Origin of the sequence: Chromobacterium alkanivorans (assembly GCF_016937655.1) — a bacterium.
GTDB classification, from domain to species: domain Bacteria; phylum Pseudomonadota; class Gammaproteobacteria; order Burkholderiales; family Chromobacteriaceae; genus Chromobacterium; species Chromobacterium alkanivorans.
Window position 1 is genome coordinate 1 of the sequence record NZ_JAFHKL010000020.1, and the last position, 56,687, is coordinate 56,687.

At 62.9% G+C, this 56,687-nt stretch carries 46 protein-coding genes and 1 riboswitch (1 of these 47 running past the window's edge); of the genes, 26 read left to right on the plus strand and 20 right to left on the minus strand.

Annotated features, from left to right (window positions below; all coding sequences use genetic code 11):
• The first annotated feature begins 363 nt into the window (after positions 1 to 363).
• Genes JW897_RS22920 through JW897_RS22935 form a run of 4 tightly spaced genes read left to right on the plus strand, consistent with a single transcriptional unit; the run spans position 364 to position 3,002 of the window.
• Positions 364 to 723, plus strand: coding sequence for a COG4315 family predicted lipoprotein (locus tag JW897_RS22920; RefSeq protein ID WP_205467776.1), 360 nt, complete (start codon positions 364 to 366; stop codon positions 721 to 723).
• The gene (locus tag JW897_RS22925; protein WP_240352346.1) at positions 710 to 1,696 is read left to right on the plus strand and encodes a YncE family protein; all 987 of its coding nucleotides are present in this window, start codon (positions 710 to 712) and stop codon (positions 1,694 to 1,696) included. The genes JW897_RS22920 and JW897_RS22925 overlap by 14 nt, the downstream gene beginning before the upstream one ends.
• The gene (locus JW897_RS22930) at positions 1,693 to 2,211 is read left to right on the plus strand and encodes an RNA polymerase sigma factor (protein WP_205467777.1); all 519 of its coding nucleotides are present in this window, start codon (positions 1,693 to 1,695) and stop codon (positions 2,209 to 2,211) included. Before JW897_RS22925 ends, JW897_RS22930 begins: the two co-directional genes overlap by 4 nt.
• A complete protein-coding gene (locus JW897_RS22935) occupies positions 2,208 to 3,002 on the plus strand; it encodes an anti-sigma factor family protein (protein WP_205467778.1) in 795 nt (264 codons plus the stop codon). Before JW897_RS22930 ends, JW897_RS22935 begins: the two co-directional genes overlap by 4 nt.
• 7 nt (positions 3,003 to 3,009) lie before the next feature.
• Here JW897_RS22935 and JW897_RS22940 read toward each other — a convergent pair whose 3' ends face one another.
• Positions 3,010 to 3,909 carry a LysR family transcriptional regulator gene (locus JW897_RS22940; protein ID WP_205467779.1) on the minus strand — a complete coding sequence of 300 codons (900 nt, stop codon included), beginning with the start codon at positions 3,907 to 3,909 and terminating at the stop codon, positions 3,010 to 3,012.
• A gap of 103 nt (positions 3,910 to 4,012) precedes the next feature.
• On the opposite strand from JW897_RS22940, the gene JW897_RS22945 reads away from it, so the two are divergent.
• Positions 4,013 to 5,230 (plus strand): isochorismatase family protein, encoded by a 1,218-nt coding sequence (locus tag JW897_RS22945; RefSeq protein ID WP_205467780.1) that lies wholly within the window; start codon positions 4,013 to 4,015, stop codon positions 5,228 to 5,230.
• An 89-nt stretch (positions 5,231 to 5,319) separates the two neighbouring features.
• On the opposite strand, the gene JW897_RS22950 is transcribed toward JW897_RS22945, so the two are convergent.
• Both JW897_RS22950 and JW897_RS22955 read right to left on the minus strand, forming a co-directional pair.
• Positions 5,320 to 6,711 (minus strand): L-serine ammonia-lyase, encoded by a 1,392-nt coding sequence (locus JW897_RS22950; protein ID WP_420837274.1) that lies wholly within the window; start codon positions 6,709 to 6,711, stop codon positions 5,320 to 5,322.
• 80 nt (positions 6,712 to 6,791) lie between these two features.
• Positions 6,792 to 8,078: an HAAAP family serine/threonine permease gene (locus tag JW897_RS22955; RefSeq protein ID WP_048415888.1), complete on the minus strand. Its 1,287-nt coding sequence runs from the start codon at positions 8,076 to 8,078 to the stop codon at positions 6,792 to 6,794.
• 570 nt (positions 8,079 to 8,648) lie between these two features.
• On the opposite strand from JW897_RS22955, the gene JW897_RS22960 reads away from it, so the two are divergent.
• From JW897_RS22960 to pflB, 3 genes are all read left to right on the plus strand, one after another.
• Entirely contained in the window at positions 8,649 to 8,912 is a 264-nt protein-coding gene (locus tag JW897_RS22960; protein WP_205467782.1) for a hypothetical protein, read from the plus strand.
• Between the two features lie 404 nt (positions 8,913 to 9,316).
• Positions 9,317 to 10,144, plus strand: coding sequence for a formate/nitrite transporter family protein (locus JW897_RS22965; RefSeq protein WP_019102857.1), 828 nt, complete (start codon positions 9,317 to 9,319; stop codon positions 10,142 to 10,144).
• Positions 10,145 to 10,371: 227 nt separating this feature from the next.
• On the plus strand, positions 10,372 to 12,630 hold the full coding sequence (pflB, locus tag JW897_RS22970; RefSeq protein WP_205467783.1) for a formate C-acetyltransferase: 2,259 nt from the start codon (positions 10,372 to 10,374) through the stop codon (positions 12,628 to 12,630).
• A gap of 208 nt (positions 12,631 to 12,838) precedes the next feature.
• On the opposite strand, the gene JW897_RS22975 is transcribed toward pflB, so the two are convergent.
• On the minus strand, positions 12,839 to 13,471 hold the full coding sequence (locus tag JW897_RS22975) for a CGNR zinc finger domain-containing protein (RefSeq protein WP_205467784.1): 633 nt from the start codon (positions 13,469 to 13,471) through the stop codon (positions 12,839 to 12,841).
• Positions 13,472 to 13,647: 176 nt separating this feature from the next.
• Here JW897_RS22975 and JW897_RS22980 point away from each other — a divergent pair, with 176 nt between their 5' ends.
• The 3 genes from JW897_RS22980 (at position 13,648) to JW897_RS22990 (ending at position 17,098) form a co-directional block, all read left to right on the plus strand.
• A complete protein-coding gene (locus JW897_RS22980; RefSeq protein ID WP_205467785.1) occupies positions 13,648 to 14,502 on the plus strand; it encodes an alpha/beta fold hydrolase in 855 nt (284 codons plus the stop codon).
• A gap of 400 nt (positions 14,503 to 14,902) precedes the next feature.
• Complete coding sequence (locus JW897_RS22985) at positions 14,903 to 15,382, plus strand: VOC family protein (RefSeq protein ID WP_205467786.1); 480 nt, start codon at positions 14,903 to 14,905, stop codon at positions 15,380 to 15,382.
• Positions 15,383 to 15,586: 204 nt separating this feature from the next.
• Positions 15,587 to 17,098: a P-loop ATPase, Sll1717 family gene (locus tag JW897_RS22990; protein ID WP_205467787.1), complete on the plus strand. Its 1,512-nt coding sequence runs from the start codon at positions 15,587 to 15,589 to the stop codon at positions 17,096 to 17,098.
• Between the two features lie 178 nt (positions 17,099 to 17,276).
• Here the strand turns inward: JW897_RS22990 and JW897_RS22995 are convergent, their stop codons facing one another.
• The gene (locus JW897_RS22995; RefSeq protein WP_205467788.1) at positions 17,277 to 17,717 is read right to left on the minus strand and encodes a hypothetical protein; all 441 of its coding nucleotides are present in this window, start codon (positions 17,715 to 17,717) and stop codon (positions 17,277 to 17,279) included.
• Positions 17,718 to 18,257: 540 nt separating this feature from the next.
• Between JW897_RS22995 and JW897_RS23000 the strand changes: the two genes are divergently transcribed.
• Complete coding sequence (locus JW897_RS23000) at positions 18,258 to 18,932, plus strand: M24 family metallopeptidase (RefSeq protein WP_205467789.1); 675 nt, start codon at positions 18,258 to 18,260, stop codon at positions 18,930 to 18,932.
• 40 nt (positions 18,933 to 18,972) lie between these two features.
• Here JW897_RS23000 and JW897_RS23005 read toward each other — a convergent pair whose 3' ends face one another.
• Positions 18,973 to 19,989, minus strand: coding sequence for a proline racemase family protein (locus JW897_RS23005; protein WP_205467790.1), 1,017 nt, complete (start codon positions 19,987 to 19,989; stop codon positions 18,973 to 18,975).
• 93 nt (positions 19,990 to 20,082) lie between these two features.
• A complete protein-coding gene (gene lhpI / locus JW897_RS23010; protein WP_205467791.1) occupies positions 20,083 to 21,006 on the minus strand; it encodes a bifunctional Delta(1)-pyrroline-2-carboxylate/Delta(1)-piperideine-2-carboxylate reductase in 924 nt (307 codons plus the stop codon).
• 174 nt (positions 21,007 to 21,180) lie between these two features.
• On the opposite strand from lhpI, the gene JW897_RS23015 reads away from it, so the two are divergent.
• Positions 21,181 to 21,963, plus strand: coding sequence for a FadR/GntR family transcriptional regulator (locus JW897_RS23015; protein ID WP_240352347.1), 783 nt, complete (start codon positions 21,181 to 21,183; stop codon positions 21,961 to 21,963).
• A 141-nt stretch (positions 21,964 to 22,104) separates the two neighbouring features.
• Here JW897_RS23015 and JW897_RS23020 read toward each other — a convergent pair whose 3' ends face one another.
• Positions 22,105 to 23,238, minus strand: a complete 1,134-nt coding sequence (locus tag JW897_RS23020) for a Vgb family protein (RefSeq protein WP_205467792.1) — start codon at positions 23,236 to 23,238, stop codon at positions 22,105 to 22,107.
• Between the two features lie 449 nt (positions 23,239 to 23,687).
• On the opposite strand from JW897_RS23020, the gene pflA reads away from it, so the two are divergent.
• From pflA to pta, 3 genes are all read left to right on the plus strand, one after another.
• Complete coding sequence (pflA, locus tag JW897_RS23025; protein WP_082159156.1) at positions 23,688 to 24,479, plus strand: pyruvate formate-lyase-activating protein; 792 nt, start codon at positions 23,688 to 23,690, stop codon at positions 24,477 to 24,479.
• Positions 24,480 to 24,571: 92 nt separating this feature from the next.
• Positions 24,572 to 25,765: an acetate/propionate family kinase gene (locus JW897_RS23030; protein WP_048415868.1), complete on the plus strand. Its 1,194-nt coding sequence runs from the start codon at positions 24,572 to 24,574 to the stop codon at positions 25,763 to 25,765.
• 114 nt (positions 25,766 to 25,879) lie between these two features.
• The gene (gene pta / locus JW897_RS23035; RefSeq protein ID WP_205467793.1) at positions 25,880 to 27,964 is read left to right on the plus strand and encodes a phosphate acetyltransferase; all 2,085 of its coding nucleotides are present in this window, start codon (positions 25,880 to 25,882) and stop codon (positions 27,962 to 27,964) included.
• A gap of 74 nt (positions 27,965 to 28,038) precedes the next feature.
• On the opposite strand, the gene JW897_RS23040 is transcribed toward pta, so the two are convergent.
• Positions 28,039 to 29,157, minus strand: coding sequence for a hypothetical protein (locus tag JW897_RS23040; RefSeq protein ID WP_205467794.1), 1,119 nt, complete (start codon positions 29,155 to 29,157; stop codon positions 28,039 to 28,041).
• A gap of 227 nt (positions 29,158 to 29,384) precedes the next feature.
• Here JW897_RS23040 and JW897_RS23045 point away from each other — a divergent pair, with 227 nt between their 5' ends.
• On the plus strand, positions 29,385 to 29,789 hold the full coding sequence (locus JW897_RS23045) for a DUF3995 domain-containing protein (protein WP_205467795.1): 405 nt from the start codon (positions 29,385 to 29,387) through the stop codon (positions 29,787 to 29,789).
• A 181-nt stretch (positions 29,790 to 29,970) separates the two neighbouring features.
• Here the strand turns inward: JW897_RS23045 and sph are convergent, their stop codons facing one another.
• On the minus strand, positions 29,971 to 31,494 hold the full coding sequence (gene sph / locus JW897_RS23050; protein ID WP_205467796.1) for a sphingomyelin phosphodiesterase: 1,524 nt from the start codon (positions 31,492 to 31,494) through the stop codon (positions 29,971 to 29,973).
• 335 nt (positions 31,495 to 31,829) lie between these two features.
• On the opposite strand from sph, the gene JW897_RS23055 reads away from it, so the two are divergent.
• Complete coding sequence (locus JW897_RS23055; protein WP_205467797.1) at positions 31,830 to 32,630, plus strand: class I SAM-dependent methyltransferase; 801 nt, start codon at positions 31,830 to 31,832, stop codon at positions 32,628 to 32,630.
• Here JW897_RS23055 and JW897_RS23060 read toward each other — a convergent pair.
• The 4 genes from JW897_RS23060 to JW897_RS23075 form a co-directional block, all read right to left on the minus strand.
• Positions 32,627 to 33,373: a class I SAM-dependent methyltransferase gene (locus tag JW897_RS23060; protein WP_205467798.1), complete on the minus strand. Its 747-nt coding sequence runs from the start codon at positions 33,371 to 33,373 to the stop codon at positions 32,627 to 32,629. The genes JW897_RS23055 and JW897_RS23060 overlap by 4 nt on opposite strands.
• Before the next feature lie 245 nt (positions 33,374 to 33,618).
• The gene (locus JW897_RS23065; RefSeq protein ID WP_048415874.1) at positions 33,619 to 33,945 is read right to left on the minus strand and encodes a hypothetical protein; all 327 of its coding nucleotides are present in this window, start codon (positions 33,943 to 33,945) and stop codon (positions 33,619 to 33,621) included.
• 83 nt (positions 33,946 to 34,028) lie between these two features.
• Positions 34,029 to 34,760 (minus strand): transglutaminase-like domain-containing protein, encoded by a 732-nt coding sequence (locus JW897_RS23070; protein WP_205467799.1) that lies wholly within the window; start codon positions 34,758 to 34,760, stop codon positions 34,029 to 34,031.
• A gap of 283 nt (positions 34,761 to 35,043) precedes the next feature.
• Positions 35,044 to 36,384 (minus strand): glutamine synthetase family protein, encoded by a 1,341-nt coding sequence (locus JW897_RS23075; RefSeq protein WP_048415876.1) that lies wholly within the window; start codon positions 36,382 to 36,384, stop codon positions 35,044 to 35,046.
• 404 nt (positions 36,385 to 36,788) lie between these two features.
• Between JW897_RS23075 and JW897_RS23080 the strand changes: the two genes are divergently transcribed.
• Complete coding sequence (locus JW897_RS23080; protein ID WP_476727394.1) at positions 36,789 to 40,109, plus strand: DUF748 domain-containing protein; 3,321 nt, start codon at positions 36,789 to 36,791, stop codon at positions 40,107 to 40,109.
• A gap of 241 nt (positions 40,110 to 40,350) precedes the next feature.
• Positions 40,351 to 43,209, plus strand: coding sequence for an adenosylcobalamin-dependent ribonucleoside-diphosphate reductase (locus tag JW897_RS23085; protein ID WP_205467801.1), 2,859 nt, complete (start codon positions 40,351 to 40,353; stop codon positions 43,207 to 43,209).
• 69 nt (positions 43,210 to 43,278) lie between these two features.
• Here the strand turns inward: JW897_RS23085 and JW897_RS23090 are convergent, their stop codons facing one another.
• The 3 genes from JW897_RS23090 to JW897_RS23100 all read right to left on the minus strand — a co-directional run bounded on the left by JW897_RS23090 (position 43,279) and on the right by JW897_RS23100 (position 47,852).
• Entirely contained in the window at positions 43,279 to 44,139 is an 861-nt protein-coding gene (locus JW897_RS23090) for a hypothetical protein (RefSeq protein WP_205467802.1), read from the minus strand.
• Positions 44,140 to 44,439: 300 nt separating this feature from the next.
• Positions 44,440 to 45,462, minus strand: a complete 1,023-nt coding sequence (locus JW897_RS23095) for a magnesium transporter (RefSeq protein WP_205467803.1) — start codon at positions 45,460 to 45,462, stop codon at positions 44,440 to 44,442.
• An 82-nt stretch (positions 45,463 to 45,544) separates the two neighbouring features.
• A riboswitch (M-box (ykoK) riboswitch) is annotated at positions 45,545 to 45,718 on the minus strand.
• Between the two features lie 547 nt (positions 45,719 to 46,265).
• Complete coding sequence (locus JW897_RS23100; protein WP_048415883.1) at positions 46,266 to 47,852, minus strand: methyl-accepting chemotaxis protein; 1,587 nt, start codon at positions 47,850 to 47,852, stop codon at positions 46,266 to 46,268.
• A gap of 339 nt (positions 47,853 to 48,191) precedes the next feature.
• Between JW897_RS23100 and JW897_RS23105 the strand changes: the two genes are divergently transcribed.
• Entirely contained in the window at positions 48,192 to 49,397 is a 1,206-nt protein-coding gene (locus JW897_RS23105) for an EAL domain-containing response regulator (RefSeq protein ID WP_048415884.1), read from the plus strand.
• A gap of 153 nt (positions 49,398 to 49,550) precedes the next feature.
• On the opposite strand, the gene JW897_RS23110 is transcribed toward JW897_RS23105, so the two are convergent.
• Positions 49,551 to 50,750, minus strand: a complete 1,200-nt coding sequence (locus JW897_RS23110; protein ID WP_205467804.1) for an NnrS family protein — start codon at positions 50,748 to 50,750, stop codon at positions 49,551 to 49,553.
• 94 nt (positions 50,751 to 50,844) lie between these two features.
• Positions 50,845 to 52,173 (minus strand): methyl-accepting chemotaxis protein, encoded by a 1,329-nt coding sequence (locus tag JW897_RS23115; protein ID WP_205467805.1) that lies wholly within the window; start codon positions 52,171 to 52,173, stop codon positions 50,845 to 50,847.
• A 273-nt stretch (positions 52,174 to 52,446) separates the two neighbouring features.
• On the opposite strand from JW897_RS23115, the gene JW897_RS23120 reads away from it, so the two are divergent.
• Entirely contained in the window at positions 52,447 to 53,151 is a 705-nt protein-coding gene (locus JW897_RS23120; RefSeq protein WP_205467806.1) for a glutathione S-transferase N-terminal domain-containing protein, read from the plus strand.
• A gap of 211 nt (positions 53,152 to 53,362) precedes the next feature.
• On the opposite strand, the gene flgA is transcribed toward JW897_RS23120, so the two are convergent.
• Complete coding sequence (gene flgA, locus JW897_RS23125; protein WP_205467807.1) at positions 53,363 to 54,079, minus strand: flagellar basal body P-ring formation chaperone FlgA; 717 nt, start codon at positions 54,077 to 54,079, stop codon at positions 53,363 to 53,365.
• 135 nt (positions 54,080 to 54,214) lie between these two features.
• On the opposite strand from flgA, the gene flgB reads away from it, so the two are divergent.
• The 4 genes in view from flgB to JW897_RS23145 are tightly spaced (at most 38 nt apart) and all read left to right on the plus strand, a layout consistent with a single transcriptional unit that may run on beyond the window.
• A complete protein-coding gene (gene flgB, locus JW897_RS23130) occupies positions 54,215 to 54,574 on the plus strand; it encodes a flagellar basal body rod protein FlgB (protein ID WP_039755772.1) in 360 nt (119 codons plus the stop codon).
• Between the two features lie 3 nt (positions 54,575 to 54,577).
• Positions 54,578 to 55,003, plus strand: coding sequence for a flagellar basal body rod protein FlgC (flgC, locus tag JW897_RS23135; protein WP_019102950.1), 426 nt, complete (start codon positions 54,578 to 54,580; stop codon positions 55,001 to 55,003).
• Positions 55,000 to 55,683, plus strand: a complete 684-nt coding sequence (locus JW897_RS23140; protein ID WP_048415607.1) for a flagellar hook capping FlgD N-terminal domain-containing protein — start codon at positions 55,000 to 55,002, stop codon at positions 55,681 to 55,683. The genes flgC and JW897_RS23140 overlap by 4 nt, the downstream gene beginning before the upstream one ends.
• A 38-nt stretch (positions 55,684 to 55,721) precedes the next feature.
• Positions 55,722 to 56,687 carry the 5' portion of a flagellar hook protein FlgE gene (locus JW897_RS23145; RefSeq protein WP_205467808.1) on the plus strand. 213 nt of this gene lie beyond the right edge of the window, so the window shows 966 of its 1,179 coding nt (coding positions 1-966); the start codon lies at positions 55,722 to 55,724; its stop codon lies off the right edge, out of view.

Consider the following 56,687-nt stretch of genomic DNA (forward strand, 5'->3'; position numbering starts at 1 on the left):
CGACCAGGTGATGGTGATGAACAAGGGCGAGGTGGTGGAGCAGGCGGACGCGGACCAGATCTACCGCGCGCCGCGGGAGAGCTATACCCGCAAGCTGTTGGAGTCCATTCCGCAGGGCTGGGTGGGGATGGCGCCGGCCTAAATCCGCGTTTGTCTCAGCTAAGAACCGCCGGTCTCCCGGCGGTTTTTTTTGCTCCGGCGAAAAAATGCGGCGCGGCGGGAATAAACCGCGCAGCTCATCCGTATACCCCGTACTGGACGCCGAATGGTCGGCGGTTTCGTCAGGATGGAATGCCGCGGCGCGCGGGGCCTTGAGATTGGGGCCGGAAGCCGCCGCGTGTTCTACAACGGGAGGGATTTACGATGAAAACATGGATGGCGGTGGCGCTGATGGCGCTGAGCGCGGGAGCGTTGGCCGGAGAAGCGGCGTCGCTGCGCGACGGCGCGCTGGTGGACGCGCAAGGCATGACGCTGTATGTCTTCGACAAGGACGCGGCCGGCAGCGGCCGCAGCGTGTGCAATCAGGCTTGCGCGGCGTTGTGGCCGCCCTTGCTGGTAGCGGCGGGCGACAGCGCGCCGGCGGGTTTCAGCCAGATCCGCCGCGACGACGGCCAGGCGCAATGGGCGTATCAAGGTAAACCCTTGTACCGCTTCGCCAAGGACGGCAAGCCGGGCGAGCGCGCTGGCGATGGCTTCAAGGAGGTTTGGCATGTGGCGCGTTAACACGCGGGCCGCGCTGCTGCTGGCGGCGCTGTCGATGCCCTTGGCCTGGGCGCAGGACCCGGCGGCTTTCGATCCGCAGATCCGCAACAACACGCTGGCGGTCAACCCGGCGGAAACGCTGGCGCTGGCCGGCAACAGTTCCCGCGGCACGCTGCTGGCTTACGATCTGCGCGCCGGCAAGCTGCTGCGCGAACTGCCGGGCTTCGTCACGCCGCGCAATATCGTGTTTGCTCCGGACGGGGAGCGCTTCTACGTGTCGGACAGCAGCAAGGGCGTGGTGGAGCGCTGGCACGCGGGCAGCTGGACGTGGGAAGCCAGCCTGGCCATCGGGCCGGGGGCTTTCGGCACCGCGCTGAACCGGGACGGCAGCCGGCTCTACGTCAATAATCAGGCCGCCGGCAGCCTGACCGTGGTCAATCTGCCGCAATGGAAGGTGGAAAAAGTGCTGACCGGTTTCGCTCAGCCGCGCCAGGGCATCAAGGTGTCGCCGAACGGCGGCACCGTGTTCGTCACCAACTTCCTGGGCGACAAGATCACCCTGGTGGACGCGGCCAAGCTGGAGGCTCGCGCCGAGGTGGGCGGCTTCGACAAGCTGCGCGCCATCTCCGTCAGCGGCGACGGTAATAGCCTGTTCGCCGCCAATAGCGGCGCGGATACCTTGTCCTGGGTGGATGTGCCCAGCCGCACCGTGATCAAGACGGTGAAAGTGGGGCAGGAGCCTTACGGCGCGGCCTTGCGACCGGACGGGCGTTTCTTGTATTCCGGCAACCTCAAGGGCAACTCGCTGACCGTGGTGGCCTTGCCGGCGTTCAAGGCGGTGGGCGAAATCACCGGCTTCAGCGGGCCGCGCCAGGCCATCAGCTTCAGCCGCGACAGCGCCAAGGCCTGGGTATTGAACGAAGATCTGGGCATTGCGGAGGTGGATTTGGCGCGCAAGGCCATTGTCCGGGTACTGGCCCCGGTCGCTGGATGAGCGAGGCCGCCCAACAGCGCTTCCACCGGCTGCTGGTGGACAGCATTCCGCGCCTGCGGCGTTATGCCCGCGCCCTGGTGTTCGATCAGGGCGCGGCGGACGATCTGGTGCAGGACACGCTGGAGCAAGCCTGGCGCAAGTGGTGGCAATGGCGGGACGACCGCGACTTGCGCCCCTGGCTGTTCGGCATCATGCATCGGCAGCACATCGACGACTTCCGCCGCTACGGCGCCAGGCGGCAGCCGCTGGCGGAGGACATGGACGAACTGACGGTGGACGCGCCGCAGGAGCGCGGCCTGGCGCTGCGCGAACTGGCGGCCAACCTGGCGCGGCTGCCGGATGAGCAACGCGCGGTGCTGTTGCTGCTGGCGCTGGAAGACATGAGTTATCAGCAGATCGCCGCGACGCTGGAGATTCCGCTGGGCACGGTGATGTCGCGGCTAAGCCGCGGCCGCGAACGCTTGCGCGGCTTGATGGAGGCGGGCGCCGCGCCGGTCGCCGGGGGAGGAAGATGATGGAAACGGTCACGGAACAGGAATTGCAGGCTTATCTGGACGACGCCTTGCCGCTGGAGCGGCGCGCGGCGGTGGAAGCCTATTTGGAAACCAATCCGGAGGCGCGGGAACGGCTGCGGACTTACCGTCGCTTGCAGGAAGATATCGGCGCCTTGTTCGAGCCGGCCTTGCTGGAACCCGTCCCGCCGCGCCTGCTGGCCGCCGCGCTGCCGCCGCCGCAGCGAGGGTGGCGGGTGCAATGGTGGCAGGGCGCGGCCGCGTCCTTGTTGATGCTGGTCTTAGGCGGCGGCGGCGGCTGGTTGCTGCGCGACCAGTTGCAAGCGCCGGCTGCGCAGTGGGTCGCGGCGGCGGATAGCCAGGAGCCTTTGCCGCGCTTGGCGGCGATGGCGCATGTGGTGTACAGCCCGGACGTGAAGCGGCCGGTGGAGATCGACGCCGAGCATCAGGACCAGTTGGTGGCCTGGCTGTCCAAGCGCCTGCAAAGCCGGGTCAAGCCGCCGTTGCTGAGCGCGCAGGGCTATGAGCTGATTGGCGGCCGGCTGCTGCCGGGCGAACAAGGGCCGGTGGCACAATTCATGTACCACAACGCCGCCGGCCAGCGCATGACCTTGTACGTGGCCACCACCGCCGCGCCGCGTCGCGACGCCGGCTTCCGCTTCGCCAGCCAGGGGCCGGTGAATGTTTTCTACTGGTGGGATGGCCGCTTCGCCTACGCCTTGTCCGCGGGGCTGGGCCAGGCGGAGCTGGGACGTCTGGCGGAGGCGGCGCAACGCCAGTTGCGGGCTTCCTGAGGGGGCATCAGAGCTGCGTGCCCAGCGCCAATAAAAATCGGGCCGCGCATTGGGTTCGCTCCGATAGTTGCCGGCTTTTTTCATACACCACCGTCAAGGGCGCGCCTTCTGTCTGGTAGTCCTTGAGCACGGGGACGAGCCGGCCTTCTTGCACCGCGTTTGCGAGCACATAGTAGGGCGCCTGGATGATGCCTTGCCCATCTTGCGCCATTGCGAGCAAGACCGCCGCATGGTCCGTAGCCAGCGGGCCTTCGGGACGATGCCGGAATTGTTGCCGGTCGCGGATAAAGGTCCAGTGCCTGAACTGGCCGCTATTGGCCATGATGTAAGGCAGGCAGGCGTGCTTAGCCAATTCCTCTGGATGAGCCGGCTCCCCGCGGCGTTGCAGATAGCTGGGCGCGGCGGCGGTTAAAAAACGATGAGGCGGAAGCGGGCGGGCAAGCAGCCGGGAGTCGGGAACCTCGCCTAGCAGCACCGCCAAGTCAAAGCGCTCCGCGGTCATGTCGACATGGCGATCCGTCAGTATCAGCTCCACCTCCAAGCCCGGGTAGGCCGTCAACCAATCATGCAACGCGGGCGCCACGACATATTGACCAAAGCTTACTGGCACGCTCAGGCGCAGCTTGCCTTGCAGCACAGGGGAGGGGCCGGCGAGGGTACTGCGCGCATCCTCTACCGTGGTCAAACTGTGGCGGCAAGCGTTGAAGAAAACTTCGCCATCACTGGTCAAGGCGATATGGCGGGGGGAGCGATGGAACAGACGGACGCCTAACTCGGCTTCCAGCCGGGCAATGGCCTTGCTGACGGCGGGCTGACTGATTCTCAGCATTCGCGCGGCGCGAGTGAAATTTCCCGCCTCGGCGGTGCGCACAAAGGTGGTGATGTCGCTAAAGGGGTCTGATTTCATGATGAATTTAGATCATGATAACTATGATTTTTTACATCTTATTATAACTTTTCTGCCGGGATATAGTGGCGATCGTTGATGAACATATCGTGGGAGAAACGTGATGCTACAGCCGATCAAACGTGTTTTTTCCGGCCTGGCCCTGCTGTCGTCGATTGTTGCCGGCGGCAGCATGGCGGGCGGAGTGGCGGAGGCTTCCGGGGAACAAATGAAGCGAGAAGGGCTGACGAAGCCGTTGCCGCCAAGCTCGGGGAAAGCCGCCTTATTGATGGTGGAGTTTGTCAACGAATGGCTGGCTCCCGATGGCAAGCTGCGGGGCTTGATGCAGGATCAGGAGCTTTTCAGCCAGTCTCAAATCGCCGCGCAACGGGCGTTGGCGGCAGCCCGGCAGGCGGGCATGCCGGTGATTCACGCAAGCTTGCAGTTATCCTCCGACTATCGCGAATTAGGGCGCGTCGCATTCGGCCTGCGTGGCGCGATTCCCAGGGCGGGAACCTGGCAGCGACAGCACCGGGGCTGGCAGTTCTACCCGCCTTTTGCTCCGCGGCCAAACGAGTTTGTCGTCAGCGGCCGGGCCGGGGCCAGCGCGTTCGCCGCGTCCGACCTGGACAATTATCTGCGAGGACAAGGCATCAGCCGCTTGTATCTGGCGGGGTACGCGACTCAGGTGTGCATTGAGTCAACCCTGCGAGCCGCCCATGACCTGGGCTACGAGCCGGTGGTGCTGGCCGAAGCCACCGCGGCGTTCAACGCCGCTCAGCAGCAGTACTTCCTGAATGACATTGTTCATCATTTTGGCTGGGCCGTATCGACAGAGGACTTCATCGCGAACCATGCCGCCGCGTCTGAGAGCAAATCATCGTTGTTCGCCGTTGTTGATTCAGAGGGGCTGCCGGAGGCGATGCTGCGGTCCGTGCAAGTGCCGGGAGCGAAGATTCCGGGCGTCTCGAGCGCGGTAGGCGTTGAGAGCGGAAGGCTGTTGCTGCTGTCCGGCCAAGTTCCTGTCGCTGGCGACGGGACGATTGCGACAACGTTGAAAGAACAGCTGGAACAGGTGTTTCTCAATATGGACGCCACGTTGAGGCAGGGCGGAAGCGGCTGGAAGGATGTGGCCAGGATGACTATCTATGTCAAAGACTACCGCCCGGAATGGCTGGCGACGATACGTGAAGTGCGGGACCGCTGGTTGCAGAGTCATGAACCGGCCAGCGCCCTGATTGGGGTTCAGGCGCTGTTTCGGCCGGAGGTTCAAGTGGAAATCGACGCCATCGCGGTGCGGGGAGCGCCGCCTCCGCAAGCCGCGTCGCCGGGCAGCGTCTGAGCGGCCGCGCCGCGCTGGCGCCATGAACCGCGTAAAAAAACGCCGACGGTTTGCCCCGGCGGCGTTGTCTTTGGACGGCTGGCCTAAGCTCAGGCCGCGTCGTCCACCCAGCGGATGGCCTGGGTCGGCACCGCCTTGTTTTCCGTCACGATCTGCAGGGCCAGTCCGCCGCAGGAGGTTTCACGGTACTTGGCGTCCATGTCCTTGCCGGTTTCGTACATGGCGGCGATCACCTTGTCCAGCGAGACCTTGGGGCTGCTGACGCGGTGCATGGCCATGCGCGCGGCGTTGATGGCCTTGACCGCGGCGATGGCGTTGCGCTCGATGCAGGGAATTTGCACCTGGCCGCCCACCGGGTCGCAAGTCAGGCCCAGGTTGTGCTCCATGGCGATTTCCGCCGCCATGCACACCTGGGACGGGCTGCCGCCCATCAGCTCGGTCAGGCCGGCCGCGGCCATGGAACAAGCCACGCCCACCTCGCCCTGACAGCCCACTTCCGCGCCGGAGATAGACGCGTTGAGCTTGAACAGGCAGCCGATGGCGCCGGAAGACAGGAAGAAGCGCAGGCAGCTGTCCTCGTCCAGCGGCTGGATGAAGTGGTTGTAGTAGGCCAGCACCGCCGGCACGATGCCGCAGGCGCCGTTGGTGGGCGCGGTGACCACGCGGCCGCCGGCCGCGTTTTCTTCCGACATCGCCATCGCGTACATATTGACCCAGTCCATCACGCTCATCGGGTCTTTGGCCACTTGCAGCGAGCTGGTCAGCATCCGGTGCAGCGCAGGCGCGCGGCGCGGAATCCGCATCGGGCCGGGCAGATTGCCCTCGGTGCGCATGCCGCGGTCTATGCTGGTCTTCATCACATCCCACACCTTGGCGAAGTGGGTCTGGACATCCTTGACCTCATGGAAGGCCTTTTCGTTTTCCATCACCAGCGCGGAGATGGACAGGCCGGTTTCCTCGCACATATCCATCATCTGCTGCGCGCTGAGGAAGTGATAAGGCACCGGGGTGTCGCTGCAGGAGCTCTGATTGAAATGCTCCTCGTCCACGATGAAGCCGCCGCCGATCGAATAGTAAGTCTTGGTCAGCACGCACTCGTCGCCAACAAAGGCGTGGATCTGCATGCCGTTTTCGTGCATAGGCAGATTGGCGGTGTGGAAATCCATGTCGAAGCCCACGCGCTGATGGGTGCGGCCCAGCGTCAGCTGGCGGGTTTTTTCCACATCGGCGATCAGGGCCGGAGTTTGTTCCGGGTCCACGGTGTCAGGCAGATTGCCGGCCAGGCCCAGGATGATGGCGTGGTCGGTGCAATGGCCCTTGCCGGTCAGGGCCAGCGAGCCGTAGCAATCGACGTGAACATGGGTGACTTGGTTGAAGCGGCCGGTTTCCTTGAGCGAGCCCAGGAACTGGTGGCCGGCCTTCATCGGACCGACGGTGTGAGAGCTGGAGGGACCGACGCCGATTTTGTAGATATCAGTCATGCTGAACATGATTGGTTACCTCTTGGTGATGCTGAGGAACCCGGCCGGCCGTGACCGGCCGGGCTGTCAGAGGAGTGCGATCAGGCGAACAGATCGTAGAAGATGGCGGAGATGGCGATCAGGCCGATCAGAACCACAAAGATGTTGCTGGCGGCGCCGGAGTATTTCTTCATGGCCGGCACTTTGGCGATGGCGTACATCGGCATCAGGAACAGCAGCATCGCGATGACCGGGCCGCCCAGGGTTTCGATCATGCCCAGGATGCTGGGGTTGAAAGTGGCCACGGCCCAAGTGGTGATGATCATGAACACGGCGGTGAAGCGGTCCAGCTTGGCGGTCTCGATGGACTTGCCGTTCTGGCGCAGCTGCTTGATCACCAGGCCGTTGAAGCCTTCTTTGGCGCCCAGGTAGTGACCCAGGAAGGACTTGCTGATGGCGACGATGGCGATCAGCGGAGCCACCCATTCAATCACCGGGTTGCGGAAGTGGTTGGCCAGGTAGGACAGGATGGAAATGTTCTGCGCTTTGGCTGCGGCCAGGTCCGCCGGGGACAGGCTGAATACACAGCTGAACACGAAGAACATCACCGACAGCACCATCATGACGTGAGCGCGGATCAGCACGCGGCCGGCGGTCGGCTCGGCGGCGTCGCCATGCAGCTTCTGCTGGTCAACCGAGAAGGACGAGATGATGGGCGAGTGGTTGAAGGAGAACACCATTACCGGGATGGCCAGCCACAGCGTTTTGTAGAACGCGCCGTGGGACAGGGCGTCGCCCAGGCTGCCGGCTTGCTGGATGGCCGCGCCGTTCCATTCCGGAATCAGGTACAGGGCCAGCAGCATCAGGCAGGCGACAAACGGGTACACCAGCACGCTCATGGCCTTGACGATCATCTTCTCGCCCAGGCGCACGATGGCCATCAGACCCAGAATCAGGATCAGCGACAGGATGGCGCGCGGCGGAGCGGACACGCCCAGCTGGTTGACCATGAAGGACTGCACGGTGTTGGTGATGGCCACGCTGTACACCAACAGAATGGGGTAGATGGCGAAGAAGTACAGCAGGGTGATCAGCTTGCCGGCGCCCACGCCGAAGTGCTCTTCCACCACTTCAGTGATGTCCGCGCCCGGCTTGGAGCTGGACAGTACGAAACGGGTCAGGCCGCGGTGAGCGAAGAAGGTCAGCGGCAGGGCCAGCAGCGCCATGACGATCAGCGGCCACAGGCCGCCGATGCCGGCGTTGATGGGCAGGAACAGGGTGCCGGCGCCAATGGCGGTGCCGTACAGGCCCAGCATCCAGACGGTATCTTGCTTGCTCCAAGAGGAAGCGCCTGATTTGGGCAGGGGGGTGGAAACGGCTTGAGACATGATATTGGCCTTCATAAAAGACAAATGGGGTAATCGTTTTGACGCGTCGCTTGGCGGCGCGCCGTTTTCATCTCTTGCTAGACTTTTGGTCAGTAGCTGGAACCGCTGATTAGTGATTGCCGGCTTTCATTGATGTGCATGGTATAGGCAGTTGTACTGCGGTGGTTACACATTTCAGAACATCAGTTGATTCTAATCAACTTTATTTTGAAGCAAAACGAACATCCGAACAAATACTATTTAGAACCCATGACTTACAGATAACATGATGAATTCGTTTTATTGGCATTAAATTGCGCAAAACTGTAGCTGTAGAAAGATTGTTTCAAGAAATATCGCTTCATTTGAAAAGATGCCAATTTTCGTTTTGCTTTGCTTTCGTGTTGCTTTGCTTTTCATGTCTGAATGGATTCGAGCGGCCTGGTGTCGCAAAATCGCCGTCCCCGCACTTTGTTCGAGCTAGTTTCATCATTTTTGAACACTTCGTTGGCATATCCTGTGCCGAGGGCAGGCCATGGCCCCTTGGCGTACATGGTCTTGGCTTGTAGTCGTGTTGTGATTTGTAACTTCATGAATAACAAGGAGTATATTGGTTTTTTGGCGGGGTTGGCTGGCTTGGGGAGGGGAACGCGCAAGCCGAAGGGCGGCCTGCGCCGCGCCAGGGAGGCCGCTATATCAGCATGGGGCTCGGCGCTGCTGCAAGTATCAAAATATGAAATTCGAGACCAAATTTGTTTTCGAAAACGAACAAAAATATTTCAAAACGAACATAATTTGATTGTTTTCAAACATGACTACGGCTTTCAAACGTTTGTTTTCTTGTTATCCATATGATTTTCAAGGTGTTTTTTCATGTTTGTTATCGCGCCTTTCCTGCGTCTGGCGGTGCCTGGGCGGAAAGAGCGAGGGTGTGGCGGGATCTCGGCTAGTCAAAATGCATGCGACTGGTGCGCGGCTTGCAAGCTGTGAATCCGCCCGCGCAACGGAAAGACCTAGGTTTGATGGTTATCAAACAAGAATGAAGCATTCCGAACATAAAATTTTCGTGAACCAACAATCCGTGCACCCGTTCGCGTGGGAACCAACCACCTCGGCGGCCAACAAACGCATTGCAGGAACTGGGCCTAAGCCGGCGTTTTCGCCGCCAAGCCTTAGAGACGGCAGAGTCAGTTGATAGGCTTCCTAATAAGGTTGACCCGCGCGCCAGCGGCTCTGCGCAAGCTCGCGAAATGAAAAACATGAACCACGCCTCCACACTCGCCTACGTCGCGGCCGAAGCCGCCTCCAAACAGACCGTGTTGCGACAACACCCCGGGCGCTACCTATTAAGCGCCGGCATGGCCGGCGCGCTGATCGCCGTGGTGCTCAGCGTCAGCCTGAAGCTGGGCCAGGTCTTCTTCGCCGTCGGCTCCCCCGGCTACTACATCGCCGTGGCCGGCTTCTTCGGCGTGGCCCTGGTCAGCATCATCGTCTGCAAGCTGGAGCTGTTCACCAGCAATGTGATGTACTTCAGCGTGGGCGTGCTCAGCGGCGACTGCCGCGTGTGCAACCTGCTGCGCAGCTGGGCCATGGTCTACCTGGGCAACCTGCTGGGGGTGTTGCTGTTCACCGCGGTGTTCGCCGGCGCCGGCGGCATGGGCAGCCTGCCGGCCGACCACCTGTTGTTCAACGTGGCCGCGCATAAGGTGCACGCCGGCGGCTGGGAAATCTTCTGGAAGGGCGCGCTGTGCAACTGGGTGATCTGTCTGGCGGTGTGGGTGCCGCTGCGCATGGCCGGCGACGCCGCCAAGATGCTGATGATCCTGCTGCTGGTCTTCGTGTTCTTCTTCTCCGGTTTTGAACACAGCATCGCCAATATGGCCTTCTTCTCGCTGGCCCTGCTGCACGGCATGCAAGGCCTGGACGCCGCCGCCATCCTGCACAATATGATTCCGGCCACCCTGGGCAATATCGCCGGCGGCGCGCTGGGCGTGGGTCTGGTGGTCTACCTGCTGGAGCGTCACACCCTGCCGGCGCGGCGCGAAGCCGCAAAACCGGCCGCGACGGCGCTCGGAACCAGTGTTTGATGTTCGTTTTCGAATGTAATGCGCCGGCTACAATGCCGGCGTATTGATGTGGTTTTGCATGGCATTGAAAATAAAGCGTTTTTTATGGGTTTTTGCCGGCGTGGCGGCCGTGGCGGCCACCGCGTTTTAGTCTGCGGCAGTTGATCTTTATCAAACGATTTTTTTCGAAACCGAATGTACAATATGTTCAGTACACAACATTTACTGATAGTTACTAGGAGGCACACATGGATGCTCTGAATCGTGACGCGACTCAAGCCAACCCCTGGCGCGATTTCACCGGTGGTGAATGGCAAAGCAAGGTGGATGTCCGCAACTTCATCCAGCTGAACTACAAGCCGTTTGAAGGCGACGCCAGTTTCCTGGCTCCCGCCACCGCGCGCACTCAAAAGCTGTGGGACACCCTGAGCGAGTTGCTGAAAGAAGAACGCGCCCGTGGCGTGCTGGACGTAGCTGCGGACCGCGGCAGCTCCATCACTGCGCATGACGCCGGCTACATCGACCAAGCCAGCGAAGTCATCGTCGGCCTGCAAACCGACGCTCCGCTCAAGCGTGCCATCATGCCCAACGGCGGCCTGCGCATGGTTGAGAACGGCCTGGAAGCCTTCGGCTTCAAGCTGGACCCGGTCATCAAGGACGTGTGGACCCACTATCGCAAGAGCCACAACCAGGGCGTGTTCGACACCTACACCCCGGACATCATGGCCGCGCGCAAATCCGGCGTGATCACCGGCCTGCCGGACGCCTACGGCCGCGGCCGCATCATCGGCGACTACCGCCGCGTGGCCCTGTACGGCACTGACTTCCTGCGCGCCGAACGCCAAAAAGTATTCCATGAGCTGGACGACGCCGTTTTCAATGAAGACGTGCTGCGTCTGCGTGAAGAACTGTCGGAACAATTCCGCGCGCTGGACGAACTGAAGCAGATGGCCGCCAAATACGGCTTCGACATCAGCCGCCCGGCCGTCAACGCCCGCGAAGCGGTGCAGTGGACCTACTTTGCCTACCTGGCCGCCGTGAAAGAACAAAACGGCGCCGCCATGTCCTTCGGCCGCGTCGCCACCTTCCTGGACGTCTACATCGAACGCGATCTGGCCTCCGGCGCGCTGACTGAAGACCAAGCCCAGGAAATGATCGACGACCTGGTGATCAAGCTGCGCATCGTGCGCTTCCTGCGCACCCCGGAATATGACCAACTGTTCTCCGGCGACCCGACCTGGGTCACCGAATCCATCGGCGGCATGGGCGAAGACGGCCGCACCCTGGTGAGCAAGAGCAGCTTCCGCTTCCTCAACACCCTGTACAACCTGGGCCCGGCGCCGGAACCCAACCTGACCGTGTTGTGGTCCACCCAGCTGCCGCGCGGCTTCAAAGACTTCTGCGCCAAAGTGTCCATCGACACCAGCTCCATCCAGTACGAAAACGACGACCTGATGCGTCCGCACTGGGGCGACGACTACGGCATCGCCTGCTGCGTGTCCGCGATGCGCATCGGCAAGCAAATGCAGTTCTTCGGCGCCCGCGCCAACCTGGCCAAAGCCATGCTCTACGCCATCAACGGCGGCGTGGATGAAAAATCCGGCGTGCAAGTGGCCAAGGGCTTCGAGCCGATCAAGAGCGACGTGCTGACCTACGAAGAACTGATGCCCAAGTTCGACCTGCTGATGGACTGGCTGGCCGCCACTTATGTCAAGGCGCTGAACTGCATCCACTACATGCACGACAAATACGCCTACGAACGCATCGAAATGGCGCTGCACGACCGCGACATCCTGCGCACCATGGCTTGCGGCATCGCCGGCCTGTCCGTGGCCGCCGACTCCCTGTCCGCCATCAAGTACGCCAAAGTGCACATCATCCGCAACGAAGCGGGCCTGGCGGTGGACTACAAGATCGAAGGCGACTACCCGGCTTACGGCAACAACGACGACCGCGCCGACAGCATCGCGGTATGGCTGACCGAAACCTTCATGGAGAAGATCAAGGCCCAGCCGCACTTCTACCGCAACGCCATGCCGACTCAATCCGTGCTCACCATCACCTCCAACGTGGTGTACGGCAAGAAAACCGGCAACACCCCGTGCGGCCGCCGCGCCGGCGAACCGTTCGCCCCGGGCGCCAACCCGATGAACGGCCGCGACGTGAAAGGCTTTGTCGCCGCAGGCGCATCGGTAGCCAAGCTGCCGTACGAAGCCGCGCTGGACGGCATCAGCTGGACCGCCTCCGCCACCCCGGACGCACTGGGCCATAGCGAAGAAGAACGCGTTGCCAACCTGGCCAACTGCCTGGACGGCTTCTCCGACGCCGGCGGTTTCCACGTCAACGTCAACGTGTTCAAGCGCGAAACCCTGATGGACGCGATGGAACATCCGGAGCTGTACCCGCAACTGACCATCCGCGTGTCCGGCTATGCGGTGAACTTCGTCAAGCTGACGCGCGAGCAACAGCTGGACGTGATCAACCGCACCTTCCACGGCAGCATGTAAGCCTCACGCCGCTGGCCACCGCGACGGCCAGCCGGCACAACGCAAAGCCTCCCTTAGGGGAGGCTTTTTTATGCGCGGCTGTTTTGGATCAGGGCTGCGGAAAATGCCGGAAGGCGATGGTGGGGGTGGGGCGGATTGACTGCGGGATCAAGAAGGAATAGGGCTGTTGATGGGTTGCAGACGGGTTGCGGGCCGCCATGTCCCAGCCTCAATCGCTTCTCTGTTCCTTGATTCGCTTCCGGTGAGCGGCAACCTTGGCGCGGTTGCCGCAAAGCGCCATGCTGCACCATCGGCGCGCATGCCTTCGCGTGTGGTCGACAAACATCAAGGTGCATCGGGGGCCTTCGCACGCTTTCACATGGGTGAAGTCTTCTTCGCAGACAAGCCGGGCCAAGGCTTCTGCTATCGGCATCAGTAGAGACTCGGCTGAATGCCAGCATCGATCCACGCGCAATTCGAAGGTCGTGCCGCCATCGGCTGCTTTAGGAACAATTTCGCGATGCTGCGCGTCTTGCCTGAGTAGTTGATTCAAAGGCTCTAGTTCGTGCAAATCCTCGGCGACCAATGGCCGTCCTTTCCGCTTGCGGGCGAAATCCTTGAACCAGGAACGCAACTGGCGCGCCTTCTCCGCCGCCTCGTTGAGTTCGGTCGGCGCATACCGGCTTCGCATCGTCTCAAGCACCTCGGCAGGAACCAGGCCCGCCTGACTAAGCCAGGCCAGCAGACCTTTGCCATCACTGATCCAGTCTATCGCCTCGCCCCCAGGGGTTGCCTCCGAATTCAGAAAGTCCAGTCCAGTCGCGTCAGCGATGAATATTGCAGGGGTTTGACGGTAGTCCATCGCTTTATGGCGGTTGTGAAGTAAAGACACTGAAAAGTAACCCTTTACCTTAAATTTGACAAGTTACAAAAAAGAGAAGTAACCTATGTTTGCGCTTTTAATAGGTTACGTGCTGGTTCTGGCAGGCACCCTCTGCCGGCAGCGGCAGCTCACTTGACTTATCGGAAAGGAAACTTATGACTTCTATTGCCTATCGTTACGCTGACGTAGACGGCGTCAAAGTGTTCTATCGCGAAGCGGGGAGGCTGCATGCTCCAAAACTGCTGCTTCTGCACGGTTTTCCCAGCTCGAGCCACATGTTCCGCGACCTGATCCCCAAGCTCGCAGAGCATTTTCATATCGTTGCGCCAGACCTGCCCGGCTTTGGGCAATCAGACATGCCGAGCCGCGATGTCTTTGCTTATACCTTCGACAAGCTAGCCAAAGTGATTGAGCGTTTTACTGAGGGCATTGGTTTTGACCGCTTTGCAATGTATGTCTTCGACTATGGCGCGCCCACGGGCTTTCGACTTGCGCTGGCGCATCCCGAGCGGATCGCGGCGATCATCTCGCAAAACGGCAATGCTTATGAGGAAGGATTGAGCGAGAACTGGAACCCGATCCGCGCGTACTGGCAAGAAGCTTCGAGCGCCAATCGCGAGGCCCTTCGTGAGCTGCTCGCCCATGAAACGACCGTCTGGCAATACACGCATGGCGTTCATGATGCAACTCGCGTGTCGCCGGATGGCTACTCGCTCGACGACTTCTATCTGAGCCGTCCCGGAGCTGCCGAGGTTCAGCTCGATCTGTTCGGCGACTATCGCAGCAACGTCGAGCTTTACCCCGCGTTCCAACAATATTTCCGTGCTTATCAGCCCCCCTTCCTCGCCGTATGGGGGAAGAATGATCCCTTCTTCTTGCCGGCGGGCGCCGAGGCATTCCGGCGCGACATGCCGGGTGCAGTGGTGCGTTTCTTCGATACAGGGCATTTCGCGCTGGAAACACACGCCGGCGAGATTGCCGCAGCCATTTCTGAGTTCCTTGTCCGCTGAAGCGAGGAGCCTTACGGGCAAGGGAGCTAGCTCGGTCAAGCATTAGGCAATGCTCCCGGCAAGCAAACCCCGGCTAAAGCCGGGGTTCGTTCTGCCAGAATTCTTCTCTGTCCGCCGTACCGCGCTGTTTTCCAGGGAGGGCGATATGGTGTTTCTCCTGCATGACCACGATAAACCACCTGTTAGACGCACCTTCCATGGCAGCAAGTAAGCCTGACGCCGCTGGCAACCGCGACGGCCAGCCGGCATAGCGCCAAGCCTCCCCTAGGGGAGGCTTTTTTTATGCGTGGCTGTTTTGGATCAATGCCGCAAAAAATGCCCATGTGCTATAAAGTGGTTTCATTTATACGTCATTCTCTCTGAGCGCCTGCAAAACCCAAGCGCGCCGGAGGAGGGGGCCATGCACAAAAACACCATCTGCCTGTGGTACGACGGCGACGCCGAAGACGCCGCGCGCTTCTACGCCGCCACCTTCCCGGATAGCCGCGTCGGGGCGGTGCTGCGCGCGCCCGGCGATTACCCGGCCGGCAAGGAGGGCGATGTACTGACCGTGGCATTCACCGTGTTGGGCATCCCGTGTCTGGGCCTCAACGGCGGCTCCACCTTCAAACACAGCGAAGCCTTCTCCTTCCAAGTCGCCACCGAAGACCAGGCCGAAACCGACCGCCTGTGGCAAGCCATCGTCGGCAACGGCGGCCAGGCCAGCGCTTGCGGCTGGTGCAAGGATAAGTGGGGCCTGAGCTGGCAAATCACCCCGCGCGTGTTGACCGAGGCGCTGGCCGATCCGGACCGGGCCGCCGCCAAGCGGGTGTTCGACGCGATGATGGGGATGGTGAAGATTGATATTGCGGGGATTGAGAAGGCGAGGAGGTTGGGCTAGTGGAATGTATATTTTTAGGTGAGTGGTAGCTATCAATGACTAGGAGTGGATGAATAATATTGCTACTTCAAAGTAGTAGTTCCCTGTCTTGTGATTTAAGGTTGATAACTGATTAAAATGTTTGTGATCTCATTTTTATGATTTTTAATTGGCTTATCTGTTTTTAAGAACTTATTTAATATTTGTTTCTTGTAGAGAGTTCACATGAGTGCACTAGATTATCTGCTCAAGTATGTTAGGACTGGAACGGCGGAGGGTGATCGATCATTTCTTGCTCAGATATTCATTACCCCGACACAGTTCTCTCAGTTGTGTGCTATTGAACCTGGTGGAATGAGAGTTCTTGTCGGAAATAAAGGGGTTGGGAAAAGCGCAGTCGTTGAATGGATTGATAAAGTGGCTAAGGCGAAAAATCTTCCCTGCTTGCTGATTCGTCCTGATAATATTTCTTCTAGAGAAATGCCGTCATCTCCAGACATTGGGTCCTTAAAGCGATTCTATTATGAGGTTCTTCTCAGAACAGTTGGGGCTCAAATTGGGGCTCAATTGAAAGGCCTGCTGAAGGGGGATGCTGCAAGGTTGCATAATGAGGCACGCCAACAAGGAATTGTGGAAGATGATTTTATTCAAAAATCTCTTGAGCTTATTTCTGCGGTTGCATTGCCAGTTTCTAAGATTAATGGTGTTCAACTGGCGAAGGACCTTGCGGGTGTTAACTCCCCTGATGCGTTGATTAAGGCGATTGGTTCTCAGCTTTTATCATCTGGTAATGTTTTTTATTTACTTATTGATGATACGGATCAGTTGGCTGCCCCTGATCAACCTGCTCATCTGAATAGAATCTGGGCGTTATTGTTGGCTGTGAGAAGGCTTACAGGGGAGTGTAGTGCTGTTAGGGCAATTGTAAGCCTTCGCTCAAGTGTTTGGACTCGGTTGACTAGTGAAAGTCAAGGTCAGAGGGATCAAACTGATCATATACGTGGACTTGTTATTCCGCTCTTGGCTGATGATGCGCAGATGCAGAATATTATTAGAAAGCGTATGGAAAAAGCCGCATGGGATGCGGTAAAAAAACAGTGTGATCCTTATCCTATTTTTTTTAACGGTTCGACTGTAACGCTGCCTTCTAGTAAGGAAACACGATCTTGGGATTCATTTATTTTAAAATCAGCACGTGAGCGTCCTCGAGATGCTATTCAACTTATTAAAAATATGGTTGATATGGCGCAGCAGGGGAACTCTTCCCTTATAGGTAGTCAAGAGGCGGCGTTGGCAATGAAAGTTTATTCGTCAGAGCGGGTTGATGATGTGGCAAATGAGTTTTCGTTAGATTGTAAAAGTATTCGTGAGATTATTAATACATTTGCAGATGTCGATTTTGAGTCGGATTTTGAGGTGCTTAGGCGCCACCTTTTGACGGTTCCAAGTATTTCTTCTATTCAGATTCGTGGTATGGTATTGAGGCCCGATGTTGATGAGGATGCCATTGCGATATTGAGGTTGCTGCATGAGACGGGTTTTATAAATCCACGTGTTGTTGATAATACAAAGCCTCGTGGGTTTCGTCATATTCTATTTCATGATGATTCAAATTTTGTGAAACTGGCAAATTGGAATTCTATGCAGGGGGCAAGGTGGGAGGTTCATCCTGCGTTTAGAACGTACTTAATTGGAGTTAAGCAAGCTCAATTGGCAAGGCTGCCTCCTGCAAAGTAGCCAAGTGAACTCAGTGTCTAAGTTGTGATTTTTTTGGGTAGGGCAATGTGATGAAATGATTGAAAGTCATTTCATTTAATTACTGTTAGTTCCTTGTATGTGACTACGAGCCTTTTTGTCAGAATAGTCTTACTCAATGATGACTAAAACCCCGGCTTAAGCCGGGGTTCCTTCTTCCTTACTTCTTCTCTATCCGCCGCACTGAGCGGTTTTCCATGGTTTTGCGTTTGACCTGCGCCTGCTGCTGGCGGTGCAGTTCGTCAACATGCTCGAACACGTCCACCTTGCGCGCGGCCAGCGTGAGCATGGCTTCCAGATAGTTGAAGAAGCCCACCCGGAAGCCGCGTTGCTCCGGCTTGCGGAAGTCGATGTCGCGGGTGATGCGCGCCAGCAGGCTTTGGCCGCGATAGCCGGGATTGTCCTTCAGCCATTGGACGAAGTGGGCGCCGCATTCGCGGCCGTAGGCGCAGTCGGCGGCGTAGTCCGGGTGCGCGGCCGGCATGTGCCAGTAATCGGCTTGCGGCCGTCCCGGGCGTCGGGACACGAAGGGGAGCAGGGCTTCGCGCGCTTCCATCGAGGCTTGGCGGTAGCGACGGCGAGCGGGAAAGGTTTTCGACATGGTGTTTCTCCTGCGGTGACACAAGATAAACCACCTGCCAGATATAGACGGGAGTTGGCAGGCGCGAGGCAGGATTGGCATTTCCGGTAACAACCAACCGGCGAGCGCGGAGCGCTCCCCCACCACGAGCCTGCCGATTTTGGCGCAGCCATGGAGAAATACGGGCCTATGCGGTAACGCATATGTCCGTTGGTTGTTAATTGCGAGATGCCAATCCCGGTGCCGTGAATAACAGCACCCGGCGATTGTTACCGAGTGGGCCGGCAGGGTCAAGCCAGCGGGGGCGCGGGTGGGCGGCCTGATTTTGTCCGGGATTTGAATGTCATGATTCTGCTGCGTTGCGGTATACTTCACTGCCCATTTCATCACTTTATTTTTGAACCTGTTTACGTTCTCATGAGCAAGAGCGAGACCAGGCGAAACCGGCTGAGGAAGCGGAATGTACTCGTGGTATATGAGCATTCCAAAGCGGTACTCACCGTGTCACCTCTCATGCAGCGCAGCAGATCGCAAACAGGTTCTTAAGACAGGGCATTTCTCATGACCACAGTCTCTCTCCCTCCGGAAGCGGTGGGCAGCGCTTTCTCCCTGGATAAAATGATCGCCGCCCGCGACAAGACCATGGCGGCGGTGCGGCGCATCGCCGCGCAGATCCGCCCCGGCATGACCGAACAGCAGGCCAAGGATTTGGCCAAGGCGGAGCTGGAAAGCATGGGCATGGACCGCATTTGGCACGGCATCATCGTCCGCTTTGGCCGCAGCACGCTGAAAATCTTCAAGCAGCAGATCGACCCGGACAATGTGCTGCTGGACGACGACATCTTCTTCATTGATCTGGGCATAGTCTGGGACGGCCACGAGGGCGACGCCGGCGATACCTTCACCACCGGCGACAATGCGTGCAAGCAGGCCTGTGCCGAGGCGGCGCGCCAGCTGTGGCGGGAGGTGGCGGACAAGTGGCGGCGTGAGCGGCTGGCCGGCCCGGGCTTGTACCAGTACGCGGCGGAGCGCGCCGAGGCAATGGGCTGGCGGCTGAACCTGGACATCAAGGGCCACCGGGTGTCGGACTTTCCACACTCCATCTACAAGGCCGGCAGCCTGGGTGATTTCGCCCAATGTCCGGATACCGGTTTGTGGATTCTGGAAATCCAGATTGCCGATCCGTCCGGCGAGTTTGGCGCTTTCTATGAAGACTTGCTGGTGAGCGAGGGCTGATCAATAACGGGCGGCGACGAGCCGCCCGCCCGGCAAGCACTCAATGCAGCAGAAAGCCCTGGCCTATCAAGTCGTCGGCTTCCAGCGACCAGCTGGCCTTGCCGCTGTAGTGGGCGCGTCCGGCCACGCGCACCGTCACCGCGTCATGGCCCGGCAGCTGGGTTTGGCCGAGCACCGTGCCGTTGAACAGCGCCCCGGTCAGGCTTTTGAATTCACAGGTTTCTCCAGGCGCTACCAGCCCCTTGGCGTGTCGGATGGCCATGCGCGCGGTGACGCCGGAGCCGGTGGGGCTGCGGTCGACTTCGGCGTCGGCAAAGACGCAGACATTGCTGCTGCAGCCATCAGCGGCCCGGTCGCGGCCATCGGTGAGGATGCTGCCGTACAAGAAGCTCAGGTCGTCGGCGCTGGGGTGGCGCACGGCGATGGTGTCGCGCACCGCCTGGGTCAGCGCGGAGGCGGCGTCCACCAGGTCGCGCAGGCGGCCATCCAGCGACACGCCCAGTTTTTCGGCGGCCACTACCGCATAGAAGGCGCCGCCGTAGCCGATATCCACGACCACTTCGCCGATGCCCGGCACGGTGACGGGCAGGTCCAGGGCAAAGGCGAAGGCGGGCACGCTTTCGAATTGCACGGCGCCGGCCTTGCCATTCTTGATTTCCACCAAGGCTTCCACCAGGCCGCATGGGCATTCGATGCCCACCCGCGTCAGCGGCGCGACGGCGGGCACTTTGCCGCTGTCCACTGCAAAGCGGGCCAGCGCGATCACGGCATGCCCGCACATGGTGCTGTAGCCTTCGTTGTGGGTGAACAGCACGGCGAGGTCCGCGTTTGGCATGGAGGGCTGCACCAGCACCGCGCCATACATATCGTAATGGCCGCGCGGCTCGTGCATGAGCAGGCGGCGCACGGGGTCCAGGCGCTCGCTCATGAAGCGGCGTTTTGCCAGGATGTCCGCTCCCTGAATCATGTCGATAAGGTTGAGCGCGATGCGCACCGGCTCGCCGCCAGTGTGCATTTCCACGGTGTCGATGACAAAATCCGCAGGCAAGGGGTTCATGCTGTTCACTCCTCCTGTTGTTCACGCGGTGCGATGGAGCACCATTCGTTTAGCTAACTGGATGCGCTAGCGCACCGCTTGTTTGCCGCCCGCTTAGCCGGCCTTCCAATGCGCCAGCGCGCAGCGCGCCGCCGCCAAATCCCAAGCCGCCGTGCCAACACTCTTGAACAGCCGCGGGCGATTGGCGTCGTACTGTCCGGCTATCGCTTCCGCCAAGGGCCGCACGGTGTTCCAGTCCACGCCGGCCTGGATCAGGTCTCCGGCTTCATGCCGCGCCCCGGCAGGGTCGTCCGAGAACAGCTGGCTGCCGGCAATGGCGGCCGGGCCGATTTCGGCCATGTCCGGACGAAAGGCACCCACTCCCACCAGCAGGCGGTTGCTGCGGGCTGCCTCGTGGTAGACGGGCTGTTTGCTGGTGGTCAGCGTGATCACCACGTCGACATCGTCCGCCACACGGCCGTGGCATGGCCGCAGCGTCAAGTTAAGGGCGGCGTGCCGGCGGCAGAACTCGGCGCTGCCGGCGAGTTCCCGGCCATGCACATCCACGCGGATGTCCGGGAACAGGGCGGCAATGGCTTCCAGGTGGCCGGAGGCCTGCTTGCCGGTGCCTATCAACGCGATGGCGGCCGGCCTGCCGGGGTAGAGGCTGTTGATCGCCAGCATGGAAATGGCGGAGGTGCGCTGGGCGGTCACGGTGGGGCCGTCAAGAATCAGCAGCGGCTGGCCGGTGACGGCGTCATACGCGCTGACGATGCCATGGATGGTGGGAAGGCCGTGCTTGAGATTGTCCGGGCACACATTGACCAGTTTGTGAATGCCGATATCGTGCGCGGTGGCAGGCATGGACAGCAGCACTGCGTCTCCCCGCAAGGGCAGCACCTGCCGTTCCGGGCTGATGATCCGTCCTGCGATGTATTCGGCGGCGGCGTTGGACAGGGCCTGACAGAGGTCGGCAACCGGCAATAGCTTCTTGGTCTCGGCGGCGGACAGCAGGGGGAGGGAGGGTGCGGTGGACATGACGCGCCTTTATCGATAATTGGTAAAATTAAGACCAAATTTGCGTTTGGGCCAGGGTTTGGCTGTCATGATCGGCAAAACTGGTCTTAAAATAACGTTGTTATATCGCTAACTTGTTTTGTAAATTACCAATTTAGGGATAAGGCGACAAGAAGTTAGCCTGCCGCCGCCCAAATGCGGTCACAATTTTCACCAGTTACACAACAAATTGGTCTTGAGGTAAGCAGAATGGATGTCAGCACACAGGAACCGAACCACTTTCAGCCGCTGCCCATCTATGAACAGCTTGCAGAGCAGATCCGCAACGGCATTGTCGGCGGGGAGTTTCCCCCGGAGTCGCGCCTGCCCTCGGAAAGAGATCTGGCCGCGCACTATCGCGTCAGCCGGCCCGCGGTGAGGGAGGCGATTGGCGCCTTGCAGAATCAGCAGCTGGTGATGACGCGCCGCGGCTCGGGCACCTATGTCTGCGAGGATGCCTTGCAACGGCTGCGGCAAGCTGCGCCGGCAAACCAGCGGAGCCAGGCGGACGACAGCCCGATATCGACGCTGGAAGTGCGGCTGGTGCTGGAGCCGGCCATTGCCCGCATGGCGGCCAGAAAAGGCCGGCGTGATGAAAGGGCGGAGTATTACCTGGCGCAAATGAAGGGGGTCAAAAACATCGACATTCCGGCGCAGCAAGCGCTTTGGAGCGAGAGCGACCGCTTGTTCCATCGGCAGCTGGCGGTGATGACGGGCGATGCGCTGATGGTCCGCATCGCCGATGAAGTAGCCAAAACCATGGGGCAGCCGTTATGGCAACGGCTGCGTGACGACGGCATCTATGACGCGGAACGCATTGGCCTGTACGTTGCGGAACATCAGTTGATCTACGAATCCATCATCACCGGCGATGAGGATGCCGCCGCCTTTTACGTTGAGCAGCATTTGCGACGAGTGAGGCGGGATATCTCCGGCTAAGCCGCCAGCGCATTGATCCGCATGATTGAACGGCTCCGGCCCCGCAAGCAGTCCAGTTCTGAGACTGGCGCGCCTGCGGGGCCGGAGCCGTTCATTCGTATCCTGCCGTCAAGGCCTCGCCGGAACGGCCATGGCCAGCCGCTATTCCTCCCGGTGCGCACCCGGGTAGCGCACTTCTCCCTCCGGTATGCCGCAACCCCACAAGGAATAGGGGTCGGCCATTTCATTGACGCCTTCGCCGTAACGATTCTCCGCCGGGCGCAGATGGGCCAGGCAGCAAGCGCCCAGTTCGGTGGCGTAAAGTCCGTGCACGGTGCAGAGCACGCGGTGGCTCATGCTGTGCTGCGAGGGGAAGGCGATGGTCTGCTGCGCTTCCACGCGGCCGTAGTCCGAGCTTAGCTTCACTTGCACCACGCCGTTGAGGGCGCTGGAGCAGGCCATGGACGAGGCCAGCAGGTTGAGCCGCGGCGCCGAGCCGGCCTCCGGCGTAAAGCCCAGATGGATGAAGCCGGCGCCGGCGGCCGGGGCGGTGCTGAGCTGGAACCAGTCTATGCCGCCGCCGGTCAGCACGCGGCCGAAACCGCCGTTGCCGCCGGAGGAATTGCCCAGTAGCGCGACCCACAAATTGCCGTCCGGCCCCGGCACCATGCCCACCGGGGTGTTGCCGTGTTCGGCGGGGATTTCAATGGCGGCGGGCGCGTCGCCGTTGGCGGGGATGCGGTAGAGCTGGCTGGATTGGTCCAGCGTGGCGTAGACGTCGCCGCTGTCCGGGTGGATCTGGACGAAGATGGGGCGCGGCGGGCAGGGGTAGAGGGTGGCGTCCGCCGGGTTGCGGCTGTCGACGCGCACGACGTGATGGCTGTCCTTGCAGGAGGTCCACAGGATGTCGCCGTCTTCTGCCACCACGTGCGGGCCGCGCGCTGCTTGCGGCAGCGGCACTCGCTTGAGGATTTTTGGCGGCGTGGTCAGGTCAGAGGCTATCGGGTCTATCAGCAGCAGCTCGGACTGGAATTGCAAGGTCACCCACAGGCAGCCGGGGTGGGTTTTGGAGACGGTCAGCCCGTGCAGGCCGGAAAACGGGTTGTCGATGACGTGGGCGATGGCGGCCCGCGGCTGGCCGCTGTGCGGGTCCACCCGCATTTTGACCAGCGCGCCGGACGGCTGCTGGGAGATCAGCAGCAGGTCCGGCCCAATGGCGGCCACTTCATGGGTTTGGCTGGAGGCGGGCAGCGGATATTCGATCACGCTTTTGAGGGCGAGGCGCAGTGTGTTCATGGCGGTTTACCGAGGGTTGTAATCCCTTTGGCATAATAGGCGCCAATCATGACGTTTGCAAAAAACGGCCGCGACTTGATCCAGCTCAGCCGCGGATGGGCCTGTGCCGGTTCCGGTTTATGCTGTTGACGTGTTATGACGATGTTCGCGAACGAGCGGAAATATTGCAGTGCAAGATAAAACTAACGACTGTTTTAACTAGAACTCCACGCAAATCAAGGGTTTGCCGGGGAGAGGGCGTGGGGCGATGTGGCGTGCGCACATCACTATGTACGCTTTTGACCTGTATCAAACATACATTTTCGTTTTAGAATATAAAATGTGTTCGTAAAATAACATTTGTGTTCGGCTCTGGCGTTTTGGGCTCGTCCCCGTTCGGAACCGCGCACTATGCTTTAAAAGGCGGCCTGTTAAGGGCCGGCCTCTGTCGGCCATAGGAGCACAAACGCATGCCAGATACCCAAACCGCCGTGGACACGGTCCCGCAAGAACACGCCATGTCTCCCGAATCCGTGGTGGGTTACCTGCACTCCACGGAGAGCGGGGCCGGGGTGGATGGGCCTGGCATGCGCTTTGTCTTCTTCACCTCGGGCTGCCAGTTCCGCTGCCTATACTGCCATAACCCGGACACCTGGAAGCTGCACAACGGCCGCCAGGTCACGGTGGAGCAGGCGATGGCGGAGCTGGAGCCGTATGCGCGTTTTTTGAAGTTCGCCGGCGGCGTGACGGTGTCCGGCGGCGAGCCGCTGATGCAGGACGGTTTCGTCGGCGCGCTGTTCCGCGAGGCCAAGCGCCGCTTCGGCCTGCACACGGCGCTGGACACCCAGGGCTTTTTGCACGAGCGGGTCAGCGACGAGTGGTTCGACGCGGTGGACCTGGTGATGCTGGACATCAAGCATTCGGACCCGGAGCGCTATCACGCGCTGACCGGCCAGCCCTTGCAGCCGACGCTGGATTTTGCCCGTCGCCTGCAACGGCTGGGCAAGAAAATGTGGGTGCGTTACGTGCTGGTGCCGGGTTTGACCGACGGCGACGAGGACATCAGCAGGCTGGCGGAGTTCGTCGCCGGCCTGGGCAGTGTGGTGGAGCGGGTTGAGGTGTTGCCCTTCCATCAGTTGGGCATGGACAAGTGGCAGAAGCTGGGCATGGAATACCAGTTGGCGGATACGCCGATTCCCACGCCGGAGCAAGTCAAACGTGCCCGCGAGTTGTTTTCCTGTAAAGGCTTGAAGGTGACTTGAACGCCTTCCGGCCGGTGGTTTTTGGCTGGCAGCGTCGCCCGGAGCGGCGCTGCTTGTTTATCGAATTATTTATCATGAATCGCTGATATATTATGACGACATCTTCTGAAATTCTGGTGATCAACTGCGGCAGTTCCTCGCTGAAGTTCGCGCTGCTGCCCAAGGGCTCCAGCGAGCCGCTGCTGTCCGGTCTGGCCGAGTGCCTGGGCCTGGCGGATTCGCGCATCATTTTCAAAACCGCGGAAGGCAAGAAGACGGAGTCGCTGAACGGCGGCAGCCACGCCGAGGCGATGGAAGCGCTGACCCGTTTCATGGGCGAGCATGAGTGGCTGGACAGCGTGGTCGCCATCGGCCACCGCATCGTGCACGGCGGCGAGCGCTTCCAGGCGTCCGCGCTGATCACCGACGAAGTGCTGGCCGGCATCGAAGAATGCTGCGCGCTGGCGCCGCTGCACAACCCGGGCCACCTGGTGGGCATCCGCGCCGCGCAGAAAGCCTTCCCCAAGCTGCCGCAGGTGGTGGTGTTCGACACCGCCTTCCATCAGACCATGCCCAAGCCGGCCTATATGTACGCCGTGCCGCAGCGCTTCTACAAAGAATACGGCGTGCGCCGCTACGGCATGCACGGCACCAGCCACCGCTTCATCGCCGGCGAAACCGTGGCCGAGCTGAAGCTGGACCCGGCCAACCACGGCATCCTGATCGCCCACCTGGGCAACGGCGCTTCCGCTTCCGCGGTGAAGAACGGCCAGTGCATGGACACCACCATGGGCATGACCCCGCTGGAAGGCCTGATCATGGGCACCCGTTCCGGCGATATCGACCCGGCCGCGGTGACCTTCATCGCCCGCAAGGAAGGCCTGGATCTGGACGGCATCGACAATCTGCTGAACAAGCAGAGCGGCCTGCTGGGCATTTCCGGCGTGTCCAGCGACTGTCGCGCTCTGGAAGAAGCGGCGGCGGAAGGCAATGTGGACGCGCAACTGGCGCTGGACATGTTCGCTCACCGTCTGGCCCGTCTGCTGGGCGGCCTGGCCACCTCGCTGGACCGCATCGACGCGCTGGTGTTCACCGGCGGCATCGGCGAAAACTCCAGCCTGCTGCGTGAAAAAACCCTGAACCACATGAAGGTGCTGGGCTTCGCCGTGGACGCGGCCGCCAACGAGCGCGCCGTGCGCGGCAACACCGGCGTGATCAGCCAGCCGGGCAGCACCACCGCGCTGGTGATGGCCACCAACGAAGAGTGGATGATCGCCAAGGATACCGCCGACCTGGCCGGTATCTGATAGGACCTCGCGGCGCAAGCCGCGTCTGTATCGCGCGGCCGGCGTTCCGTCGGCCGCCGCCTGATTCTGAACGCCGGGCCGCCTTGCGGCGGCGCGCGCGTCGAAAGCAAAACCATGACATCGCAACAACCGAAACGAGTGTTTTTCCTGGCTTCCTATGGTTCGGACGCCGGGCTGACCTCCATGACCCTGGGCCTGGTGCACGCGCTGGAGCGCGACGGCATCAAGGTGGGCTTCGTCAAGCCCATCGCGCAGCCCGCCAGCGTGGGCGCCGAGCTGTCCAGCCACTTCGCCCGTCAGCTGTGCAATATCGACGCGCCGGCGTCCATCCCGTTTGCCCGCGCTCAAGCCATGCTGCGCGAAGGCGAGCTGGCCACCTTGATGGAAGACGTGGTGCGCCTGGCGGAACAGGCGCGCGACAATCACGACGTGCTGATCGTTGAAGGCCTGGTGCCGGACAGCGACGCGCAAACCGCCATCCGCCTGAACGCGGAAATGGCCGGCAGCCTGTCCGCCGAACTGCTGCTGGTGCTGTCCGGCGCCGGCCGCGGCGCGCGCGACATCGCCGAATGCGTGCAACTGGTGCAGCGCCAGTTCGGCGCCGACGGCAACGGCAAACTGGCCGGCCTGCTGCTGAACCGCGGCGCGGAGTGCGGCAATCTGGCCGGCCTGCGCGCGGAGCTGGCGGAGCAGGGCTGCGCCACGCCGCTGCTGGGCTGCGTGCCTTACGACGCCAAGCTGGACGCGCCGCGCGTGCTGGACGTGGTCAGCGCGCTGGGTTTGAAGATCGAACACGCCGGCCAGATCGAGCAAGCGCGCATGCGCGAAACCGTGGTGGCGGCCCGCACCGTCGAGAAAATGGCCGAACGCCTGCTGCCGGGCACCCTGGTGGTGACGCCGGGCGACCGCAGCGACGTGGTGCTGGCCACCTCGTTGGCCATGCTGCGCGGCGTGCCGCTGGCCGGCCTGCTGCTGACCTGCGGCGAACCGGTGTCCGGCAGCATCCTGCCGCTGATCCAGTCCGCGCGCCAAGCCGGCCTGACCATTCTGTCCACCGAGCGTGACACCTATGAGACCAGCACCATGCTGGCCAATCTGGACCGTCACGTGGCGATGGAAGACGCCGAGCGCATGCAGGCGATGATCGACTTCGTGGCCGAGCGCATCGACACCGCGGTGCTGGTGCAGAAGATCGGCGAGCCGCGCGAAGTGCGCCTGCCGCCGCCGGCCTTCCGCCATCGCCTGATCGAGAGCGCGCGCCGCTCGCAAAAGCGCATCGTGCTGCCGGAAGGCGACGAGCCGCGCACCATCCAGGCCGCCGCCATCTGCCACGAGAAGGGCATCGCCCGCTGCGTGCTGATCGGCGAACCGGAGCGCATCCGCCAGGTGGCGGAAGCCCAGGGCGTGACCCTGCCGGCCGACATTGAAATCCTGGCCCCGAAAGAGGCCGCCGGCCGCTACGTGGCGCCGATGATGGAGATGCGCAAGAGCAAGGGCCTGACCGCGCCGCAGGCGGCGGAACAGCTGGAAGACAGCGTGGTGATCGGCACCATGATGCTGGCCTTGAACGAGGTGGACGGCCTGGTGTCCGGCGCGGTGCACACCACCGCCAACACCATCCGTCCGGCGCTGCAACTGATCAAGACCGCGCCGGGCGCGAGCATCGTGTCCAGCATCTTCTTCATGCTGATGCCGGATCAGGTGCTGGTGTACGGCGACTGCGCGGTGAACCCGGACCCGAACGCGGAACAGCTGGCCGATATCGCCATCCAGTCCGCCGATTCCGCCCGCGCCTTCGGCCTGAGCCCGCGCGTGGCGATGATCTCTTACTCCACCGGCACTTCCGGCAGCGGTTCGGACGTGGAGAAAGTGCGCGAAGCCACCCGCATCGCCAAGGAAAAGCGTCCGGACCTGATGATAGACGGCCCGATGCAGTACGACGCCGCCAGCGTGGAGTCCGTAGGCCGTCAGAAGGCGCCGGACAGCGAAGTGGCAGGCCGCGCCAACGTGTTCGTGTTCCCGGACCTGAACACCGGCAACACCACTTACAAGGCGGTGCAGCGCTCCGCCGGCGTGGTGTCGGTGGGCCCGATGCTGCAAGGCCTGCGCAAGCCGGTCAACGATCTGTCGCGCGGCGCGCTGGTGGACGATATCGTTTACACCATCGCTCTGACCGCGATCCAGGCGGACGCGCAGTAAGCTGCAAGAGCGCTTGAGCTGAAAACAGCCCCCGGAGCGAAAGCGCCGGGGGCTGTTGTCTTATGCGGCCTTGTTTAGTGGCGTGGTGCGGCGATGGGGCGCGTCAGCGCCACCCATTGCTCGGAAGCGGGGGAGCCAGCCAGTTCCACGCCGTCGTCGGCGAAATACACTTTGGAGACTTTGCCGTCGAACAGCTCGGGCTGACGCAGCACGGAGCGGACTTCGGAGTAGGTGATCGGCTCGTAGCTGTGCTGGAAGCGGCGCTGCTGTTCTTGCCAGGGCTTTTGCCGTATCGCTTCAAGGTTCATTTTGCCGCGGCCAGCGTCGTTCCAGGCAAAGGCGATTTCCGCGCCTTGTTTGGCGAAGAACTCCAGGCCTAGTTTGCTGGAGTTGCGGAAGAAATGCTTGATGAACAGTTCGGACAGGTCCAGCAGGTCGCGCTGTTCCAGCGTGCGCTTGCCGAGCGCGGCGGCGACGTCGTCGGCGTTTTTGCAGCCGCAGGCGTGCACCAGATAGAGCAAGGTGTTGACCGTGGTTTCCGTGCGGCAGCCGCCGCTGGTGTTTTTCAGCACAAAGCGGGTGGCCACGGCGGAGCGCTCCGTCGGCGGCACGTCGGCCAGCAACGCGTTGAGCCGGACAAACGGGTCCAGCCGCGTGTGATGGGCGCCCAGGTAGTCGGCCCAGGCCTGGAGAATGGGGGCGGCCGGCTGCGGCGCGCGCTTGACCAGCTTGCCGGCGGCGGCGTCGCTGATGTGGCGGCTGAATTCCTGGATCAGCTTGCGGGGCGAGATGCTATACATGGCGTCGTCGCGGCTGTAATGGACGATGTCCAGCTGCTTATTGTAATTGGCGATGGTGGCGACGTTTTGCATGTCCAGTTCGCCGCGCACGAAACGGGACAGCTGCATTTGCGCGTGACTCAGGCCGTACAGCGCCACCGCTTGGTCCTGACGCGCAGGGGAGGCGTTGACCTCGCCGTTGGCCACCCGGAACAACAGCGACTGGAAACGGGCTTGCTGCGGCACGGGCCCTTGCGTGGTTTGCGGGCGGTCCGGCGCGGCGGCGCAGCGATTCGAGGCGCTGGCCAACTGCCGGCCCAGGCCCAGTTGTGGCTGAGCGGCGGCGCGGGCAGTCGGCAAGGCCGCGGGAGCGGTGAGAGAGCGGATGCCGCTTTGGGCGGTAATGTTTGGCATGGGGTCGGCTTTCAAGTGGAAGGCATGGAGTGATTTGACCCCGCTACTGTCGTCAAAAAGCCGGATCGCGGCTTGCAGAATTCACTCAGTGCGCCGTCCGCGCTCATTGCGACAGCTTTGCACGGCGTTGTCGTTTTTTTGCCGTAGATCAATGCAGATGGGATTGTGTTATAATCAGGGCGAGGTTGAACTTCCGATAAACACTTAATTAGAAAGGGAACCTGCTTATGCTGAGCCTGTTTTTGATTACTGTTTTTCTGATTATCAGTCTGGTTCATTGCTATTGGGCGCTGGGCGGCACCGTCGGCATGGACGCGGCCGTGCCCGAGGTGGACGGCAAGCCCTTGTTCCAACCCACCCGCGCCGGCACCTTCGCCGTGGCCGGGCTGTTGGCCTTGTCGGCGCTGGCTGTTGCGCTGCATGGCCATCTGACCCGTTTCTGGCAAATGGAAACCGTGCGCTGGGGCTTGCTGGCGCTGGCTGTCGCGCTGCTGTTGCGCGGCATCGGCGAATTCCGCTACGTCGGCTTGTTCAAGAGCGTGCGCGGCAGCCGCTTCGCCCGCAACGACACCCGTTTCTATTCCCCTTTGTGTCTGTTGCTGGGCAGCTTGTTGCTGATCCTCGCCTGGTAAACCTCCTGAAGCGGGCGGCAAGCCGCCCGCTGTCCTCGTTAGAACCTGTTTACGATCTGCTGCGCGTTGGCGATACGGCGTTGAAAACGCCTTCGAAATGCTCATGTACCACTTGTACATTCCGCTTTCTCAGCCGTTTTCGCCTTGTCTCGCCTTAGCTCGCGAGATCGTAAACACGTTCTTAGCGCTTGTTGTTCTGCGCGTAAATCAATTGCGCCTTCCAATCCAGCCGCTGCGGCTGGCGCGGCATGCTGACGCGGAAGCGCTCGCGCGGGCCGACGCCGGGCTGCCATAGATAGAGCTGCCCGTCGTGGGCGCCGCCGTTCCAGGCGGTCAGATAGTAATCGCTCTGCCGCGCCCAATCCTTGAAGCTGACGATGTCGCCGTCCCGCAGGCAGCCGTCCGGCCGGTCTTGAATCTGCAGCCGCAGTTCCGTCGACGCGTTGAGAGGGCCCTGCTTGGTGTAATAGGCGTATTGATTGGCGTCCAGGCCGCCCCACCAGGTCCAGAACCAGCCGGGGCGGTCGGCGCGCTCCACCCGCAGGTAGTCGCCGGAACGCAGGCAGCCGTTGTCGCGCATGGCGAAGTTGTTGGACAGGTTGAAGCGGGCGGCGGGGCCATCGCCGGGGCCGGTCTTCAGCCAGCCGTCGTTGGCGGCGGCGCTTTGCAGCCATTGGCCGTTGCCCAGGTTTTGCAGGCCCAGCTGGCGGTAGCTGCCGGCCTGGTCGGTATAGGACTGGGTGGGGGTGGCGGCGTCGGCCCAGGCGAAGGCCTGCACCGGGTAGTGGTCGCTGTAGTCGGTGTAGGCGTAGGTGTGCTTGCCTACGGATTGCACCGTCCACTGCGGCGATGGCGCGTCCAGCGCCAGATTGTGCCAGGCAGACGGCTGGCGGTGGGTCTTCAGCGTCAGGATGTAGTCCAGGTACTCCGGCGCGTCGCCGCCGCGCACGCCGTAGCGTTCCAGCGCCAGACCGTTGCGCGCGGTGTCGAAGCTGTCGGCGACGCCGGCGTAGCGCGGCTCGCTGGCTTGCAGGATGTCCAGCATCGCGCGGTATTCCGCCGGCTTGCGGCGGTCCACGTTCATGTCGCCGGCAATCAACACCACTTCGTCCTTGGGCAGTTGCCGCGCGCGCAGCCAGTCGGCGATTTCGCGCAGCTGGGCCTGGCGCACCGCCGCGTGGTCCTTGCAGCCGCCGTCTTCCGATTGCAGGTGGGCGCCCAGCACATGGTAGTACCGGCCGCCCGCTTGCAGCTTGACGTAGGCGAAGCCCTTGAGCGCGTATTGCTCCCAGCTGCAGCCGGCGGTGCGGAACAGATACTGCCGCTTTTCCACGATGGGCCAGCGGCTGACGATGGCGACGCCGCCGTCTTCCGGCTTGGCGCCGTTCCAGCCTTCGGTGCCATCCCAGCCGCTTTGGCTGCGGCCTATCACCGGGGTTTGGTGCGGGAAGCGAGCTTTCAGTCCTTGCAGCAGCGCTTCGGAGCTGCTGTTGTCTTGCAGCTCCTGAAACACCGCCACGTCCTGGTTTTGCAGGACGGGGGCGGCGGCGATCAGCCGCGCGCGTTGTTCCTGGCCGTAGTTGGGGTAGAGCGACTGCGGCAGCAACATGGCGTTCCAGGTGGTCAGCCTGAGGTCGTCGGGATAGGCGGCGAGGGCGGGGGCGGCCAGCAGTGTAGCGCAAAGTGCCAGGCAAGCTTTCATCATGTCTCCGAGGGGTGTGGGAGCGCAAAGCTTGAATGGCCTTGTTTGCGGAATTGCTATGTCATTTAAATTTGATCTGGCGTAGAATGGCGGCTGCGCCGGCCATGCTGGCGTCCGTCCGTTTCAGCGGACGCGAGTCTTCCCCCTTTTCCCGATAGGAGCGCGCCGGAATGAAGCTGTAATGCCCGTCACTCGTTTGCCCAGCCTGGGCCGTTTGCCGCATTGCCGTTTCGTTTTGTCGTCCGCTTCGTCTTTGCCCCTTCGCGGGGCCGTCCGTTTCGCTATGGACGCGGCTTTGGCTGGGTGTTTCCTTCTCTCTGAACAGAACAGGACTTCCCATGTCGGTACATGCTTCCCTTAACGTTTTTTCACATAACCAGGCCGCCTGGGACCGCCAGGCCGAGCAGGCCGGCCCGTGGTCGCAGCCGGTGGACGCCGCCGCCATCGCCGCGGCGCGCGCGGGCGAGCATCAGGCGCGGCTGACGCCTGGGCCGCTGCCGGCCGGCTGGCTGGATCAGGCGGCGGGCTGGCGCATTCTGTGCCTGGCCAGCGGCGGCGGTCAGCAAGGCCCGCTATTGGCGGCGGCCGGCGCCGAGGTCACGGTGTTCGACGCCTCCGAGCAGCAGCTGGAGCGCGACCGTCTGGTGGCGCGGCGCGAAGGGCTGACGCTGAGGACCGAGCAGGGCGATATGCGCGACCTGTCGCGCTTCGCCGACGCCGGCTTCGATTGCGTGTTTCACCCGATTTCCAATCTCTACGTGCCGGACGTGCGTCCGGTGTGGCGCGAGTGCTTCCGGGTGCTGCGTCCGGGCGGACGCTTGCTGAGTAGCTTTTTCAATCCGGCGGCCTTCATCGGCGACCGCGATCCTGAGCTTGCGCGCCAGGGCCTGATCCGGCCGCGTTATCCGGCCCCGTATTCCGATCTGCGCGATCTGGGACCGGAAGCGCTGGCGGCCAAGCGGGCCGGCGGCGAGGCGTTGGTGTTCGGCCACAGCCTGGCCGAGCAGATAGGCGGCCAACTGGAGGCCGGCTTCTTGCTGGCCGGCTTCCACGAGGAGATGCAGCCGACGCCGCGCTTCGTCATCGACGGCTATCTGCCGGCCTTCATCGCCACTTGGGCGAGCAAGCCGGGGGCTTAGCCGCAGCGCGCCGACACCAGCAGCAACATCGGCCGCTCCCTTTCCTCCGCCAGCTCCGGCCGCGCCGCGATCTGGGCGTCGCTGGGGCCCCAGTCTTCGACATGGCAGAGCTGGAAACCGGCGGCCAGGGTCAGGTTCAGCAGCGTGCCCAGCGTGCGGTGCTGTTTGACCACGCCGTCGGCCAGCCAGTGGGTGACGCGTTCGCCTTCCATCTGGTAGCTGTCCACCGGCCAGCTTTTTCGGCCCTGGGCGTCGTGCAGCCAGCCGGGCTGGCGCGAGGCCATGTAGATCGGGTGTTCGATCGAGAACACCAGCCTGCCGTCGGCGCGCAAGACCCGCCGCGCCGCGCGCAGCAGGCCGGCCAGGTCCTTCAGGTAGTGGAAGGTCAGCGAGCTGTAGACCAGGTCGCGGCTGGCGTCGGCCAGGCCCAGGGCGGCCGGATCCAGCGCGTCCAGATCGGCGCGAGCGTAGCGGATGCTCTTGTCAGCGGTCATTTGCGCGGCGGTGGCCAGCATTTTTTCGGAGACGTCCAGGCCCAGCACGTCCGCCGCGTTCTGTTCCCGCGCCCAGCGGCAGAACCAGCCGTAGCCGCAGCCCAGATCGAGGACGTCCTTGCCGGCGATGGCCGGCAGCATGGCTTGCAGCACCGGCCATTCCGCCGCGCCGGCCAGGCCTTCCGTCGAACGGCCAAGCTGGCTGTAGCCGTGGAAAAAGTCGGGGTTGTCGTAGATGTTTTGCGTCATTGCGGTATTCCTGTGTGAAAGGTGGATGCCGGACGACGGGGATGCGGGAGACGATGCGAACGCAGCCCGGCCGTGGCCGGCGGGGCTGCGAGGGTTGGCTTACGCTTGCGAAAGCGGCGCGCAGGACGACCCCTCACCCCGTTGCGGGGTGCTGTTGGGTCTGGAAACAATCAGTACGTCCAATTCGCGCATCCGGCGATGATAACGCATTTCGCCGTGAGCCTAAACCGGCGGCGCGGCGGGCGTCAGTTGCGGCGCAGCTGACAGGCCAGGCTGCGCGGCACCGACAGCCTTTGCTCGTTCAGGATGTCGCTGCCGGGGAAGTAGCGGATTTCGCGAATGTCCTCGTCCTCGCGCAGCAGGGTGATGTTCTTGGCGGCGGGGATGTTGACGACGATCTGGCCGGCCTGGTAGCAGACGATGCTGTAGGCGTTGAAGTCGCTGTCGCTCAGGTGCTCGCTGCTTTGGCGCAGCTGGCGCGGCAGCCGGTAGTCGTCGCGGCCTTCCGCCTGGCTGAAGGCGGGAAGTGCGAGCAGGGCGGCGAGCGCGAGCGAGATCAGGCGACGGTTCATGGTCAGGTTCTGGCGGCTGTGGACGGGGCACCATCATAGAGGCCGCGCCGGCGGCTTGTACAGCGGCCAACGGGCGGCCGGCGTCAGCGGGCGGGGTGCAGCCGGCTGTTCAGATAGCGTTCGCCGCGCCGGCGCAGCGGCGGCGGCGCCAGCTTCAGCCATTGATTGAAATGCAGGCCCAGCAGGGTGTTGTTGCCGGCTTTTTCCTGCAGCGCGATGGCCAGGTTGTCGTAGACCGGGTCGTCGTCGTCGAGGTCGTCGGCGCAGGCTTGGGAGAAGCTGTCGGCGTCCGCGCTCCAGCGGCAGTCCGCGCCCAGACGCAGGCCGTAGCCGCGCGGCAGGCCTGAGGCGAGCAGGCGCGCGTATTGGCGCTCAAAGCCGTCGGGGTCGAACAGATAGCTGTCGCAGTGCAGCCAGCGGCCGTCCAGCCGCGCTTGCACCAGGCCGTGGAACAGGTGTTCCGGCAGGAACAGGTAGACCGGGGCTGGCACCGCGTGGCGCAGGACGCGCTTGTCCAGCCGCACGAAGCGCAGCCGCGCCGGAATGCCGGCGGTGGTCAGCAGCGCGCGCAGCAGGTCGCCCTGGGCGTTGCAATGGCCGCGCCCCAGAGCCAGCGTGCGTTCCGGCGTGACGGTTTCAAACTGGCTGGTGAAGCCGAAGCGCACTCGGTCGCGCACGAAGTCGTGCAAGGCGCGGCAGTAGTCGCGGTCGTTGTCGGGGGAGGCGTCGTTTTGCACCTGGCGCAGGGCTTGGCTCAGGCTCAGCCCGGCGCAGGGCGCTGGGCGGACGGGGTCGGGCTGGGGGCTTGGTTGCATGGAATACTCTAGCGGCCGATGTTAATCATATTGAATATTCAGAGCCGGGGATTGTCAATGCACAGTTTGATGACGGTAGGGCGGAAAAGCCGCCGGCCCGGATGAGGGCCGGCGGTGAGCGCTCTGCGCCTAAGAACCTGTTTACGATCTGCTGCGCTTCGGCGATACAGCGTTGAAAACACCCTCAAAATGCTCATGTACCAACCGTACATTCCGCTTTTTCGGCCGTTTTCGCCTTGTCTCGCTCTTGCTCGCGAGATCGTAAACACGTTCTAAGCGCCGATTAAACGTGCAGCAGCAGGAAGCGCCGCTCCCACGGGCTGATCACGTCGAAGTACTCGCGGTATTCGGCTTCCTTGATCGCGCTGTAGGTGCGGATGAAGTGCTCGCCGAACAGATTGGTCAGCGGCTCGCACTTGAGCAGCATGTCGATGGCGTCGTCCAGGTGGCGCGGCAACTGGTGCGGCTGCTCGTAGGCGCTGCCGGTCAGCGGTTCGGACGGCATCAGGCCCTGCTTCATGCCCAGGTAGCCGCAGGCCAGGCTGGCGGCGATGGCCAGATAAGGATTGACGTCTACGCCGGCCAGGCGGTTTTCCACCCGGCGCGCCTGCGGGTCCGAGTGCGGCACGCGCAGGCCGCAGGTGCGGTTGTCGTAACCCCAGGACAGATTGATCGGCGCCGAGGTGTAGCGGCTCAGCCGGCGGTAGGAGTTCACATAGGGCGCGAAGAAGGGCATCGCCGGCGGCAGATAGTTTTGCAGGCCGCCGATGAAGTGGAAGAATTTTTCCGAGGGCTGGCCGTCCTTCAGGCTGAAGATGTTCTTGCCGCTGTCCTTGTCCACCACGCTCTGGTGCAGGTGCATGGCGCTGCCGGGCTGGCCCTGCATAGGCTTGGCCATGAAGGTGGCGTACATATTGTTGCGGATCGCCACTTCGCGCACGGTGCGCTTGAACAGGAACACCTGATCCGCCAGCGCCAGCGGGTCGCCGTGGTCCAGATTGATTTCCATCTGGGCGGTGCCCATTTCATGGATCAGGGTGTCCAGCGCCAGGCCCTGGGCCTCGCACCAGTCGTACATTACGTCGAAGATGCCGTCGTATTCGTTGACGGCGTCTATGGAGAAGCTCTGCATGCCGGCTTCGGTGCGTTTGGTGCGGCCCACCGGCGGGCGCAGCGGGATGTCTTCGTCCGGCTGGATTTCCACCAGGTAGAACTCCATTTCCGGCGCCACCACGGCCTTGAGGCCTTCGTCTTCGTACAGTTTGAGGATGCGCTTGAGCACGTTGCGCGGCGCCAGGTCCACAGGGCGGCCGTCGAAGAAGGCGCAGTCGTGGATGATCTGGGCGGTGGGCTCCAGGTTCCACGGCACCGGGCGCAGGGTGCTGGCGTCGGGAATCAGCCGCATGTCGGGATCGGCGAGGGAGGTGAAGTCCTGGTCCGGGTAGTCCCCGGTCACGGTCATGGACAGCACGGCTTCCGGCAGGCGCAGGCCTTCGGCCGGATTGTATTTATGGCGCGGCACGATCTTGCCGCGGGCGAGCCCGGTCATGTCCGGGATCAGGCATTCCACTTCGGTGATGCGATTGTCGTCCAACCATTTGTTGATTTGTTCTGCGTTATTCATAAAGCCTCTGTTGTCATGTGTGCGCGCCCGAGCTGCTGTCGCGTTGGGCGTCGTGCCTCAGCGTATGCGGCCGCTGCGCTTGTACTAAAAATAATCTACGGTCCAGTGTGCGGCAGCCGGGGCTGCGCGGGCAGGCGGGACGGGGCTGGAATCGGGCCCAGTGATGGATCGGCAATCCGGGTGCTCCTCTCTGTTGGGTAAAACGGCGCAATGCCGCTTTGAATGGCATTGATCGTTTTTGGTTCGGAATGTTCAATATTTTGAACGAATGCATGCTAGTACCGGCGCACGGACATTCGCAATGATTATTGACGGGATGCCGGCCGGCTGTTGGTTTGCGGCAACAAGGAAATCTGACCAAGGGGACTGTTAAGACCTCTTTATGAGTATTAGAATTAGACGATATGGAAAACGATACCAAACAGATAACACCCGCTGCGGATCCTGGCTCGCCGGCCCGGAAACCGCGCCGCCGTTGGCTGCGCTGGCTGGCGGTTCCCCTCGTGTTGCTGGGCCTGCTGTGGGGCTTCCTGGGCTGGCTGGCGCCGGGGATGATCAGCGACGCCGCCGCCAAATGGGCGCAGGGCATAGGCCGCAAGCTGAGCATGGGCGAAATCAGCATCACGCCCTGGAATATGTCGCTGGAGGTGCGCGATCTCAAGCTGAGCGAGGGAGACGGCCGGCCCTTGTTCGCGGTGAAGCGGGCGTATCTGAACCTGGATCCGTCCATGTTGTTGATCGGCCGCTGGCAGGCGCAGGAGTTCTCGCTGGACGAGCCTAGGCTGGCGCTGGCGCGCAATGCCGCCGGCCAGTGGAACTGGGCCAGTTTCGTCGCCGACGCCGCCGGGCCGGCCAAGCCCGAAGGCGGCTCGGACAAGCTGCCGCGGCTGCTGATCAAGGCCTTGAACATCCGCAACGGCCAGGCGCAGTTGTCCGACCAGTTGGGCGGCGACGAGCGCTTCACCCTGGTGCCGTTGAATCTGTCGCTGCTGGACCTGTCCACGCTGCCGGAAAACGGCAGTTACACGATGCAGGCGGCGATGACCGACGGCACCCGTTTCAACTGGAAGGGCAGCATCAATCTGCAGCCGCTGAAGTCCGACGGCGAGGCGCAGATGGCGGAGCTGCCGCTGGCCTCGGTCTGGCCCTATGTGCAGCCGCATTTCAACACCGCCGCGCCGGAAGGGCGGCTGTCCGTGTCCGCGCGCTACCATTTTGAAATGTCCGGCAAGACGCCGGAGCTGACGGTGTCGCCGTTCCGCGCCAGCCTGCTGCGCTTCGCGCTGAAAGCGCCGGGCGGCCGCAGCGAACTGACGATTCCGGAGGTCCGCGTCGAAGGCGGCGCGCTGGACCTGGCGCGTTCGATGCTGAAAGTGCAGTCCATCGAACTGGACCAGGGCCTGGCGATGGCCGGGCGCGACCGCGACGGGACGGTGGACTGGCAGAAGGCGATTCCGGCGGCGCCGGCCGCCGCCAAGCCGCAGCCGGCGGCCGCGCCGCTGCCGTGGCTGGTGAACATCGAGGCGATCAAGCTGCGCAACTGGCGCGTGAGCTACGCCGATCAGGGCTTCCGCCAGCCGCTGGCGCTGGAGGCCAAGCTGCCGCTGTTGTCCGGCCGCTTCGCCTTGTCGCCGGACCATGGCTTTTCCTTGACGGGCATGCTGGCGCGGCTGGACGAGCTGAAGCTGGGCGCGCAGGGCGCGGAGCCGGCGGTGAGCCTGGCCAGCGCGGAACTGGCGTCCAGCCAGCTGTTGCAAAAGGGTCGCCGCATCGAGCCGGGCAAGCTGACCTTGAGCGGCCTGGACGCTAAGGTGGAGCGCGACCGCGCCGGCCAGATCAATCTGGCCCGGCTGTTCGAGCCGGCCGGCGGCGCCAAACCGGCCGCCGCGCCGGCGCGTCCGCAAGGCGAGGCGGCGCCGGCCTGGAAATTCTCCTACCCGGAAATGGAGTTGCGGGACAGCCAGCTGAGCTGGACCGACCGCAGCCTGGCCAAGCCGGTGAATGCGGCCTTGTCCGGCCTGGGCGGCACCGTGGAGGTGGGCGACGGCCAAAAGCTGGCGGTGGACCTGGCCGGCAAGCTCAATGGCGGCAAGCTGGCGGCCAAGGCCGATATCGACGCCGCCGCCGGCGCGCTCAAGGGCAAGTTGCGCGCCGACGGGGTGCAACTGGCGCCGCTGGCGCCGTACGCCTTGAGCGGCACGTCGCTGCGTTTCGGCGGCGGCGCGTTGTCGGCGGATCTGGACCTGGATGTCGGCGCGCGCGGCTGGCGCGTCGGCGGCTCCGCCGGCGTGGCGCGGCTGGCGGTGTACGAGCCGGGCGAGAAACTGCCCCTGCTGGGCTGGCGCGATCTGCAAGTGCGCGGCCTCAGCGCCCAGGGCATGCCCTTGAAGGCGACGGTGAGCAATGTCCGCCTGCTGGGCCCGGCGGCGCGACTGGTGCTGGACGAGAAGCGCGAGCTCAACGTGGCCAGGCTGTTCGCCGGCCAGGGCGGCGCCAAGCCGGCCGCACCCAAGGCCAAGGCGGAGCCGTTGCCGCAGGTGGAGGTCAAGTCCATTCACGTGCAGGGCGGCCGGGTGCAGTTCGCCGACCACGGCATGAAGCCGGATTTCGCCACCGACATGCACAATCTGCGCGGCTCCATCCAGAACCTGTCCACCCGCGCCAAGCAGCGCGGCAACATCACGCTGGACGGCGACGTGGACCAGTTCGGCGACGTCAAGGTGCGCGGCGCCTTGTCGCCGCTGGCGCCTACCGACAACACCGACATCACGCTGGCCTTCCGCAATATCTCCATGGGCACGCTGAACCCGTATTCGATGAACTTCGCCGGCTGGCAGGTCAAGGACGGCCGTTTGTCGGTGGACCTGCGCTATCTGCTGGAGCAACGTCAGCTCAAGGGCGAGAACCGGGTGGTGATCGATTCCCTGCAACTGGGCGACGAGCTGCCGGACAGCGAGTACAAGGGCCCGCGGCTGCCGCTGCGGCTGGCGGTGGCCATCCTGGAGGACAGCGACAAGCGCATCGATCTGGACCTGCCGGTGGCCGGCAGCCTGGACGATCCGCAGTTCAGCTACGGCAAGGTCATCTGGAAGGCCATCGTCAATGTGGTGACCAAGGTGGTGACCGCGCCGTTCCGCGCGCTGGGCGCCCTGCTGGGCGGCGAGGGCTTCGACGACATCCGCTTCGTCGCCGGCGAGGCCAATGTGACGCCGCCGGAACGCGAAAAGCTGGTCAAGGTGGCCGGGCTGATGGTCAAGCGACCCAAGCTGATGTTGTCCATCAGCGGCGGCTACAACGCCGACGCGGACCGCAAGGAAATGGCGCGCGCGCAAACCGATCTGGCGATCTTCTCCGCCGCCGGCCATCAATTGGGCGCGGGCGAGCCGCTGCCGCTGCCGGACTTGCAGGACGATGAAATCCTGTCCGCGGTCAAATCGGTGTACGGCAAGCAGATCGGCCGCTTCAAGCTGTTGGGACATACGCTGAAACCGGGCGGTCCGTCCGGCGCGGCCCTGGGCAAGCTGCTGCGCGAGGAGCTGATCGCCGCGCAGAACATCACCGACGCCGGCCTGCAGCAACTGGCCAAGCAACGCGCCGTCAACGCGCGCGCGGCCATGGTCAAGGCCGATCCGGCGCTGCAGGAGCGCATCCAGCTGGGCGAGCCGGTCAAGGTCTCGGCCGGCCGCGACGGCGTGCCGCTGGAGGTGAAGCTGAAGACGCCGTAAGACGGCGGCCGCGCGTCGTGTTTTTGCCCATGACAAGAGGGAAAAGCGGCGGCGGCGTGGAATAGCGCTTGATATGTGTCAACGAACGGCGTAACTACATATAGTGTAATACGCCGTTTTTCTTTTCCAGATATTGCGTATCGGACGTGTTGCAACCTTTTGCGGCCCGCACGGTCCATTGCATGCTGGAAGGGGGCCGCCCTGGCCGCCGCAGGCCGCAATTCAAGAGGAACCGGGAACCATGAAGCAGGAAAACATCGCCGCCATGACCGAGCAGGACATCTCCCGCGAGGTGCTGCTGGAAAAATACGCCAAGAACGGCGAACACAGCGTGAGCGAAGTGCGCCTGCGCGTGGCCAAGGCGCTGGCGGCGCTGGAAAGCGAACCGGCGCGTTTCGAGCCGCTGTTCTATCAAGCGCTGGAAAACGGCTTCATTCCCGGCGGCCGCATCAACTCCGCCGCCGGCACCGATCTGCGCGCCACCTTGATCAATTGCTTCGTGCAGCCGGTGGGCGATTCGGTGTCCGAAACCGAAAACGGCAAGGTGGGCATTTACGAGGCGCTGCTGCAGGCGGCGGAAACCATGCGCCGCGGCGGCGGCGTCGGCTACAACTTCTCGCGCATCCGCCCCAAGGGCGCGCGCGTCAAGGGCACCAATAGCCGCGCCTCCGGCCCGGTGTCCTATATGCGGGTGTTCGACCGCAGCTGCGAGACGGTGGAATCCGCCGGCGCGCGCCGCGGCGCCCAGATGGGGGTGCTGGACATTTCCCACCCGGACGTGGAGGAATTCATCCACGCCAAGGACCAGGGCGATCTGCGCAATTTCAACATCTCGGTGGGCGTGTCCGACGACTTCATGCGCGCGGTGGAGGCGGACGCCGCCTGGGAGCTGACTCACGCGGTGGAACCGTCGTCCGACGCTTTCCCCGGCAGCTATCAGCGCGAGGACGGCCTGTGGGTCTACCGCGCGGTGCCGGCGCGCGAACTGTGGAGGCAGATCATGGCCTCCACCTACGACCACGCCGAGCCGGGCGTGCTGTTCATGACCCGCATCAATCAGGACAACAATCTGTCCTATTGCGAGGTGATCGAGTCCACCAACCCCTGCGGCGAGCAGCCCTTGCCGGATTACGGCTGCTGCGACCTGGGCTCCATCAATCTGTGCCGCCACGTGCGCCAGCCGTTTGGCGACAAGCCCAGCTTCGACTTCAAGAGCTTCGAGAAAGTGGTGCGCATGTCGGTGCGCATGCTGGACAATGTGCTGGACCTGACGGTGTGGCCGCTGGAAGAACAACAGCGCGAGGCCCAGTCCAAGCGCCGCGTCGGCCTGGGCTTCACCGGCCTGGGCGACGCGCTGATCATGCTGAAGATACGCTATGACAGCGAGGAGGGCCGCCGCTTCGCCAGCCGCATTTCCGAGGCGATGCGCGACGCCGCCTACGACGCCTCGGTGGACCTCGCTATCGAGAAGGGCGGCTTCCCGCTGTTCGACGCCGACGCCTACCTGGCCGCGCCGCATTGCGCCAGCCGGCTGCCGGAGGCGATCAAGGCGCGCATCCGCAAGCACGGCATCCGCAACTCGCATTTGTTGTCCATCGCGCCCACCGGCACCATTTCGCTGGCCTTCGCCGACAACGCCTCCAACGGCATCGAGCCGCCGTTCTCCTGGTTCTACACCCGCAAGAAGCGCATGGCCGACGGCGGCCAGCAGGAATACCTGGTGGAAGACCACGCCTATCGCGTCTACCGGATGCAGGGCGGCGACACCAACGCCTTGCCGGACTACTTCGTCTCCGCGCTGGAAATGAGCGCGCTGGACCATATGCGCATGGTGGCGGCGGTGGCGCCCTATATCGACACCGCCATTTCCAAGACGGTGAACGTGCCGGGCGATTACCCCTTCGACGATTTCGAAAGCCTGTACCTGGAGGCTTGGCGCGCCGGCCTGAAGGGCATCACCACCTACCGTCCCAACAATGTGCTGGGCTCGGTGTTGTCGGTGGAGCCGGCCAAGCCCAACGCCGCCACGCCGCAGGACCTGTCCGGCAGCGGCGACGGCGATCCGGACCGCCGCGTGGTGCTCAACACCGCGCCGACGCCGGCGCTGTCCAGCCTGAAATGGCCGAACCGGCCCAAGCTGAAGGAAGGCAACCCGTCGTGGACCTTCATGGTGGAAGGCGACGCCGGCGATTTCGCCGTGGTGGTGGGCCATGTGGAGAACGGGCGGACATCGCCGTTCGAATGCTGGGTCAACGCCACCGAGGAACAGCGCGGTCTGGGCGCGGTGGCCAAGACCCTGTCCATGGACATGCGCTGCCGCGACCACGGCTGGCTGGCGGCCAAGCTGGACGCGCTGTCGCACACCAACGGCGACAAACGCTATGTGTTCGATCTGGGCGAGCGCACCGTCTACGCCACCTCGGCCTCGGCGGCACTGGGCAAGGTGGTGCGCCACCGCGTCGAGCAATTGGGCGCGCTGCCGGCGGACCAGAACGAGCCGACGCCGGTGATGGACGCGCTGTTCGCGCGCAAGGAGCCTAAGTCCGGCACCGACGGCACCATGAGCTGGTCGGTGGACGTCAGCAATCCGCAAACCGGCGACGACTTCGTGCTCTTCATCAAGGAACTGGTGCTGCCCAACGGTCAGCGGCGGCCGTATTCGATGTGGCTGGCCGGCGCCTACCCGCGCGAACTGGACGGCCTGTGCAAGATGCTGAGCCTGGACATGCGGGTGATAGACCCCGCCTGGATCGGCCTCAAGCTGCGCAAGCTGCTGAGCTACGCCGAGCCGCAGGGCGATTTCTTCGCCCGCATTCCCGGCGTGGAGAAGTCGCAGAGCTGGCCGTCCACCGTCGCCTATCTGGCGCAGCTGATCATCCACCGCTACGCGATGCTGGGGGTGCTGACCGAGGAAGGCGTGCCGCTGGAAGAAATGGGGGTGATGGTGCCGGAGCAGAGCGATCTGTTCAGCCCGGAAGCCAGCGCGGCCTTGAAGCAGGTGCCGGGCAAACCGTGCCCGGAATGCGGCAACCACGCCTTGATCAAGAAAGACGGCTGCGAGTTCTGCACCGCCTGCGGCCACGTGGGCGCTTGCGGTTGAGCATTAAACGGGTCGACTAAATGCAATGGCCCCGGCGTTTGCCGGGGCCATTGTCGTTTGGGGCAAGCGTCAATACAGCCCGTTTTGAACCGCCTTGCTGCGGCACTGCACATAGGGCAGGCCGTTGGGTTTGCCCGGGAAGGGATAGCTTTCCCCCACCTTGCTCAACATCGCCGCGCTGCTGCTCTTGCGTTGGGTTTTCTTGATCGCGGTCTTGATGGCGGCGGCGTCGCCGTCGACGAACAGCGCCAGGAAGCCGCCGTCCACTTCGGACAGCTGCACCGAGCGAATCGGCAGGCCGCCGAAGTCATAGCCGCCCGGCAAGGTCACTTCATGCTCCCATACCTGGGTGGGCGTGGCGCCGGCGGCGGAGGCCAGCAGTTTGGCGACGCCGTTTTCGCTCAGATTCAGGTTGTGGCAGTTCAGCTGTGCCGCCAGGGCCTTGTTCTTGCCGGCGCCGGACTGGGCGCCGCCGGCGGTTTTGGCCAGGCGGTAATTGCCGTCGAAGGGCACGTCGCCGAAGGTGCTGGCGCAGCGGTCCATCTGCACTTGCACCGAGGCGGTTTGGGGCAGCACGCTCATGGTGCAGATGCCTTCGCTATAGCGCCACTGCCCGCCGTTGGCTTGCAGCTGTCCGCTGCCGGAGCCGGAGCGCAGCTGGCCGGGTTTGCCTTTTTGCATGACCTCCAGCGCGAACTTGCCGTTGGGACGGATGGTCAGCGTGCGCTCGAACTGCTTGTCGGAACCATCGTAGACGCCAGGGGCTAGCGGGACGGCGGCACTGTCCGCGGCGGGGTCTTTTTGCAGCGCCTTCTTGATGCCGTCCTTGAGAATTGCGCCCAGGTCGAAGGTTTCGGCGTGGGCCGCCAGCGGCAGCGCCGCGGCCAGCGTCAGCGCGGCGGCGAAGCGTTTACGGTTTGAATGGGTCATGAAAGAGGCCGTTTAAGTGGCGTTGCGATGAGAAGGTGCCGGCGTATGCCTTGATTTTTTTAAATTTATCAGGACATTAGCATGCCGAACCGACGAAAACAACTTGGCGGCGGCGTGATAAAAACCAAGAAGCGGACAAACTGGCCTAAGGGCCTGTGCACCGCCGTGCAAAAAGAATGGGGATGGTGAAAGGCTAGCGGAGCATGCGGCGCGCGCCCGGCAAGCTCCTATCCTAGGCACGGGCTTGGCGGGCGCGGTTTGCGACGGCGCGCGAAGGCGCGCCGGAAAGGGAGACGGCGCTTAGGCCAGGTCGGAGATCACCAGCATGGCGATGTTGAAGTAAATCACCAGACCGGTGCCGTCGATGAAGGTGGCGATGAAAGGCGCGGACACCACGGCCGGGTCGATGCGCATCTTCTTCAAGAGCATCGGGATGATGGAGGACACGATGGCGCTCCAGATGGTGATGGCGATCAGCGTCAAGCACACCACCAAGGCCACTTCGTCACCCACCCCCAGCATCCAGGCCCGTATCCAGGCCACCACGCCGATGGCCAGCGCAATCATGAAGGAGGTGGTCACCTCTTTGCGCAGCACGGTGCCGACATTGCGTAGGCTGACTTCGCCCATCGCCATCGCGCGCACCAGGGTGGAGGTGATCTGGGTGCCGCTGTTGCCGCCGGTGCCGATCAGCAGCGGAATGAAGAAGGCCAGCGCGATGGCGGCTTCCAACTGTTCTTCAAACACTTGCAGGATGGTGCTGGTGTAGGCTTCTGCGAAGAACAGCAGCAGCAGCCAGGGCAAGCGCTTTTTCCACAAGCTCCACGGGGAGCTTTCCAGGTACGGCGTTTCCAGCGGCAGGCTGGCGCCCTGGCGTTGAGCGTCGTCGGTGCCTTCGTCGCGGATCAGCGCGGCGATTTCCTTTTCATACAAGGCGCCCAACAGTTTGCCGCCGCTGACCACAGGGGCGAGATCCACGCCCTTGTCTATCAGTTCCGGCACGATGTCGCGGCGTTGCTGATTGGGTTCGACCACAAAGGAGGTGGGGCCCATCAGCGCGGAAACAGGCAGCGTCGGGTCCGTTTCGGTCAGCAGGCGCTTGACCGAGAGCTGGCCGTGCAGGAAGCGGCTGCCGTCGATGACGAAAATCTGGGCGGGAATGTCTTCGTCGCGCAGTTGCTTGAGCATGTGCTCGCGCGCCTCGCTGACTTTCATGTCGCGACTGAGGGTGATCAGCGAATCGCTCATGTAGGAAGCGACGGTTTCTTTCAGATTGACTTCGTTTGCCTGAGCGGTAGGCAGGGTGATGCTTGCAAAAGACATTTTGAGGTATTCCCCGTAAGCTGTTTTATAACCACAAACAGTTGTCACAATGGGGGCGTAAACCAGAAGAGAGAGTGCAGAAAAGCTATCTCCGCGTCTAAGTTTTGGCACTATGCAACGTATCCCGACTGCATGCGGGAAGTCACTTTGGGCTATACCTTAATCCGATAAAGCCTGTCCTAACCTTGGGCGTCTCTCGACGTCGTCAGATCAGTGACCTGTGTTTGCATAGGAGCCTCGCCGAACGAGACACTGCATCTTAGAACCTGTTCAATGTCTGCTGCGCTTCAGCGATACGGCGTTGAAAACGTCTTCAGAATGCTCATGTACCATCTGTACATTCCGCTTCTTCAGCCGTTTTCGCCTTGTCTCGCCCTTGCTCGCGATACTTTGAACAGGCTCTTAGAACCGTTGATCCGTGCCTAGTGACCGCGTTGCGGTTTGGGCGGGATCATATTCACGATTCTGAATGGAAGGCCGGGCGCATGGCCTGGCTTCCGGCGCCGGACTCGACGCCGCTCTACGGCGGTGCGTCGCGCTGGGCGCGGTTTGATAAAACGGTCACCTCCTTCGCTGTGTTTGGGACTGCGGTTTCGGGAGCGCGGGCGGGCGGCGTGCGCCGCCTGCCTGCGCCGTCTTCGTCGCGGCGGTGTCATGGTGCAGTGCAGTAGAGCCGCGACGAATAACAGTTATGAAAGAGGGGGTATCAAGTAGTTCCGTAATTTTTCACACTTTGTGTAATAAAACTCGTTTGCATGAATATTTTCTTTAAACATGCCATACGCCAGCCGCTTTGATGCCGATCACATATGTTTTTCGAATTGGCTGACCAGGCGGCGCAGATCGCTGGCGGTGGTGTGCAGCTTTTGCGCCACTTGAAGCGTGGCGGCGATGCTGTGGCTGTTCTGCTCGGTGAGGGTGCTCATGGTCTCCATGCTCTGAGCCACCTCGGTGGAGGCGGACGACTGCTGCTGCAGCATATTGGCCACGCTGGAGGAGGACTCCGCCACTTTTTCGTTGGCGTTGCGGATTGCTTCCAGACCCTGGGCCGCGGCCTGTATCGTTTCTTCGGCGGTATGGACCTTGTTCACCGCCGCCTTCACTTCCTCCAGCGCTTCCTGCGAGCGTTCGCGCAGAAAGCTCACCGATTGTTCGATCTCCAGCGTGTTGCCGGCGGTGCGTTCCGCCAGCTTGCGTACCTCGTCGGCCACCACGGCGAAGCCGCGGCCTTGCTCGCCGGCGCGCGCCGCTTCTATCGCCGCGTTCAAGGCCAGTAGATTGGTCTGGTTGGCGATGTCCTTGATCACGCCGGTGACGGTGTTGATCGAATCCACCGACTGTTCCAGCTTGATGATGATGTCGCGAGTGCAGGATACCTCGCTGACCACCGCCTGGGCCGCCTGGCGGGTGTCGCTCATCTGCGCCTCGCCCTGGCTGGCCAGTTCGGTGGCCTGGTCGGCGAACTCGGCGCCGGTGCGGGTAGATTGCGAGATCTCGTTGACCGACACCGACAGTTGCTGCAAGGCGGCCGCCACCCGGGTGATGCCTTCCAGCGTGGATTCGCCGCGGGCGTTCAGCGATTCGGCCTCGGCGTGGGTGGCGGTGGCGGCCTCGCTGACATCCTCGGCGCCGGCGACGACGTCGGCGAGAATGGCGCGCAGATGGATGCGCAGGGTTTCCATCTCTTCCAGCACCGCGCGCGGCTCGCGCGCGCCGGCCGGCGGAATCGGCGCGCTGAAGTCGCCCTCGGCCAGCCGCATCAGCGCTCGCCGCGCCGCGTCTATCGGCCGCGCCAGCCTGCGCCCGGCAAGATAGGAGGCGGCCAGCGCCCACGCCGCGGCCAGCGCCAGCAGCGTCAGCCGCAACGGGCCGTCGGCGGCCGCGCCGGCCAGGATCAGCGCCGCGGCGGGCAGTTGCGCGCACAGCAGCAGCCAGGCGGTCGTCGGCGGGGCCGCGTGGCGGGTTTCCGGAAACGCCTGGCGCCGCTCGCGGACGCGGGCGTAAAGCTGCTCCGCCTCGGCGGTTTGCTGCTTGGACGGCGCGCTGCGCACCGACATGTATCCCACCGGCCGGCCGCCCTCGCAGATCGGCGTGACATAGGCCTCCACCCAGTAGAAATGCCCTTGCTTGGTGCGGTTCTTGACCAGCCCCTTCCAGGGGCGGCCCGTCTTGATGGTGCTCCAGAGGTCGTCGAAGGCGGCCTGCGGCATGTCCGGGTGGCGCACGACATTGTGCGGCTGCCCGATCAGTTCTTCTTCGCTGAAGCCGCTGATGTCGATGAAGGCGCGGTTGGCGTAAGTGATCTGGCCTTTCAGATCGGTCTTGGTGACGATGGGGCGGTGGGGCAGCAAGAACACCTCGGTGCCATCCACGGGAAGATTGCTTCGCATTGCCGACCTCCTGCTTGACGTTGCCGGGAAACGACGCCGGCGGCGGATCGGCGCGGCCGTCCGCCGGCGGCGCCGAAGGCGATCATTCAATTTGGGTCAATCCAGGCGAAACCCGTCGTTTGCAATGCTATTTGCTTGATTGGGATGGAATTTCGTCTTGGCGGCCTCCAATGCAGATATAGAACAAAAGCGCGGTCGCATGCGGCAAAGTTTGATGCGCGCTTGATAAAAGCGCGGCGGCAAGGTTTGGAAATTTCCCGGCAAATTCAGCATCTTCCTATTTATTTAGCCGGGCTCGGCTGAGGAGAATAGCGCTCCGACTGGGACAGGAAACAGGACATGGAACCGATAATCTCCAAACCCGGCCCGGCGCCGATGCGGGTTTTGATCGTGGACGATCACGACGTGCAGCGTTGCGCCTTGAGCCAGGCTCTGCGTCAAGTGGGCATCGATCACATCGACGAAGCGTGCGACGGCGTCGACGCGCTTGAGCGGCTCAAGCGCCGCCGCTACGACTTGATGATCAGCGATCTCAATATGCCGGGCATGGACGGCATCCTGCTGCTGCGCCATCTGGCCGGCTTGCAGGCGGTGCCCCCCATCGTGTTCAACAGCTCTATGTCCAAGGACATGCTGATGGGGGCCTACCGCGTGGCCGCGTTTCACAATCTGCCGGTGATCGGCAGCCTGAACACGCCTTTGTCCATGGAGCAGCTATGCAGGTTGTGGCAGGCGGTCGCGCGCCGGCCTGGGTGGAACGAGGCGTCGCCGGGCTTTGGCCGCCAGGACTTGGAGCGCGCGCTGCGGCGCGGCGAGATCCTGCCCTGGTATCAGCCGCAGGCGGACCCCAGGCTGTTGCGGGTGATGGGGATGGAGGCGTTGGCGCGCTGGCGGCATCCGGAGCTGGGCGTGCTGGAGCCTTCGGCTTTTTTGCCCAGCCTGGAACGCTATGGCCTGGACGAGGCCTTGTTCTTCACCATCTTCCACGCCGTGGCGGAGGATTATCGCCGCTGGAGCGAACAGGCGACGCTGTCCGGGCTCAGGGTGTCGATCAACCTGACCGCCAAGCAGTTCTGCAGCCCGGAACTGCCGTCCAGCCTGGCCGCCGCCGCGGAGGAGCAGGGCATGGCGCCGGCCTTGATCACGCTGGAGCTGACGGAAACCCAGCGGCTCAAAAACATCTATCAGGCGCTGGAAAACGTGATGAGGCTGCGCATGGCGGGCTTTCGCGTGTCTTTGGACGATGTGGGCTGTGGCTACAACGGCGTGCAGCACCTGCGCGAGCTGCCGGTGAACACGATCAAGATAGACCGCTCGCTGGTGGCCGGCGCCGCCGGCGACAGCGTAGCGCGGGAGATTCTCGAGTCCACCGTCCAGCTGGCCCAGGACCGCAATATCCAGGTGGTGGCCGAAGGCGTCAGCGAAGAGGCGGACTTGCAATTGATGCTGAAGCTGGGAGTGGATTACGTGCAGGGCTATTTGCTGGGCAAGCCGATGCCGGCCGACGAGGTGCTTGCGTATCTGCGTCGGCGCGGGCAAGGCTGAGAACCTGTTCAAAGTCAGCTGCGCTTCGTCAGGCGTTGCACGGGGAGTATGAGCTCAAAATGCTCATGTGCCACGTGCACATTCCGCTTTTTCGCTGGTTTTCGCCTTGCCTCGCCCTTGCTCGCGTGACTTATGGCAGGTTCTGGGAAAGACTCAGCCCGGCTTGCCGTCGGAGCGCGGTCGCCAGTAACTGGGAAGGAAGGCGCGCCCCCAGGCCGCCAGCGTCAGCAGCCAGCCTATCGCCGCCGCGCCGTACAGCCAGCCGGACCAGACGCCGGGCAGCATCTCGGTGGCCACCCGGGTCAGCGCCAGCCAGTGAGCGGCCAGATAGAGCCGCCACAAGCCGGGGCCGGCCTGCAGCGCTTGGCCGGAATGGCCCAGCGTCACCCGCGACACGAAGGCGATCATCATGGTCAGGAAGAAGCCGACGGTGAGCGCGTGCAAGGCCGCCAGCGCCAGCCGCGGCGACGCCAGCCAGCCGTTGAGCGCGTACAGCCCGAAACCGACGGGCAGCCAGGCGAAAGCCAGGTGCAGCATGCCCAGCAGCCGCACCCGCAATGCCGCCGCCAGTCGCCAGCGCCAGCTGACGTAAGTCAGCAAGACGGCCATCGCCGCGTCCAGCGGCCAACTGGGCAGGCCGAAGCCGTCCAACAGGCCGTGGCCCAGCGAGCCGGCCAGCAGGGCGGCCAGCAGCCAGCCCGGCCGCCACGGCTGGTACTGAGGCAGCGCGTTGGCGGAGAAGAAGGGCAGCATGCGGTGGCTGACGCTCAGAAACACCGGCAGCAGAAAACCCCACAGCGCCAGATTGCGCATCCACAGCCAGGCTTGGCCGTCCTGAAAGATCAGCCAGTAAGCGCCGGCCAGCAGCGCCAGCGCGCCGCAAAACAGCGCGGCCAGCACCGCGCAGGCGTGGCGGCGGTCCGGCTGCGGGCTGGCCAGCAGCAGGCAGGCGAAAGTCAGCGCCAGGCCGCTGAAGCCCAGCGTGTACATAATGTGGCCGGCCAGCGTCCAGGCCAGGCCCAGCCACAGTCCGGTGAGCCACAGCAGCAGGCCGACGACCATCAACGCCGGCACGCCGACGAAGATGAGGCGGCCGGGCGGCTCCACGCCCAGCCAGCGCGGACCGGCAGTGAACAGAAAGCCGGTCATGAACAGCGGGAAGAAGCCGAACAGCATCAGGAAGCCGTGGGCCAGCGAGGAGGGCACGGCCAACGCGGCGTGGACGCCGAGCAGGCGGCTGGCCAGTTCGGCGCTCCAGGCGGCCAGCAGCAGGATGGCGAACAGCATGCCGGGCAGAAAGGCGGCGCGGTGCGGCGCCTGGGCCAGCATCGCCGCGGGGCGGAGGTGTTTCATCGCGGACTCGGGGGTGTGGGCGCCTCAGTATGTCCGCGCCGGGGCCGGCGCGGACATGATTTGGATCAAGGCTTTCCGAGCGCGTCGGCGCGGCTCAGGCGCGCTGCTGCAGCAGCTCCGACACGTCGCGCACCACTTGCACCACTTCCTTGGCGCCGGCGCGGATCTCGGCGATGGAGTCGCGCGCCTGCTCGGACAGCTGCAGGCTGGTGTCGGCCAGGCCGCGCACCTGCTGCATCGAGGTGATGGCGGACTTGGAATCTTCCTGGATGCTGCGCACGATGCCGGAGATCTCGCCGGTGGATTGACTGGTGCGCTCCGCCAGTTTGCGCACCTCATCGGCCACCACGGCAAAGCCGCGGCCCATCTCGCCGGCGCGTGCCGCTTCGATCGCCGCGTTGAGCGCCAGCAGATTGGTCTGGTCGGCGATTTCGCTGATGGTGCTGATGATGGTGCCGATCTGGCCGGAGCTGTCGCCCAGCTTGGTGATGATGACGGAGGAGCTTTCCACGCTGGACGCCACCTTGGTGATTTCGCTGGCGGCCTGTTCCAGCACCGCGCTGCCCTTGACCGACAGCTGCTCGGTGTTGACCGAGACTTCCACCGCCGATTGGGCGTTCTCCGCCTGGGCTTGCAATTGCTGCACCCGGCGGCTGATGTCCTGGGCGAACTTGACCACCCGTACCGGCTTGCCGTTGAGGTCGTAGACCGGATTGTAAGTGGCTTCCAGCCAGATGGTCTGCCCGTTCTTGCTCAGGCGCTTGAACTGGCCCTGGAAAAACTTGCCCTGGCGCAGCTGGCGCCAGAACTCGGCGTAGTCGGCGCTGGCGGCGTAGTCGGCGTCGCAGAGCATGCGGTGATGCTTGCCGCGGATTTCGGCCAGCGTATAGCCGAAGGTGTTGAGGAAGTTTTCGTTGGCGTCCTGGATATTGCCGTCCAGATCAAACTCGATCTGGGCCATGGAGCGGCTGATCGCCAGGCGGATGGCCTGGTCGTTCTGCTCCCGGTGCACTTGTTCCGAGATGTCGGACGCCACCTTGACCACGCCGCAGACCTGGCCGTCGCTGGACAGAACCGGGGTGTAGCTGGCTTCCAGCCAGATCTCCTCGCCGTTTTTCGCATAGCGGTTGAAGCGGCCGTTGACCGGCTCGCCGTGCTTCAGCTTTTGCCAGAACTCGGCGTAGGCGGCGCTGGAAACATGGTTTTTATCGCAGAAGATGCGGTGATGCTTGCCGATGACTTCTTCGCGCCGGTAGCCCATGGTGCGCAGGAAGTTTTCATTGACGTTGGTGACGATGCCGTCGGGGGTGAATTGTATCATCGCCATGGAACGGTCGATGGCGGACAGCATGCCGCGCAGGCCGTCCAGTTGGCCGGTCAGCTCGTTGAGCTGCTCCTTGAGTTTTCCGGAAAAAAAGGGCATGGCTGCCTCCATTGTAATTGCCATCCAGGAGTGCCATTGGAGCACGCCAACCTCATTTCAAACTAATACATTCCACATGATTTAGAAGGGAAATTTATTTTTGAATGAATTGCTTATTGGTGGGCGGCGTTGACCATAGGCACGGATTAACAGTGTATCCAGCTATTGCGTCAATAACATCTCGCCATTGACGAGCTGCTGATTTAAGACAAATGCAAAAGCCGGGCTTATCATGGGTGCGCAACCCACCCGTCCAAACTCAATGGAGCGCGTATGAGCGATTTATCCGCCTTTCCCATCACTCGCAAATGGCCTGCGAAATATCCGGAACGCATCCAGCTGTATTCGCTGACCACGCCCAATGGGGTCAAGGCGTCCATCATGCTGGAAGAAACCGGCCTGCCGTATGAAGCGCACCTGGTCAGCTTCGACAGCAACGATCAGTTGTCGCCGGAATTCCTGTCCTTGAACCCCAATAACAAGATTCCCGCCATTCTCGATCCGGCCGGCCCGAGCGGCAAGCCGCTGGCCTTGTTCGAGTCCGGCGCCATCCTGCTGTATCTGGCGGAGAAGAGCGGCCAATTGCTGCCCGCCGATCCTGCCGCGCGCTACGAAGCCATACAGTGGCTGATGTTCCAGATGGGCGGCATCGGTCCGATGTTCGGCCAGCTGGGGTTTTTCCATAAATTCGCCGGCAAGGACTACGAGGACAAACGCCCGCGCGACCGTTATGTGAACGAGGCGCGCCGCCTGCTGGCGGTGCTGGACCAGCGCTTGAGCGGCCGCCAGTGGGTGATGGGCGACGACTACGGCATCGCCGACATCGCTATCTTCCCCTGGGTGCGCAATCTGATCGGTTTTTACGAGGCCGGCGAGTTGGTGTCGATTGCGGACTTCCCGCAGGTGACGCGGGCCTTGGACGCCTTCCTGGCGCGGCCGGCGGTGCAGCGCGGGCTGACGATTCCGTCGAGATCGTAAACCGCTTGTTCCTGGCGGTTTTGCCCGCGCAAGCAAAAGCCCCCAAACGGGGGCTTTTCATTTGCTTGGAGCCTGTTCACAGTCTTGCGAGCCAGGGCGAGACAAGGCGAAAACCGCTGAGAAAGCGGAATGCACACGTGGTACATGAGCATTTCGAAGCGGTACTCACCGTGTCGCGTTTCACGACGCGCAGCAGACCTTGAACAGCTTCTTAGTCCACCGGGTTGACCTCGCCCGGCTGGCTGGCGCGGGCGCGGATCACCTTGCCGGTGGCGCTGTTGCGCACGCGGATGATCTCGCCCTGGCGGCCGTTGCCCAGCGCCTCGCCGGCGGCGACCACCTCGATGCCGCTGTTGCGCGCCACGATGCGCACTTCCTCGCCGCGCTTGACCAGCAGGCTGGCCTCCAGCGCCTTGAGCCGCAGCGGCTGGCCCTGGCGCAGCGCGGTGCGGTTGCTCAATCCCTCCAGCTTGGTCTTGGCGCCCACCATGTCGGCCGGGTCCAGCACCGGCCGTTCCATCCATTCGATGTCGCCGGCGTCCAGCAGGCTGCGCGCCGGGATGTCGCGCGCCGCCACCGCCACGCGGGCGCTGATATCGGCGCGGACGATGAATTCAGCGTCCCAGCCGGCGGCGTCGCAGCGCGCCTGCAGCCGCATGCGGCTGGGCGCGCGTTCGTCCAGCGCGGCGACGCGCACCGGCTCGGGGCAGGGCGGGGCGTTGAAGCCCCGCGGCGGCAGCGCCTTGACGTTGACGCGGGCGGCTTCCAGGCCGGCTTTTTCCAGTTTTTGCAGCAGCAAGGCGCGTGCGGTTTGCTCCACTGCGGCGGCGGCCGGATAGGGGGCCGCCAACGCCGGGAAGCAGGGCAGGATGAGCAGCGCAGCCAATAGCGGCGCGGTTTGATGCCGATAGGATGTGAAAATTGCCATTACGGATGACTTGGTAATTATCCCGTATACGTGAGGGGGTGCGGTTATTAGTATCGCTTTTCAATCGACCGGCCATTTAATGTGAATTAGATAGCCGATGTTTAAACATGGTAGAGAACCGCATGGGTCTAGGCAATGGGTTTGCACCTTGATAAAGCATTGAGCGTCCACCCTGCTGCCTTGCAGTTGAGGGCGGAGCGCACCCGTATTCTGGCGTCCAACATCGCCAACGAGAACACGCCCGGCTACCAGGCGCGGGACATCGACTTCAAAACGGCTTTGGCCGCTTCGGCGGACGACGCCGCGTTTCCGCTGGATTCGCCGTCCGGCGAATTGCAATACCGGCTGCCCAATCATCCCGCGCGCGACGGCAACACCGTGGAGCTGGGCGTGGAGCAGGCCGAGTTCGCGCAGAACGTTTCCGAATTCCAGACCAGCCTCGCCTTTCTGAACATGAAGTTCCGCGGGCTGGCCAAAGTGATAGCAGGTCAGTAAGCCATGTCCTTCCGCGATATTTCCCGCATTGCCGGCTCCGCCATGACGGCGCAGACGGTGCGTCTCAACACCGTGGCCAGCAATCTGGCCAACGCCGACACCGCCGCCGGCAGCGAGCAGGCGGCCTACCGCTCCCGCAAGCCGGTGTTCGCCACCCAGTACCGGGGCGGCGACGGTTTCGACGGCTGGCGCGGCGCCAGCGTGGGCGTGCTGGACGTGGTGCAGAACCAGGAGCCGGTGCGCAAGGCGCACGAGCCGGGCAATCCGCTGGCCGACGCTGACGGCAATGTTTTCTATTCCAATGTGAACGCGGTGGAGGAGATGACCGACATGCTGTCGGCCTCTCGCGCGTTCCAGACCAATGTGGAAGTGCTGGCCCGGGTCAAGGGCATGCAGCAGGACCTGCTGAAACTGGGAGACAACGCATGAGCGTGAACGCCGCGCAGAACGGGCAGCAAAGCCAGTCCGCCGCCTCCAACGGCGCCAACCCGGCCGTGGCGCCGGCCGCCGGGCAAAGCACAGGCATGGACGATATGTTCATGAAGTTGTTGCTGGCCCAGATCCAGAACCAGAACCCGCTGGACCCCACCGACGCCTCGCAGTTCGTCAGCCAGCTGGCGCAGATGAGCCAGATGAAGAGCTCCGCCGACATGCTCAAGCAATTGCAGGGCAACGCGCTGATGCTGCGCGAACTGCAGGGCGTGTCGCTGGGCTCGCAAGTGGGGAGGCAGGTGCTGGTGCAGGCCGATCAGGCGCACCTGAGCGGCAAGGACCCCTTGTCCGGCCGCGTCACCCTGTCCGGCGAAGAGCAGCAGGTGTCCCTGGTGCTGACCGACTCCGGCGGCCAGCAGACCGTGATCGATCTGGGCAAGCGCCCGGCCGGCGAATTCGACTTCAACGTGGACCCGAGCAAGCACGGGCTGGTGGAAGGCGATTACAAGCTGGAAGTGCGCACCGCGTCCAAGTCCAAGGCCGGGCTGGAGATGCTGGCCACCGTGTCCGGCGTGCGTCTGCCCATCAACGGCGGCGAGCCCACGCTGACGCTGGCCGGACTGGGCGAATTCCCCGCTTCCGCCATTACTCGCCTGCTGGGCAAGACCCAGGCCTGAAGCGCCGATTCAAGATACCTACGAACTTTGGAGCGACCATGAGTTTCGACATTGCTTTGTCCGGCATTAACGCCGTCAACAACCAACTGGGCAATATCAGTAACAACATCGCCAACACCGGCACCTACGGCTTCAAGTCCAGCCGTACCAGCTTCTCCGCCGCCTACGCCGGCGCGCAGCCGATGGGGGTGGAAGTGGTCGGCCACAGTCAGAACATGGCGCGCAACGGCAATACCGTGCGCACCGGCCGTCCGCTGGACGCCGCCATCGACGGCCGCGGCTTCTTCGTCAGCCGCGACCTGAACGGCGGCATGGCCTATTCACGCGTCGGCATTTTCAACGCCGACAAGGACGGCTACCTGATTGACGGCTTCAACCGTCGCGTGCAGGGTTACGGCAAGGCCGACGGCAACGCGCTGGGCGCCTTCGGCGACATCAAGATCCCCAACGGCAACATCCCGGCCAAGGCCAGCGACAAGCTGCAATACGTCGGCAATATGTCGGCGGGCTGGAGCGTGCAGACCGTGCCGTTCGACAAGGCGCAGAACACCTTCAACAGCTCGGCGGTGTCCACGGTTTACGATTCCCTGGGCAATAAGCTCAACCTGACCCAGTACTTCTGCAAGACCGGTCCCAGCACCGTCACCGTGCACTACACGCTGGACGGCGTCGACCTGCCCACCACCGCCACCCTGAATTTCGACACCGACGGCAAGCTGACCAGCCCTACCGCGCCGGTGGCGCTGAACCTGGGCACCCCCGCCGGCGCGTCCCCGCTGGCGGTGAAGCTGGACTACACCGGCACCACTCAGTTCGCAGGCGAAAGCAGCCAGACCCTGAACGCCAGCAACGGCTATCCGTCCGGCTCGATGACCGGCACCAGCCTGAACGACAACGGCGACGTGGTGGCGGCCTACAGCAACGGCCAGAAGCAGGTGGTGGGCACGCTGGCCATCGCCAACTTCCCCAACGAAGCCGCGCTGCAAGCCACTTCGCAGACCAGC

What these genes read in the sequence shown, in the direction of transcription:
- JW897_RS22920 (WP_205467776.1), top strand. Translation starts at nt 364, where the DNA reads ATGAAAACATGGATGGCGGTGGCGCTGATGGCGCTGAGCGCGGGAGCG.
- JW897_RS22925 (WP_240352346.1), top strand. Translation starts at nt 710, where the DNA reads ATGTGGCGCGTTAACACGCGGGCCGCGCTGCTGCTGGCGGCGCTGTCG.
- JW897_RS22930 (WP_205467777.1), top strand. Translation starts at nt 1,693, where the DNA reads ATGAGCGAGGCCGCCCAACAGCGCTTCCACCGGCTGCTGGTGGACAGC.
- JW897_RS22935 (WP_205467778.1), top strand. Translation starts at nt 2,208, where the DNA reads ATGATGGAAACGGTCACGGAACAGGAATTGCAGGCTTATCTGGACGAC.
- JW897_RS22940 (WP_205467779.1), bottom strand. Translation starts at nt 3,909, where the DNA reads ATGAAATCAGACCCCTTTAGCGACATCACCACCTTTGTGCGCACCGCC.
- JW897_RS22945 (WP_205467780.1), top strand. Translation starts at nt 4,013, where the DNA reads ATGCTACAGCCGATCAAACGTGTTTTTTCCGGCCTGGCCCTGCTGTCG.
- JW897_RS22950 (WP_420837274.1), bottom strand. Translation starts at nt 6,711, where the DNA reads ATGACTGATATCTACAAAATCGGCGTCGGTCCCTCCAGCTCTCACACC.
- JW897_RS22955 (WP_048415888.1), bottom strand. Translation starts at nt 8,078, where the DNA reads ATGTCTCAAGCCGTTTCCACCCCCCTGCCCAAATCAGGCGCTTCCTCT.
- JW897_RS22960 (WP_205467782.1), top strand. Translation starts at nt 8,649, where the DNA reads ATGAATAACAAGGAGTATATTGGTTTTTTGGCGGGGTTGGCTGGCTTG.
- JW897_RS22965 (WP_019102857.1), top strand. Translation starts at nt 9,317, where the DNA reads ATGAACCACGCCTCCACACTCGCCTACGTCGCGGCCGAAGCCGCCTCC.
- pflB (WP_205467783.1), top strand. Translation starts at nt 10,372, where the DNA reads ATGGATGCTCTGAATCGTGACGCGACTCAAGCCAACCCCTGGCGCGAT.
- JW897_RS22975 (WP_205467784.1), bottom strand. Translation starts at nt 13,471, where the DNA reads ATGGACTACCGTCAAACCCCTGCAATATTCATCGCTGACGCGACTGGA.
- JW897_RS22980 (WP_205467785.1), top strand. Translation starts at nt 13,648, where the DNA reads ATGACTTCTATTGCCTATCGTTACGCTGACGTAGACGGCGTCAAAGTG.
- JW897_RS22985 (WP_205467786.1), top strand. Translation starts at nt 14,903, where the DNA reads ATGCACAAAAACACCATCTGCCTGTGGTACGACGGCGACGCCGAAGAC.
- JW897_RS22990 (WP_205467787.1), top strand. Translation starts at nt 15,587, where the DNA reads ATGAGTGCACTAGATTATCTGCTCAAGTATGTTAGGACTGGAACGGCG.
- JW897_RS22995 (WP_205467788.1), bottom strand. Translation starts at nt 17,717, where the DNA reads ATGTCGAAAACCTTTCCCGCTCGCCGTCGCTACCGCCAAGCCTCGATG.
- JW897_RS23000 (WP_205467789.1), top strand. Translation starts at nt 18,258, where the DNA reads ATGACCACAGTCTCTCTCCCTCCGGAAGCGGTGGGCAGCGCTTTCTCC.
- JW897_RS23005 (WP_205467790.1), bottom strand. Translation starts at nt 19,989, where the DNA reads ATGAACCCCTTGCCTGCGGATTTTGTCATCGACACCGTGGAAATGCAC.
- lhpI (WP_205467791.1), bottom strand. Translation starts at nt 21,006, where the DNA reads ATGTCCACCGCACCCTCCCTCCCCCTGCTGTCCGCCGCCGAGACCAAG.
- JW897_RS23015 (WP_240352347.1), top strand. Translation starts at nt 21,181, where the DNA reads ATGCGGTCACAATTTTCACCAGTTACACAACAAATTGGTCTTGAGGTA.
- JW897_RS23020 (WP_205467792.1), bottom strand. Translation starts at nt 23,238, where the DNA reads ATGAACACACTGCGCCTCGCCCTCAAAAGCGTGATCGAATATCCGCTG.
- pflA (WP_082159156.1), top strand. Translation starts at nt 23,688, where the DNA reads ATGCCAGATACCCAAACCGCCGTGGACACGGTCCCGCAAGAACACGCC.
- JW897_RS23030 (WP_048415868.1), top strand. Translation starts at nt 24,572, where the DNA reads ATGACGACATCTTCTGAAATTCTGGTGATCAACTGCGGCAGTTCCTCG.
- pta (WP_205467793.1), top strand. Translation starts at nt 25,880, where the DNA reads ATGACATCGCAACAACCGAAACGAGTGTTTTTCCTGGCTTCCTATGGT.
- JW897_RS23040 (WP_205467794.1), bottom strand. Translation starts at nt 29,157, where the DNA reads ATGCCAAACATTACCGCCCAAAGCGGCATCCGCTCTCTCACCGCTCCC.
- JW897_RS23045 (WP_205467795.1), top strand. Translation starts at nt 29,385, where the DNA reads ATGCTGAGCCTGTTTTTGATTACTGTTTTTCTGATTATCAGTCTGGTT.
- sph (WP_205467796.1), bottom strand. Translation starts at nt 31,494, where the DNA reads ATGATGAAAGCTTGCCTGGCACTTTGCGCTACACTGCTGGCCGCCCCC.
- JW897_RS23055 (WP_205467797.1), top strand. Translation starts at nt 31,830, where the DNA reads ATGTCGGTACATGCTTCCCTTAACGTTTTTTCACATAACCAGGCCGCC.
- JW897_RS23060 (WP_205467798.1), bottom strand. Translation starts at nt 33,373, where the DNA reads ATGACGCAAAACATCTACGACAACCCCGACTTTTTCCACGGCTACAGC.
- JW897_RS23065 (WP_048415874.1), bottom strand. Translation starts at nt 33,945, where the DNA reads ATGAACCGTCGCCTGATCTCGCTCGCGCTCGCCGCCCTGCTCGCACTT.
- JW897_RS23070 (WP_205467799.1), bottom strand. Translation starts at nt 34,760, where the DNA reads ATGCAACCAAGCCCCCAGCCCGACCCCGTCCGCCCAGCGCCCTGCGCC.
- JW897_RS23075 (WP_048415876.1), bottom strand. Translation starts at nt 36,384, where the DNA reads ATGAATAACGCAGAACAAATCAACAAATGGTTGGACGACAATCGCATC.
- JW897_RS23080 (WP_476727394.1), top strand. Translation starts at nt 36,789, where the DNA reads ATGGAAAACGATACCAAACAGATAACACCCGCTGCGGATCCTGGCTCG.
- JW897_RS23085 (WP_205467801.1), top strand. Translation starts at nt 40,351, where the DNA reads ATGAAGCAGGAAAACATCGCCGCCATGACCGAGCAGGACATCTCCCGC.
- JW897_RS23090 (WP_205467802.1), bottom strand. Translation starts at nt 44,139, where the DNA reads ATGACCCATTCAAACCGTAAACGCTTCGCCGCCGCGCTGACGCTGGCC.
- JW897_RS23095 (WP_205467803.1), bottom strand. Translation starts at nt 45,462, where the DNA reads ATGTCTTTTGCAAGCATCACCCTGCCTACCGCTCAGGCAAACGAAGTC.
- JW897_RS23100 (WP_048415883.1), bottom strand. Translation starts at nt 47,852, where the DNA reads ATGCGAAGCAATCTTCCCGTGGATGGCACCGAGGTGTTCTTGCTGCCC.
- JW897_RS23105 (WP_048415884.1), top strand. Translation starts at nt 48,192, where the DNA reads ATGGAACCGATAATCTCCAAACCCGGCCCGGCGCCGATGCGGGTTTTG.
- JW897_RS23110 (WP_205467804.1), bottom strand. Translation starts at nt 50,750, where the DNA reads ATGAAACACCTCCGCCCCGCGGCGATGCTGGCCCAGGCGCCGCACCGC.
- JW897_RS23115 (WP_205467805.1), bottom strand. Translation starts at nt 52,173, where the DNA reads ATGCCCTTTTTTTCCGGAAAACTCAAGGAGCAGCTCAACGAGCTGACC.
- JW897_RS23120 (WP_205467806.1), top strand. Translation starts at nt 52,447, where the DNA reads ATGAGCGATTTATCCGCCTTTCCCATCACTCGCAAATGGCCTGCGAAA.
- flgA (WP_205467807.1), bottom strand. Translation starts at nt 54,079, where the DNA reads ATGGCAATTTTCACATCCTATCGGCATCAAACCGCGCCGCTATTGGCT.
- flgB (WP_039755772.1), top strand. Translation starts at nt 54,215, where the DNA reads ATGGGTTTGCACCTTGATAAAGCATTGAGCGTCCACCCTGCTGCCTTG.
- flgC (WP_019102950.1), top strand. Translation starts at nt 54,578, where the DNA reads ATGTCCTTCCGCGATATTTCCCGCATTGCCGGCTCCGCCATGACGGCG.
- JW897_RS23140 (WP_048415607.1), top strand. Translation starts at nt 55,000, where the DNA reads ATGAGCGTGAACGCCGCGCAGAACGGGCAGCAAAGCCAGTCCGCCGCC.